The 52,014-nt window shown below is 75.3% G+C and carries 36 protein-coding genes (1 of these 36 running past the window's edge); 20 read left to right on the top strand and 16 right to left on the bottom strand.

The genetic code is table 11. The features are described from left to right. The 4 genes from LPU43_RS20460 to LPU43_RS20445 form a co-directional block, all read right to left on the bottom strand. Window positions 1-304 (bottom strand): DUF4180 domain-containing protein (locus LPU43_RS20460; protein ID WP_229402099.1); only part of this gene is annotated, 304 nt, incomplete at its 3' end. Next, window positions 297-779, bottom strand: a complete 483-nt coding sequence (locus tag LPU43_RS20455) for a helix-turn-helix domain-containing protein (protein WP_229402098.1) — start codon at window positions 777-779, stop codon at window positions 297-299. The genes LPU43_RS20460 and LPU43_RS20455, both read right to left, overlap by 8 nt. 112 nt (window positions 780-891) lie before the next feature. Next, window positions 892-1,092 (bottom strand): DUF397 domain-containing protein, encoded by a 201-nt coding sequence (locus LPU43_RS20450; protein ID WP_229402097.1) that lies wholly within the window; start codon window positions 1,090-1,092, stop codon window positions 892-894. Continuing rightward, a complete protein-coding gene (locus LPU43_RS20445; RefSeq protein WP_229402096.1) occupies window positions 1,083-1,850 on the bottom strand; it encodes a DUF5753 domain-containing protein in 768 nt (255 codons plus the stop codon). Before LPU43_RS20445 ends, LPU43_RS20450 begins: the two co-directional genes overlap by 10 nt. A gap of 252 nt (window positions 1,851-2,102) precedes the next feature. Here LPU43_RS20445 and LPU43_RS20440 point away from each other — a divergent pair, with 252 nt between their 5' ends. Next, entirely contained in the window at window positions 2,103-2,435 is a 333-nt protein-coding gene (locus LPU43_RS20440) for a hypothetical protein (protein WP_229402095.1), read from the top strand. Between the two features lie 140 nt (window positions 2,436-2,575). Beyond that, window positions 2,576-3,349 (top strand): maleylpyruvate isomerase family mycothiol-dependent enzyme, encoded by a 774-nt coding sequence (locus LPU43_RS20435; protein ID WP_229402094.1) that lies wholly within the window; start codon window positions 2,576-2,578, stop codon window positions 3,347-3,349. 211 nt (window positions 3,350-3,560) lie between these two features. Here LPU43_RS20435 and LPU43_RS20430 read toward each other — a convergent pair whose 3' ends face one another. Then, window positions 3,561-3,746 carry a hypothetical protein gene (locus LPU43_RS20430; protein ID WP_229402093.1) on the bottom strand — a complete coding sequence of 62 codons (186 nt, stop codon included), beginning with the start codon at window positions 3,744-3,746 and terminating at the stop codon, window positions 3,561-3,563. An 87-nt stretch (window positions 3,747-3,833) separates the two neighbouring features. Between LPU43_RS20430 and eccB the strand changes: the two genes are divergently transcribed. Next, on the top strand, window positions 3,834-5,207 hold the full coding sequence (gene eccB, locus LPU43_RS20425) for a type VII secretion protein EccB (RefSeq protein WP_229402092.1): 1,374 nt from the start codon (window positions 3,834-3,836) through the stop codon (window positions 5,205-5,207). 45 nt (window positions 5,208-5,252) lie between these two features. Here the strand turns inward: eccB and LPU43_RS20420 are convergent, their stop codons facing one another. Further along, window positions 5,253-5,864 carry a class I SAM-dependent methyltransferase gene (locus LPU43_RS20420; RefSeq protein WP_229402091.1) on the bottom strand — a complete coding sequence of 204 codons (612 nt, stop codon included), beginning with the start codon at window positions 5,862-5,864 and terminating at the stop codon, window positions 5,253-5,255. A gap of 442 nt (window positions 5,865-6,306) precedes the next feature. Between LPU43_RS20420 and LPU43_RS20415 the strand changes: the two genes are divergently transcribed. Beyond that, entirely contained in the window at window positions 6,307-11,769 is a 5,463-nt protein-coding gene (locus LPU43_RS20415; RefSeq protein ID WP_229402090.1) for an ATP-binding protein, read from the top strand. Window positions 11,770-11,813: 44 nt separating this feature from the next. Here LPU43_RS20415 and LPU43_RS20410 read toward each other — a convergent pair whose 3' ends face one another. Genes LPU43_RS20410 through LPU43_RS20400 form a run of 3 tightly spaced genes read right to left on the bottom strand, consistent with a single transcriptional unit; the run spans window position 11,814 to window position 15,018 of the window. Next, complete coding sequence (locus LPU43_RS20410) at window positions 11,814-12,680, bottom strand: carbohydrate ABC transporter permease (protein ID WP_229402089.1); 867 nt, start codon at window positions 12,678-12,680, stop codon at window positions 11,814-11,816. Continuing rightward, window positions 12,680-13,633: a carbohydrate ABC transporter permease gene (locus LPU43_RS20405; protein ID WP_229402088.1), complete on the bottom strand. Its 954-nt coding sequence runs from the start codon at window positions 13,631-13,633 to the stop codon at window positions 12,680-12,682. Before LPU43_RS20405 ends, LPU43_RS20410 begins: the two co-directional genes overlap by 1 nt. Further along, window positions 13,630-15,018 carry an ABC transporter substrate-binding protein gene (locus LPU43_RS20400; protein ID WP_229402087.1) on the bottom strand — a complete coding sequence of 463 codons (1,389 nt, stop codon included), beginning with the start codon at window positions 15,016-15,018 and terminating at the stop codon, window positions 13,630-13,632. The genes LPU43_RS20405 and LPU43_RS20400 overlap by 4 nt, the downstream gene beginning before the upstream one ends. Window positions 15,019-15,135: 117 nt before the next feature. On the opposite strand from LPU43_RS20400, the gene LPU43_RS20395 reads away from it, so the two are divergent. From LPU43_RS20395 to LPU43_RS20385, 3 genes are all read left to right on the top strand, one after another. Beyond that, the gene (locus LPU43_RS20395; RefSeq protein ID WP_229402086.1) at window positions 15,136-16,179 is read left to right on the top strand and encodes a zinc-dependent alcohol dehydrogenase; all 1,044 of its coding nucleotides are present in this window, start codon (window positions 15,136-15,138) and stop codon (window positions 16,177-16,179) included. Beyond that, window positions 16,176-16,994, top strand: coding sequence for a sugar phosphate isomerase/epimerase family protein (locus LPU43_RS20390; protein WP_229402085.1), 819 nt, complete (start codon window positions 16,176-16,178; stop codon window positions 16,992-16,994). The genes LPU43_RS20395 and LPU43_RS20390 overlap by 4 nt, the downstream gene beginning before the upstream one ends. A 68-nt stretch (window positions 16,995-17,062) precedes the next feature. Further along, window positions 17,063-18,397, top strand: coding sequence for an MGH1-like glycoside hydrolase domain-containing protein (locus tag LPU43_RS20385; protein WP_229402194.1), 1,335 nt, complete (start codon window positions 17,063-17,065; stop codon window positions 18,395-18,397). A gap of 71 nt (window positions 18,398-18,468) precedes the next feature. Here LPU43_RS20385 and LPU43_RS20380 read toward each other — a convergent pair whose 3' ends face one another. Continuing rightward, entirely contained in the window at window positions 18,469-19,155 is a 687-nt protein-coding gene (locus tag LPU43_RS20380; RefSeq protein ID WP_229402084.1) for a CBS domain-containing protein, read from the bottom strand. Window positions 19,156-19,397: 242 nt separating this feature from the next. Here LPU43_RS20380 and LPU43_RS20375 point away from each other — a divergent pair, with 242 nt between their 5' ends. Then, entirely contained in the window at window positions 19,398-20,618 is a 1,221-nt protein-coding gene (locus LPU43_RS20375) for a cytochrome P450 (RefSeq protein WP_229402083.1), read from the top strand. A gap of 2 nt (window positions 20,619-20,620) precedes the next feature. Here LPU43_RS20375 and LPU43_RS20370 read toward each other — a convergent pair whose 3' ends face one another. Together LPU43_RS20370 and LPU43_RS20365 are read right to left on the bottom strand one after the other, a co-directional pair. Then, window positions 20,621-21,829 (bottom strand): glycosyltransferase, encoded by a 1,209-nt coding sequence (locus LPU43_RS20370; protein WP_229402082.1) that lies wholly within the window; start codon window positions 21,827-21,829, stop codon window positions 20,621-20,623. Between the two features lie 143 nt (window positions 21,830-21,972). Beyond that, window positions 21,973-24,519 carry a hypothetical protein gene (locus LPU43_RS20365; protein WP_229402081.1) on the bottom strand — a complete coding sequence of 849 codons (2,547 nt, stop codon included), beginning with the start codon at window positions 24,517-24,519 and terminating at the stop codon, window positions 21,973-21,975. Between the two features lie 90 nt (window positions 24,520-24,609). Between LPU43_RS20365 and nagA the strand changes: the two genes are divergently transcribed. Both nagA and LPU43_RS20355 read left to right on the top strand, forming a co-directional pair. Beyond that, complete coding sequence (gene nagA / locus LPU43_RS20360; protein WP_229402080.1) at window positions 24,610-25,761, top strand: N-acetylglucosamine-6-phosphate deacetylase; 1,152 nt, start codon at window positions 24,610-24,612, stop codon at window positions 25,759-25,761. 808 nt (window positions 25,762-26,569) lie between these two features. Beyond that, window positions 26,570-28,171 (top strand): alpha/beta hydrolase, encoded by a 1,602-nt coding sequence (locus tag LPU43_RS20355; protein WP_229402079.1) that lies wholly within the window; start codon window positions 26,570-26,572, stop codon window positions 28,169-28,171. A 1,075-nt stretch (window positions 28,172-29,246) separates the two neighbouring features. Here LPU43_RS20355 and LPU43_RS20350 read toward each other — a convergent pair. Genes LPU43_RS20350 through LPU43_RS20340 form a run of 3 tightly spaced genes read right to left on the bottom strand, consistent with a single transcriptional unit; the run spans window position 29,247 to window position 30,260 of the window. Beyond that, a complete protein-coding gene (locus tag LPU43_RS20350) occupies window positions 29,247-29,828 on the bottom strand; it encodes a PadR family transcriptional regulator (RefSeq protein ID WP_229402078.1) in 582 nt (193 codons plus the stop codon). A gap of 46 nt (window positions 29,829-29,874) precedes the next feature. Then, a complete protein-coding gene (locus LPU43_RS20345; protein ID WP_229402077.1) occupies window positions 29,875-30,120 on the bottom strand; it encodes a flavin reductase in 246 nt (81 codons plus the stop codon). Next, window positions 30,117-30,260 carry a hypothetical protein gene (locus LPU43_RS20340; RefSeq protein WP_229402076.1) on the bottom strand — a complete coding sequence of 48 codons (144 nt, stop codon included), beginning with the start codon at window positions 30,258-30,260 and terminating at the stop codon, window positions 30,117-30,119. Before LPU43_RS20340 ends, LPU43_RS20345 begins: the two co-directional genes overlap by 4 nt. Before the next feature lie 200 nt (window positions 30,261-30,460). On the opposite strand from LPU43_RS20340, the gene LPU43_RS20335 reads away from it, so the two are divergent. After that, complete coding sequence (locus LPU43_RS20335; protein ID WP_229402075.1) at window positions 30,461-31,228, top strand: DUF5753 domain-containing protein; 768 nt, start codon at window positions 30,461-30,463, stop codon at window positions 31,226-31,228. Further along, window positions 31,219-31,419, top strand: coding sequence for a DUF397 domain-containing protein (locus tag LPU43_RS20330; RefSeq protein ID WP_229402074.1), 201 nt, complete (start codon window positions 31,219-31,221; stop codon window positions 31,417-31,419). The genes LPU43_RS20335 and LPU43_RS20330 overlap by 10 nt, the downstream gene beginning before the upstream one ends. Window positions 31,420-31,551: 132 nt before the next feature. On the opposite strand, the gene LPU43_RS20325 is transcribed toward LPU43_RS20330, so the two are convergent. After that, window positions 31,552-31,722: a hypothetical protein gene (locus LPU43_RS20325; RefSeq protein ID WP_229402073.1), complete on the bottom strand. Its 171-nt coding sequence runs from the start codon at window positions 31,720-31,722 to the stop codon at window positions 31,552-31,554. A gap of 627 nt (window positions 31,723-32,349) precedes the next feature. Between LPU43_RS20325 and LPU43_RS20320 the strand changes: the two genes are divergently transcribed. The 8 genes in view from LPU43_RS20320 to LPU43_RS20285 are tightly spaced (at most 28 nt apart) and all read left to right on the top strand, a layout consistent with a single transcriptional unit that may run on beyond the window. Next, entirely contained in the window at window positions 32,350-35,907 is a 3,558-nt protein-coding gene (locus tag LPU43_RS20320; protein WP_229402072.1) for an AMP-binding protein, read from the top strand. Continuing rightward, on the top strand, window positions 35,904-39,080 hold the full coding sequence (locus LPU43_RS20315) for a thioesterase domain-containing protein (protein WP_229402071.1): 3,177 nt from the start codon (window positions 35,904-35,906) through the stop codon (window positions 39,078-39,080). Before LPU43_RS20320 ends, LPU43_RS20315 begins: the two co-directional genes overlap by 4 nt. Beyond that, the gene (locus LPU43_RS20310) at window positions 39,077-41,386 is read left to right on the top strand and encodes a lantibiotic dehydratase (RefSeq protein WP_229402070.1); all 2,310 of its coding nucleotides are present in this window, start codon (window positions 39,077-39,079) and stop codon (window positions 41,384-41,386) included. The genes LPU43_RS20315 and LPU43_RS20310 overlap by 4 nt, the downstream gene beginning before the upstream one ends. Then, window positions 41,383-44,901 carry a non-ribosomal peptide synthetase gene (locus tag LPU43_RS20305; RefSeq protein WP_229402069.1) on the top strand — a complete coding sequence of 1,173 codons (3,519 nt, stop codon included), beginning with the start codon at window positions 41,383-41,385 and terminating at the stop codon, window positions 44,899-44,901. The genes LPU43_RS20310 and LPU43_RS20305 overlap by 4 nt, the downstream gene beginning before the upstream one ends. A gap of 14 nt (window positions 44,902-44,915) precedes the next feature. Next, complete coding sequence (locus LPU43_RS20300) at window positions 44,916-50,417, top strand: type I polyketide synthase (protein ID WP_229402068.1); 5,502 nt, start codon at window positions 44,916-44,918, stop codon at window positions 50,415-50,417. Between the two features lie 28 nt (window positions 50,418-50,445). After that, on the top strand, window positions 50,446-51,399 hold the full coding sequence (locus tag LPU43_RS20295; RefSeq protein ID WP_229402067.1) for a TauD/TfdA family dioxygenase: 954 nt from the start codon (window positions 50,446-50,448) through the stop codon (window positions 51,397-51,399). After that, complete coding sequence (locus tag LPU43_RS20290) at window positions 51,399-51,587, top strand: MbtH family protein (RefSeq protein ID WP_229402066.1); 189 nt, start codon at window positions 51,399-51,401, stop codon at window positions 51,585-51,587. The genes LPU43_RS20295 and LPU43_RS20290 overlap by 1 nt, the downstream gene beginning before the upstream one ends. Continuing rightward, window positions 51,584-52,014, top strand: the start of a protein-coding gene (locus LPU43_RS20285; protein ID WP_229402065.1) for a non-ribosomal peptide synthetase. It continues 2,692 nt past the right edge of the window; 431 of the gene's 3,123 nt are visible here — the first part of the coding sequence; it begins with the start codon at window positions 51,584-51,586; its stop codon lies beyond the right edge, outside the window. The genes LPU43_RS20290 and LPU43_RS20285 overlap by 4 nt, the downstream gene beginning before the upstream one ends.

Below are 52,014 nucleotides of genomic sequence, written 5' to 3'. Positions count from 1 at the left end.
CCCTGTTGGACTCGTGGACCAGGGCGCGCAGGGCCGGGCTCGCGGCGAGGTGCCGGGAGATGTCCCCGAGGACCACCAGCCGCAGCCGGTAGTTGACGAACTTCTGCATGACCTCGCCGGCGAAGCGGGTGCCCAGGGAGAAGAAGTCGTCGCCCAGCCGGCTCGCGGGCACCGCCACCACCTGGGCGCCGAGGAAGGCCGCGCCGATCAGGTCCAGCGCGTCCTGCACGGTCACCACCGGCGGGCCCGCCGGGTCGCACACCAGCACCGGCACCCCGCCCAGCTCGCGCACCTCGTCAGGCATGGTCGGCCCGCCCCTCGCGGGGGCCGTCGCCGCCGGCCGCGAGCAGGCCGTCGTCGCCGTCGAGCACGGCGTCGAGCAGGCGCAGCAGGTCGGCGGTGGCGGCGGGGTCGCCCAGAATCACGATCTTCATGCGGCTCCGTTCCTCGTCGTAGACGGTCTGCACGCGCAGCGGGCGCGCCGGGTCGTGGTTGGTGTTCACCCCGGCGAGGACGAACGTGCCCAGCCGGTCGGCGACGGCCCGGTCGACGCCGTCGACCTGCACGATGCTCGACACCTCCACCGACGCGCCGCCCGGAGCGGCCGACGGGGGCCGGTCCCGGCCGGTCAGCGCGTCCAGGTCGGCGCGGGCGATCCGGTACTGCTTGCCGATCCGCGCCGCCCGGAGCCGACCGGTGCGGATGTAGCCGCGCACCGTCCGGACGTGCAGGCCGAGCAGGTCGGCGACCTGCTCGACCGAGTACATGTCGTTACTCATTGCGCCTCATCATAGGAATGATAGGGAAGGATAGGGAAGTGCAGAGGGTAAAAAGGTGACCTCCCCGGGCGGGGAGGTCACCGGTTCCGCGTCGTCCGGGTGCCGCCGGGGCTCAGGCGTCCCGGGCGGGCGCGGCGAGGCCCGCGACGAAGGCGCGCCAGGCGGTCGGGGGGAAGGTGAGGGCGGGGCCGCTGCGGTCCTTGCTGTCGCGGACGGCGACGACGCCGGGCAGGTTGTCGGCCACCTCGACGCAGTCCCCGCCGTTGCCGCTGCTGCGGGTGCTCGTGCGCCACCGCGCGCCGGTCAGCTCCATGTCCGCGCCACCTCCGTGATCAGGTCGACCGATTGCCAGTGCGACAGCGCCTCGCCGCGCACGTTCTCCCACGCCGTCAGTATCGCCGCGATGTCGCCCGGCTCGCTGGCCACCTCCCCGTGCAGTTGGGTGTCCAGGTAGCCGGCGATGCGATGGTCGGGGCTGGTCGCGATGACGAACGGCCCGTTCAGCCCCGCGTACGCGCCCACCCGCGACGGCACGACGTGCACCCGGACGTGCGGCTGCTCGCACGCGGCGGCCAGGGCGTTCAGCTGCTCGCGCATGGTCTCGGGGCCGCCGACCGGCCGGCGCAGCACCGACTCGTCGACGACGGCGGTGAACTGCGGCGGGTCGTCGCGGCGCAGGATGCCCTGGCGGGCCAGCCGGGTCGCGAGGTGCCGCTCCACGTCGCCGTGCGCGATCAGGCCCGTGCCGCCGAGCACCGCGCGGGCGTACGCCTCCGTCTGGAGCAGCCCCGGCAGCACCATGGACTGGAAGGAGCGCAGCGACACCGCCTCGCGCTCGATCTCCTGCCACGGGCGGAACCAGACGAAGCCCCGATGTCTCGGCTTGTCCGTCCAGATGTCCTTGATGTCCCGGCGGAGGACGGCCGCCGCCGCCGCGCGGTGCCGGGGATGGGGGATGCGGTCCTCCGTCAGCCACCGCGCGGTCGTCTTCGGGTCGACCCCGACCTCCGCCGCGAGTGACTCGGTGGTGTGCCCGGTCTCGTGCAGCGCGGCCCGCAGCGCATCGTTCACGGTCCCTCCCGGGGGATGTCGTGGATGTCTGGGGACCATACCCTTGCGCCCTGTATCTGTGGGGCTACGCGCGGAAGGGTGTTTTTGCAGGACGGCGCGGCCGGTGGAGGCGAGGGCCCGGCGGTCGCGCCCGTCGGGTCGCCCGGCACATCCCCCCGTGCCGGGCGACCCTCCAACACCCGGACGGCCACCGGCCCTCCACCACCTGGACGGCCGCCGGCCCTCCACAACGGACGAGCGAGGGGAGAGATCATGCCCGTACCGGTGCCGCCGCCGCTGAGCCGGCGACCGTCCCGGCCGCACCAGCCGATGCGGCCCGCGTGGCTGTGCCGGTCCTGCGCCGCGCCCTGGCCCTGCGCGCCGGCTCGGCTCGACCTCGCGTTCGCCTATCGCGGAAACTCCGTCACGCTCGCGCTCTACCTGACCGCGTCGATGCAGCAGGCGATGGACGACACGTACCGCCTCGGCGGCGACCCCGACTTCGCGGCGCTGCACGCCCGCTTCCTCGGCTGGCTCTCCCTCGCCCGCCGCGACCCACCCCGCGACCGCCCGCCCCGGGACCCGCCCGGCGCGCGGCCCCGTTGACCGGCCGTTTCGATCCGCCGGCCCGCCCCGCCCGCGCGCCCGCCGCCTGCTCCGCCGGCGCCGGCGCTCCGCCCGCTGCCGACGCGTTCGTCCGACAAATTCGCTATCCGGCGGCCGGAGCGCGGTGGTACACAGCCGAGGTGCAGAACACTGTGGAGTTCCCCGAGGTCCTGCGGCTGATCGAAGACCGCTCGGCCGCGTTCCGCGCCGCGATCGCGTCCGCCCCCGACCTCGACGTCCAGGTCCCGACCTGTCCGGACTGGACGCTGCGCGAACTGGCGCAGCACGTCGGCGACGGCCGCCGTCGCCAGGCCGCCATCATCGCGGCGGGACCGGGCGCTTCGCCCCCGGCGAAGACGGACCCGAAGGGCGCCCCGACCGCGCCCCGGGACCGCGAAGCCCTGGACGCCTGGCTCGCCGAGTCGACCGCGCTCATGCTCGACGCGCTGCGCGAGGCCGGCCCGGAGCGCGGCTGCTGGACCTGGTGGGGCCGCTCGCAGGCCCCGGAGACCAGCGGAGCCCTGGCCCGGCACCAGATCCAGGAGATTGCCGTCCACACCTACGACGTCCAGCTCACCCAGGGGGCCGCGCGGCCGCTGCCGACGGACGTCGCGGTCGAGGGCGTCGACGAGTTCCTGACGACCGTCGCGGCGACGACCGTCCCCTGGCCGTTCAAGCCGGCGACCATCGACCTGCACGCGACCGAGGGCCGCTCCTGGCGCCTGACCCTCGACGCCGACGGCGTCCGCTGCGACGACCTGGCCGCCGACGCGGAGCCGGGCGACCTGGTGATGCGAGGCGCAGCGAGCCAACTGGTCCTCTACTTCTACGACCGCGTCCCGCTCGACAGCCTGGAGAACACCGGCGACACCGAGCCGATGGAGCAGCTCGCAGAGTGGGACCCGAACGCGTAGACGCGCACCCGTGACGCGTCTGGGGCGACTCCGTGTCGGCGACATCGCGCCTTCACCCCGCCCCGGAAAGCCCCATGTCGCCGACACGGAGTCGATCACGCTGCGAGGATCAGCCCGGGTCGGTCGCGCCTCGTCGATCACGGCCGTCGGTCACGCCGCGTCGGTCGCTACGCGGGGCCCCACGGCAGGCCGCCGGTCGCCCGGCACCCGCTCAGGGGCGGGTGGCCAGGACGAGGGTGTCGAGGGCGTCGACCGGCGTGCCGTCGGGGCCGGGCACCGGGCGGCGTACCGTCTCGGCGCGGTCGATCCGCAGGCCACCCAGGGCGGCCGTCACGCGCTCGGGGGTGAGCAGGATCGCCGGGTCCTGCGGGCCGCCGACGCCCCCGGGAACGATCATCGCACGCCACCGCCCGCGACCACGGAGGGTCCACGGGGTGTCGACGCAGCGCTTATCCTGTGCCCCGACCGACCGTCGGAGGGGCGCATGCCGTCGCGGCAGGACCAGCTTCACTCGTACCAGTTCACCCTCCAGCGGGCGGTCGCCGCGCTGGTGATGCGGGAGACGGACCCGGCGCGGTCGCCGTTCCGCCGGCTGGCCGGGGCCGGGCTGGCCAGCGTCCTGGTCGCCGCCATCGCCCTCGGCGGCTTCGCCCTCTACGGGCTGTTCGCCGGCGGCGGCAGCACGTGGCGCGACCCCGGCGCGGTGATCGTGGAGCGGGAGTCCGGGGCCCGGTTCGTCTACCGGGGGCAGCGGCTGCACCCGGTGCTCAACTACGCCTCCGCGCTGCTGATCATCGGTGCCGAGCGCCCGAAGACGGTGCTGGTCTCCCGCCGCTCGATCGAGGGGGTGCCGCGCGGCCTGCCGCTGGGCATCCCCGACGCCCCCGACTCGCTGCCCGCCCGGGGCCGGCTGTCGACCGGCCCGTGGACGGTCTGCTCGGTGGCCACCACCGAGGCCGAGCGCAGCGCCCCCCGGTCGGCCCTGCTGGTCGGGTCGGCTGCCAGGGGAGGCCGGGCACCCGGCGGCGACGGTCTCCTGCTCCGGCACCCGGACGGCAGCCTGCACCTGGTCTGGCACGCGCGCCGCTACCTGCTGCGCGACAGCGTGCGGGTGCTCGCCGCGCTCGCCGCCACCCCGCAGCGGGCCGTGCCGGTCGCGCCCGCCCTGATCGACAGCATTCCGGCCGGGGCCGACCTCGCCCCGCTGGAGCTGCCCGGGCTCGGGCAGCCCGCGCCCGGGGTGCCGGGCGCGGTGGTCGGCGACGTCTTCCTCATCCGCAACACCGGCGGCGGCCGGCAGTACGCCGTCGCCCTGGCCGCCGGCCTCGCCGGCATCACCGAGTTGCAGGCCAGCCTGCTGCTCGCCCGCACCGGGCAGGGCGAGCCGGTGGCGCTGCCCCTGGGCCGGTTCGCCACCCTGCCCACGCTGCCGGACCTGGTGCCGACCGGTCCGGCCGCCCCGCCGCCCAGCCCGCCCCGGCTGACCGCCCCCGACGGCGGGGCGCTCTGCGTCGGCGTCGGGGGCGACGGCGAGGAGCGCGACGTGCGGCTCGGCGCGAGCGTGCCCGACCTCTCCGGCAGCCCCCGGACCGGAGGCGGCGCGGCGACCGCCGACCACGTGGTGGTGGCGCCGGGGCGCGGGGCCGTGGTCGAGTCGGCCGCCGCGCCGGGGGCCACCGGGGGCGCGCTGAGCGTGGTCACCGACCTGGGTCGGCGGTACGCGCTGGCCGACGCCGAGGTGCTCGGTCTGCTCGGCTACCGGGGCGTGCGGCCGGTGCGGCTGCCGGCCGGGCTGGTGAGCCTGCTGCCCGCCGGCAGCCCCCTCGACCCGGCCGCCGCCCGCGCCGCTACGGGGTAAGGAAGGGCACCTTGTCAACGCATACGGTAGAGAAGGGTCCCCTTCTCACACCGTCTCGGCCGGGCGGCGCAGGATCGTGACCGCGAAGTCCGCGTCGTCCCGCCAGGGGCGCAGATCCCAGGTGGCGAAGCGGTGCTCCCGGCGGAGCCCGGCGGCGACCGCGTCGGCGTCGAAGTCGGCGAGCGGGTAGCCCCGGTCGGTGCCGAAGCCGATCGCCACCACCCCGTCCGGGCGCAGGTGGGCGGCGATGCGGCGGAGCACCTCCCGCTCGGTGCCGGGCGCGACGAAGGCCATCACGTTGCCGGCCACCACGGCGGCGTCGAACGGCTCGGTCTCGCCGGCCGCCGCGAGGTCCAGCTCGGCCAGGTCGCCGACCAGCCAGCGGGGGCCGGCGTGGTCGGCGCGGGCGGCCTCGACCAGCACCGGGTCGGCGTCGACGCCCACCACCGTGTGGCCCCGGGCATGCAGCGCCGCCCCCACCCGCCCGGTGCCGCAGCCGGCGTCGAGGATGCGTGAGCCCGGGGGCACCAGCGCGTCCAACAGCCGGGCCTCCCCGGCCAGGTCCGCGCCTTCGGCGGCCAGTTGGCGGAAGCGGTCGACGTACCACTGCGAGTGCTCGGGGCCGGTGTCGGTGTCCCAGCGGGTCGGGTTGGCCATCGTCCCACGCTAACCGTCGGGCGACCGGGCCGCGCCGGGAGCCCCGAGGCGAACGGGGAGGAGGAGCGGGCGGCGCCGGACCGTCCGGGGAGGGGAGGCCGGCGGGCCGGTCCGTGAGGGCGGGGCGAACGGCCTCGGCGGGGGTCGGATCGGCTGTGGCTGGAGGGTGACTCGGCGCTACGGCCGGGCCGGGTCGGCGTCCGGCTCGGGGCTGAGTCGTGGCACAGTCCGACCGCGGCGGACCGCATGATCGTCCCGTCCGCGCGCGCCCTGGTCAGGGGTCAGTCAACAACGGTGATTGGTGGTTTCCTACAAACTGAGCCGCCCGACGTGCGTCGTCTGCGACATGGCGCTGCCCGCCGGCACACGGAAGGGTGGAAGCCTGCCGAAGGTCCGCCGTGTCACGGCGCGTACATCGTTGGTCCACAGGAGGGCTCCTCGCGTGTTCAGTCGTGTCGCCATCGTCAACCGTGGTGAGGCCGCCATGCGGCTCATCCACGCGGTCCGGGAACTGGCCGCCGAAACCGGGGCCCGGATCGAGACCGTCGCCCTGCACACCGACGTCGACCGCGCGGCCACGTTCGTGCGCGAGGCGGACCTGTCGTACGACCTCGGTCCCGCGTCGGCGCGGCCGTACCTCGACCTGAAGGCGCTGGAGCGCGCGCTCGTGGAGACCGGGGCCGACGCCGCGTGGGTCGGCTGGGGCTTCGTGGCGGAGGACCCGGCGTTCGCGGAGCTGTGCGAGAAGGTCGGGGTCACCTTCGTCGGGCCGAGCCCGGACGCGATGCGCAAGCTCGGCGACAAGATCGGCGCGAAGCTGATCGCCGAGGAGGTCGGCGTGCCGGTCGCGCCATGGAGCCGCGGCCCGGTGGAGACGCTGGAGGCCGCCCTGGCGGCGGCGGAGCGGATCGGCTACCCGCTGATGCTGAAGGCGACCGCCGGTGGCGGCGGGCGCGGCATCCGGGTGGTCACCAACCCCGCCGACCTGGCCGACGCGTACGAGCGCACCAGCCAGGAGGCCGCGCGGGCGTTCGGCAGCGGCATCGTCTTCCTGGAGCGGCTGGTCACCGGCGCGCGCCACGTCGAGGTGCAGGTGATCGCCGACGGCCAGGGCACCGCGTGGGCGCTCGGCGTGCGCGACTGCTCCGTGCAGCGGCGCAACCAGAAGGTCATCGAGGAGTCGGCGTCGCCGGTGCTCGCCCCCGAACAGGCGGCCGAGCTGAAGGCGTCGGCCGAGCGGCTGGCCGTCGCGGTCGGCTACCGGGGCGCGGCGACCGTCGAGTTCCTCTACCACCCGGGCGACCGGATGTTCGCGTTCCTGGAGGTCAACACCCGGCTCCAGGTCGAGCACCCGATCACCGAGCTGACCACCGGCTTCGACCTGGTCAAGGCGCAACTGCACGTGGCCTCGGGCGGGCGGCTGGAGGGCGCGCCGCCGGTGGAGCGCGGGCACGCCGTGGAGGCCCGGCTCAACGCCGAGGACCCGGACCGCGACTTCGCGCCGTCGCCGGGCCGCATCGTGCGGCTGGACCTGCCCGCCGGGCCGGGCGTCCGGGTGGACACCGGCGTCAGCGAGGGCGACACCATCCCCGCCGACTTCGACTCGATGATCGCCAAGATCATCGCGTACGGCCGCGACCGCGACGAGGCGCTCGGCAAGCTGCGCCGCGCGATGACCGAGACCACCGTGATCATCGAGGGCGGCGCGACGAACAAGAGCTTCGTGCTCGACCTGCTCGACCAGCCCGAGGTGATCGACGCCAGCGCCGACACCGGCTGGATCGACCGGGTACGCGGCGAGGGCCGCCTCGTCTCCCACCGGCACTCCGCCGTCGCGCTGGCCGCCGCCGCCATCGAGGCGTACGAGGAGGAGGAGCGCGCCGAGCGGCAGCGGCTGCTGTCGACGGCGTTCGGCGGACGCCCGCAGGTGCAGCACGCCAGCGGCCGGCCGCTGGACCTCAAGCTGCGCGGCGTCGGCTACCGGGTGCGCGTGGCCCGCGTCGGGGCGCACCGGTTCCGCGTCGGCATCGAGGCCGGCGACCAGGCCCGCACCGCCGACGTGGAGCTGGACCGCTTCGACCGGCACACCGGGCAGATCGTCGTCAACGGCATCCGCTACCGCCTGCTCACCGGCACGCACGGGCCGATCCACCTGGTCGAGGTCGACGGCGTGACCCACCGGGTCAGCCGCGACGAGGGCGGCGTCGTCCGCTCGCCCGCCCCCGCGCTGGTCGTCGCCACGCCGCTGGAGGTCGGCGCCGAGGTCGAGGCGGGCGCGCCGGTGCTGGTGCTGGAGAGCATGAAGATGGAGACGGTGCTGCGGGCGCCGTTCCGGGCGCGGCTGAGGGAGTGCGCCGTCTCCGTGGGCAGCCAGGTGGAGACCGGCGCCCCGCTGCTGCGGCTGGAGCCCCTCGCCGACGACGACGCCGAGGCCGAGGACGCCTCGGCCGGCGCGTCCGTCGAGCTGGAGCTGCCGTCCGCGCCCGGCCAGGCCCCGGCGCGGGAGCGCACCACGCGCGGCCAGGAGGACCTGCGCAGCCTGCTGCTCGGCTTCGACGTGGACCCGCACGACGAGCGCCGGGTGCTCGACGACTACCTCGCCGCGCGGCGGGCGGCCGTCGCCGACGGCCACCGGCCGCTGACCGAGGAGCTGGAACTGGTCGACCTCTTCGCCGACCTGGCGGAGCTGAGCCGCAACCGCCCGGCGGGCGAGGACGGCGTCGACAGCCACGTCCACAGCGCCCGCGAGTACTTCCACACCTACCTCCAGAGCCTCGACGTGGAGCGGGCCGGGCTGCCGGAGTCGTTCCGGGCCAAGCTCGCCAAGGCGCTCGGGCACTACGGCGTCACCGAGCTGGAGCGCTCGCCCGAGCTGGAAGCCGCCGTGTTCCGGATCTTCCTCGCCCAGCAGCGGGCGTCCGTCGACGCCACGGTCGTCGCGACGCTGCTGCGCGCCTGGCTGCGGGAGCCGCCGCCGGACGAGGCGCTGCGCGAGCCGACCGGCCTCAGCCTGGAGCGGCTGGTGGCCGCCACGCAGGTCCGCTTCCCGGTGGTCGCCGACCTGGCGCGCGGCGTGGTCTTCGCCTGGCTGGGCCAGCCGCTGCTGCGCCGCAACCGCGCCCGCGTCTACGCCGACGTCCGCAAGCACCTGCGCCACCTCGACGCGCACCCGGACGCCGCGGACCGCGCCGAGCGCGTCGCCGAGATGGTGCGCTGCACCGAGCCGCTGGTGCGGCTGCTCGGCCAGCGGCTCGTCCGCGACAACCTGGACAACACGGTCATGCTGGAGGTGCTGACCCGCCGCTACTACGGCAACAAGGGGCTCACCGGCGTGCGCACCCGCGAGGTCGCGGGCTGCACGTTCGTGGTCGCCGGGCGGGCGGACTCGTGCCTGGTCTCCACGGCGGTGCGCTTCGACGCCCTCGGCGACGCGCTGCGCGGGCTCGCGGAGCTGGCCGCCGACGAGGAGAACGTCGACGCCGACGTCTACGTGGCCTGGGAGCGCCAGCCGGAGGACTCCGACGCGCTGGCCGCCGCGCTGCACGAGGTCGTCGCCGCGCAGCCGCTGCCGGAGCAGCTCCGCCGGCTCACCGTCACCGTCGCGGGCCGCAGCGGCACGGTGATGCACCACCACTTCACGTTCCGCCCGTCGACCGCCGGGATGGCCGAGGAGCGGCTGGTGCGGGGCCTGCACCCGTACATCGCGCAGCGGATGCAGCTCGAACGGCTGCGCAAGTTCGACCTCACCCGGCTGCCGTCGTCGGACGAGGAGGTCTACCTGTTCCAGTGCGTGGCGCGGGAGAACCCCTCCGACGACCGCCTCGTCGCGTTCGCCCAGGTGCGCGACCTGACCGCGCTGCGCGAGACCGACGGTCGGCTGGTGGCCCTGCCCACGGCCGAGGACGCCATCGCCACCTGCCTCGACTCGATCCGCCGCGCGCAGTCGCGCCGGCCGTCGAAGAAGCGCGTCAACACCAACCGGATCGTCATCTACGTCTGGCCGCCGAGCGACGTCAGCCGCGCGGAGCTGGAGATGCTGGCCGCGCGCGTGCTGCCGACCACCGCCGGCGCCGGGCTGGAGGAGATGCTCTTCATCGGCCGGCAGCGGGACCGCCGCACCGGCGAGCTGGTCAAGACCGCCGTGCGGGTCTCCTTCGACGCCACGGGCGCGGCGAAGCTGACCATCGGCGAGCCGTCGGACGAGCCGGTCGAGCCGCTGGACGACTACCGGCAGAAGGTGCTGCGGGCGAGCAGCCGCAACACCGTCTACCCGTACGAGCTGACGGGCCTGCTCGGCGACTTCGTCGAGCACGACCTCGACGGCGACCACGTGCTGGTGCCGGTGGACCGGCCGAAGGGGCGCAACAGGGCGGCGATCGTCGCGGGCGTGGTGAGCACGCCGACCCGGCTGCACCCGGAGGGCGTCGCCCGGGTGGTGCTGCTGGGCGACCCGACGAAGTCGCTCGGCGCGCTGTCGGAGCCGGAGTGTCGCCGGGTGATCGCCGCGCTGGACCTGGCCGAGCGGCTGCGCGTGCCGCTGGAGTGGTACGCGCTCTCCTCGGGCGCCCGGATCTCCATGGAGTCGGGCACGGAGAACATGGACTGGGTGGCGGCGGCGCTCAAGCGGATCGTCGAGTTCACCCAGGACGGCGGCGAGATCAACATCGTCGTCGCGGGCATCACCGTCGGCGCGCAGCCGTACTGGAACGCCGAGGCGACGATGCTCATGCACACCAAGGGCATCCTGGTGATGACGCCGGACTCGGCGATGGTGCTCACCGGCAAGCAGTCGCTCGACTTCTCCGGCGGCGTCTCCGCCGAGGACAACTTCGGCATCGGCGGCTACGACCGGGTGATGGGGCCGAACGGGCAGGCGCAGTACTGGGCGCCGAACCTGCTCGCCGCGCGGGACGTGCTGATGGCCCACTACGAGCACACGTACGTCGCGCCGGGCGAGGAGGGGCCGCGCCGGGCGGTCACCACCGACCCGGTCGACCGGGACGTCTCCGACTTCCCGCACACCGTGGAGGGCAGCGACTTCACCACGGTCGGCCAGATCTTCTCGGCCGCGCACAACCCCGACCGCAAGAAGCCCTTCGACATCCGTACGGTGATGCGGGCCCTCGCCGACCAGGACCACGCGGTGCTGGAGCGCTGGGCGGGCATGGCCGACGCGGAGACGGCGGTGGTGCAGGACGTGCACCTCGGCGGCATCCCGGTCTGCCTGCTCGGCATCGAGTCCCGCTCGGTGCCCCGGCGTGGCTTCCCGCCCACCGACGGCCCGGACACCTACACGGCCGGCACGCTCTTCCCGCGCTCGTCGAAGAAGGCGGCGCGGGCGATCAACGCGGCCAGCGGCAACCGGCCCCTGGTGGTGCTGGCGAACCTGTCGGGCTTCGACGGCTCGCCCGAGTCGATGCGCAAGCTGCAACTGGAGTACGGGGCCGAGATCGGCCGGGCGATCGTGAACTTCCGTGGGCCGATCGTGTTCTGCGTGATCTCGCGGTACCACGGCGGGGCGTTCGTGGTCTTCTCGAAGGCGCTGAACCCGAACATGACCGTGCTCGCGCTGGAGGGCTCGTTCGCCTCCGTGCTCGGCGGCGCCCCCGCCGCCGCGGTGGTCTTCTCCAGCGACGTCAACGGCCGCACGGCGGCCGACGCGCGGGTGCGGGACCTGGAGGCCCGGGTCGCGGCGGCCTCCGGCGCGGACCGCGCCGCCCTGACCGCCGAGCTGGACGAACTGCGCGCCTCGGTGCGGGCGGAGAAGCTCGGCGAGGTGGCCACCGAGTTCGACCGGGTGCACGACATCGCCCGCGCCGTGCGGGTGGGCTCGGTCGACGCGGTGATCCGCGCCGCCGAGCTGCGTCCCCGGATCATCGAGGCGATCGAGGCCCGGCTGGCCTGACCGGGAGGCGCGGGGTGGGCAGGGAGGCCCACCCCGCGCCCGGCTCACCCCTTCTCCGCGCCGCCGGTCAGCCCCTCGGTGAGCAGCCGCTCCCCGGCGAAGAAGAGCAGCACGACGGGGAGGGTGAGCACGACCGAGCCGGCCATCAGCACGGTCTTGGGCACCTCCACGCCGTCGGCGAGCAGCGACAGCCCGAGCGACACCGTCCACCGGTCGGGCCGGTCGACGAGGAAGAGCAGCGCGAACAGGTACTCGTTCCAGGCGATCATGAAGTCGTAGAGCGCGACCGCCGCGATGGCCGGGGCGGCGAGCGGCAGACTGACCCGGCGGATGATCCCGAGCCGGCCCGCCCCGTCGATGGCGGCGGACTCCTCCAGGCTGACCGGGATGGTCGACAGGTAGTTCTTGAGCATGTAGACCGACACGGGCAGGGTCTGCGACAGGTAGACCAGCACCAGCCCGCCGAGCGAGCCGCGCAGCCCCGCCCGGGTGAAGACCACGAAGAGCGGGATCGCCACCACGATCGACGGGAACAGGTAGACCGCCAGGAACAGCGCGCTGACCTGGCGGCGACCGAAGAACCGCAGCCGGGAGACCGCGTACGCGCCGGGCAGCGCCACGAGCAGGCTCAGCGCCGTGGCGGCGAGGGCCACCAGGCCGCTGTTGCGGATGAAGGTGCCGAAGCCCTGGCCGCCGTCGTCAACGGAACGCAACACCTCGGCGTACGTGTCGACGGTCAGCTCGCCCAGCGGCACCAGCAGCGAGCCCGGGTCGAGCAGCAGCCGCTCGATGGGGCGCACCGAGAGCACCAGCATGTACCAGAACGGCACCAGCGTGACCGCCAGGAAGCCGGCGACGACGAGCCGCCGCAGCCAGCGCAGGGTGACCGTCTCGATCCGGTCCCGGTCCATCACGACTCCCTCTCCCGGGCGAAGAAGCGCAGGTACAGCGCGACGAGGACGACGAGCGCCAGGGCCAGCACGACGGCCTGCGCCGCCGCCGCGCCGACGTCGGCGCGGGCGGTGAGGAACCGGTAGACCCGGACGCTGACCACCTCGGTGCCGGCGGCCCCGCCGGTGAGCAGGTAGACGTCGTCGAACTTGGTGAACGTCATGATGAAGCGCAGCAGCGCGAGCAGGGCGATCACGGGCATGAGCTGCGGCAGCAGCAGGTGCCGGAACCGCTGGGTGGGGGTGGCCCCGTCCACCCGGGCGGCCTCCTCCAGCTCGCCGGGCACGGCCTGGAGGCGGGCCAGCAGGAAGAGGAAGGCGAACGGGAAGTACCGCCACGCCTCGAACGCGATCACCGTCCACAGCGCGGTCGACTCCTGGGACAGGAACGGGACCGGGGCGTCCCAGCCGAGGAACCGCCGGCCCCAGTCGTTGACGATGCCGAACTGCGGGTCGAGCATCACCTGCCAGACGAAGGCGACCGCGACCACCGGCGCGACGTACGGCAGCAGCAGCGACGCCCGGACCAGGGCGCGGCCCCGGAACGGCCGGCGCACCACCAGCGCGGCGACGAGGCCGAGCGCGATCGAGCCGAGCGTCGCGCCGACGCTGTAGAGCAGCGTGGTCCACAGGGTGTCGGCGAAGCCGGGGGTGTGGATCACCCGGTCGAGGTTGTCCAGGGTGAACTCCCCGAACAGCCCCGTCTTGCGCAGGGTGGCGAGGCGGACCCGCTGGAAGGCCAGCACGACGGTCCAGACGATCGGCACGCCGACCACCGCGACGACGACGAGCAGGGTCGGGGCGACCAGGGCGAGCCCGGCGCGGGACTCGCGGCGGCGCAGGGTCAGCGGGCGGCGGCCGGGGCGGGCCGGGCGGGCGGGGGAGCGGCGGGGGCCCTTCGCGGTGGTGGTCAATTGACGCCCGCCTTGATCGCCTTCACGTCCCGGGCGGCCCGCCGCGCCGCCGTGGCGGGATCGGCGCGGCCGGAGACGACGCCGGAGAGCGCCTTGGGCACCGGCAGCTCGCCGAGGATCGCCCCGACGAGCGCGCCCTGACCCTGGGTGAGCCCCCAGCGCTGGAAGGTGTCCGGGCTGCGGCGCAGGGTGGTCAGCACGTCGTCGCCGTACACCTGGGCCAGGGGTTGCCGGCGGTCGACCCCGGCAGGGCTGGCGGCCCAGGCGGCGAGGAACTTCTCCGGCTCGGAGGCGGTGCCTCGGCGGACGGGGAAGCGCCCCTCGGGGGACATGCCGAACCAGCGGGGGTAGCCGTCGGAGAGCATGTGGCGCACCAGCGACGCCGCCGGATCGGCCGCGCCGTCGAGCACCGCCCAGGAGCTGATCTCGCCGTACTGGCCGGGGCCGGCGGCGTGCGGGCCCTTGATCGCGGTGACGAAGCCGCTGTTGCGGGCGAGGAACCCCGGGTCGGCCTGGCACTGCGGGCAGGTGGGCCGGGCGTCGTCGCGCAGCCCGGCCAGCTCGTCGAGGATGAACGGCGACCAGAGCACCATGGCCGCGCGGCCGGCGAAGTAGGTGGCCCGGGTGGTGTCCACGTCCTGCGCGCCGGGGACGGAGAAACGGCGCATCAGGTCGCCGTAGAAGCGGAACGCCTCGACGCACTCGGGGGAGTCGAGCCGGACCTCGCCGGCGTCGTCGGTGAGCTGGCAGTTGTTGGCCAGAGCCAGGTGCTCGAAGGTCTGCTGGGTGAAGACGTCGCCCTCGGCGGTGGCCGCGACGATGCCGGCGACGCCGCCGGTGTGCAGCCTCGCGGCGGCGGCGGCGATCCTCTCGTACGTGTTCGGAGCGGGCAGCCCGGCGGCGGCGAAGAGGTCCTTGCGGTAGACCAGGAGCTGCCCCCACCCGTCGCTGGGCACGGCGAGCTGCCGGCCGCCGTCGGCGGTCAGCTCCAGGGCGCGGGGGGAGAAGGTCTGCCGGCCCAGGGCCTCGACGATCTCGCCGTTGGCCGAGGGGTGCAGCAGCTCGTTGCCGGCGAGGGTCCGCACGCCGGCCAGGGGGACCGAGCCGACCACGTCGGGCAGCTCGCCGGCCGCCGCGCTGGTGGCGATCAGCGCGGGGAACTGGTCCTCGTTGACGGTGACCAGCTCCACCTTGGTCCCGGTGCGGGCGGTGAAGTCGGCGATGATCGCCCTGGTGGCCGTGACCCGGTCGGCCACGTCCTCCAGGCTCCACACCGTCAGCGTCGAGCCGTCGTCGGGCCCGTCGTCGCCGCAGGCCAGCAGGGAGGCGCTCGTCACTGCCATGATCAGGGTCGAGGCGAGGATCCGCATCGAGGGTGATGACATCGGTGGCACTCCTCTCGAAGGGGTACAAGAAGGATTCAATACCTTCGATTGATCAATAACAAGACATATGCCGATTTCTTGCCTAGACTGGAGCCCAGTGCTACCGGGATGTGACTCATGGTCAACTGGGTTGTCTCTCTCGCCGGGCCCCGCCGGATCGGCCTCGTGCCCTGCCCCCGCGACCGGCTCGGCCCCGGCCAGGTCCGCGTCCGCACCCGCTACTCCGGCATCTCGGCCGGCACCGAGCTGACCCTCTACCGGGGCAGCAACCCCCGGTTGACCAAGGAATGGGACGACGCCGCCCGGATGTTCGTCCCCCGCCAGGCCCCGCCGCCCTACCCGCTGGCCGGCTTCGGCTACGAGGAGGTCGGCGACCTCGTCGAGGTCGCGCCCGACGTGACCTGGCGGCGACCCGGCGAGACCGTCTGGGGCATCTGGGGGCACCGGGCCGAGGCGGTCGTCCCCGCCGACGCCGTCCACCCCCTGCCCGCCGGCCTCAACCCGATCGCCGCCGTCTTCGCCCGCCCCGGCGCGATCGCGCTCACCGCCGTCCTCGCCGCCGACCTGCACCTCGGCGACTGGGTGGGCGTGTTCGGCCAGGGCGTCATCGGGCTGCTCGCCACCCGGCTGGCGGCCCTGTCCGGGGCCCGGGTAGCGGCCGTCGACCGACTGCCCGCCCGGTTGGCGCACGCCGCCCGCAGCGGCGCGCGGCTCGTCGTGGACGCCCGCACCGAGTCCGCGGCCGTCGCGCTGCGCCGGGTGACCGACGGCCGGGGCGCGGACGTCTGCCTGGAGCTGTCCGGGGCGTACCCGGCGCTGCACGAGGCCATCCGGGCCACCACCCACGCCGGCCGCGTCGTGGCCGCCGGCTTCTACCAGGGGCACGCCGACGGGCTGGGGCTCGGCGAGGAGTTCCACCACAACCGCATCCAGCTCGTGGCGGCCCAGGTCTCCGGGCCCGCCCCGGCACCCGGCCTGGCCGGCCGGTGGAGCGGGGCCCGCGTCGCCCACACGTTCATGGACCTGGTGGCCGAGGGCAGCGTCGACCCGCTGCCGCTGGTGAGCCACGTCGTCGACGCGGGCGCGGTGGCCGACGCGCTGGCGTTGCTCGACCGCGGTGCCGACGACGTCCTCCAAGTGGTGCTGAGGTTTCCGACATGACCATTCCGCTGGCCTGCCAGGAGCAGCTGCTCCCCGGCGCCGACCTGATCGCCAAGCACGCCCTCGCCGCCTCCCTCGGCTTCGCCGGGATCGAGCTGCGCGGCCGGGGCGAGATGTCCTTCGCCCGCCGGCTGCCGGAGCTGCGCCGGGCCCGCGCCGCCGGGGTGGTGATGCCGACCGTCTGCGTCGAGATGGACCACTTCATCGGCGACTTCGACCCCACCCGCTCCGCCGACGCCGTGCGCAACCTGCGCTCCCAGCTCACGGTCATCGCCGAGCTGGGCGGCCTCGGGGCGATCACCCCCGCCGCCTGGGGGATGTTCTCCCGCCGGCTGCCGCCGTTCGAGCCGCCCCGCCCGCCCGCCGCCGACCGGCGGGTGCTCGTCGACGCCCTCGGCACGCTCGGCGAGCACGCCCGCGCCGAGGGGGTCACCCTCTTCCTCGAACCCCTCAACCGGTACGAGGACCACATGGTCAACCGGCTCGACGAGGCGGTGGCCCTCTGCGCCGCCGTCGGGCTGCCCTCGGTGCGCGTGGTCGCCGACACCTTCCACATGAACATCGAGGAGGACGACGTGCAGGCCGCCCTGCGGGCCGCCGCCCCCTACCTCGGGCACGTGCAGGTCAGCGACTCCAACCGCTGCCAGCCCGGCGCCGGCCACCTCGACTGGCGGGCGCTGGCGCGCACCCTGCTCGACATCGGCTACCCGGGCTGGCTGGCCGTGGAGTGCCGGCTGCGCGGCGAGCCGGTGCAGGCGTTGCAGCAGGCCGCCACCGTGCTGCGGCACGCCCAACCGAAACGGCTCCCGGCGTGAGCACCGGCACCGCCGCCGACGGCGGGTCCCGCGTGCCCGCCGGCCCGGCCCCCGGCGGTGGCCTCCGCGTGCCCGCCGCTCGGGGCGACGGCGACGCGCCGGACCTCGCCGCGCTGCGCCGGCTGGCCGTGGCCACCCTCGACGGCAACTGGGAGCACGACCACACGGTCCCGTCGCGCACCCTCTACCCGCACCAGTGGAGCTGGGACTCGGCGTTCGTCGCCGTCGGGCTGGCGCACGTGCGCCCCGCGCGCGCCTGGCGGGAGCTGGGCAGCCTCTTCGCCGCCCAGTGGGCCGACGGCCGGGTGCCGCACATCGTGTTCAACCCCGCGCTGCGGCCCGGGTCGTACTTCCCCGGCCCCGAGTTCTGGGACTCGGCGCGCGCCGAGGGCGCGCCCGCCGCCGCCACCTCCGGCCTCGTCCAGCCGCCCGTGCACGCCCTCGCCGCCTGGCTGGCGCACCGCCGCGCCCCGTCCGACGCCGGCCGGGCGGCGCTGGCCCGGCTCTACCCCCGGCTGGTCGCCCAGCAGCGCTACCTGGGGCGGGCGCGCGACGTCGGCGGGGGCGGGCTGGCCTGCCTCGTGCACCCGTGGGAGTCCGGGCTGGACAACAGCCCCGCCTGGGACGCGCCGCTGGCACGGGTGCCCGCCGACGCGGCGGTCATGCGGGCGTACCGGCGGCACGACACCGCCCACGCCGACGCCGCGCACCGCCCCACGGACCTCGACTACGCGCGGTACGTCGCGCTGGTCGACGCCTACCGCGACGGCCGGTACCGCGACGACGGGCTCGCCGGGGCGCACCCGTTCCTGGTGGAGTGCCCGCTGTTCAACACCGCGCTCGGGCTCGCCGAGCACGCGCTCGCGCGCATCGCCGCCGAGGTCGGCGGCGACCCCGGCCCGCACCGCGAGCGCGCGGCCCGGATCACCGCCGCCCTCCTCGACCGGCTCTACGACCCGGCCACCGGCGTCTTCCACCCCCGCGACCTGCGCACCGGGCGGCTCCTGCCGGCCCGCACCGCGCTCGGCCTCGCCCCGCTGGCGCTGCCCGACCTGCCGGGACGGCAGGTCGCCACCGTGCTCGCCGAGGCGTGCTCGCCCCGGTTCGGGCTGGCCGCCCGGATGGACCGGCCGCTGCCCAGCCACGACCGCACCGCCGACGACTTCGAGCCGCTGCGCTACTGGCGGGGGCCGAGCTGGATGAACCTCGGCTGGCTGCTGTGGCGGGGGCTGCGCACCCACCGCCGGCCCGACCTGGCGGCCGGGCTGCGCGAGTCGATGATCGGGCTGGTGGCCACGGCCGGCTGTCACGAGTACTTCCACCCCGACACGGGCGCGGGCCTCGGCTCGCCCGCGTTCGCCTGGACGGCGGCGCTGCTGCTCGACGTCCTCGCCGGGGGCTGACCGGCCGGCGGGCGGGCACCCCACACCATGTTCCCGCCCGCCGGCCTGTCGTTCCGCGCAGCGTGGCGACGTCAGCCGACGCCGACGCGCAGCGCGGGCCGGGGGCCGTCGTCGACGGCGTAGCCGAGCGCGTCGACCACCTCGACCACGCCGCTGACCTGGGCGGCGAGCCGCACCGCGAGGCGCGCCCGGGACCACCGGTCGAGCTGGCCGGTGAGGGTGACCACGCCGTCGCGAACCGCGACGTCGACCACCCCGTCCGGCACCCCCAGCACCCGGCGCAGCACCTCGTCGACCACGTCGGCGCGGACGTGCTCGTCCGGGCGCAGGTGCACCCGCAGCAGGTCGCCCCGGGTCACGATGCCCACCAGCCGGCCCAGGTCGTCCACCACGGGCAGCCGCTTCACGTGCCGCTCGGTCATCATCCGGGCCGCCTCCACCAGCGACGCGTCCGGCGCGACGGTGACCGCGGGCGCGGTCATCAGGTCCTCGGCGAGGGTCGCCCCGGCCTTGGCGCGCGCCTCGCGGAGCCGCCGGCTCGGGAACACCCGCCGCTCGTGGGGCTGCCCCAGCAGCTCCACCTTGTGCAGCAGGTCCGCCTCGGAGACCACGCCGAGGACCCGCCGGGCGTCGTCCACCACCGGCACCGCCGTGACGTGTCGGCCGGTCAGCACGTCCACGATCTCCCGGTACGCCGTGCCCTCGCGCACCGCAGCGACGTCCGCCGTCATTACGTCCCGCACCTGCCACGTCCTCATGGCGACCCCTCCTCGTTCCCCACCCGACGGTAGGGGCGGCGGGGTGGCCGGGGGCAGGGTCGGCCGGACCGTCCGGGTCGGGACCGGGTCCCGAACGGGACGGGCCACAAGCCCCTTGCCCCGGCGGAGCTGTCCGGTCGAGGGACAACCCGCCGGCAGCTCCTGCCATATCATTCGGCGGTGGCGCCGCGCTGCGGCCCACGACAGCGGATCGCATGCTTCCCGGGCTTGTGAGGACCGACATGACGGACATCCGCACAACCGACGCCGTAGCCTTCCCCCAGGACCGCACCTGCCCCTACCAGCCGCCGAGCGGATATCGGCTGCTGGCCGAGCAACGCCCGATCTCCCAGGTCACCCTCTACGACGGCCGGACGGCGTGGGCGGTCACCGGCCACGCCATGGCCCGCCGGCTCCTGGTCGACCCCCGCCTCTCCAGCGACCGCACCAACCCCGAGTGGCCCATGCTCACCGCGCGGGTGGCCGCCGCCGCCACCGACGTGCAGAAGAAGGTCCTGAAGATCGCCACCATGTTGGTGGGCGTCGACGACCCGGTGCACAACGCCCGGCGCAGGTTGCTGATCTCCAGCTTCACCATCAGGCGGATCAACGCGCTGCGCCCGAGAGTCCAGGAGATCGTCGACCGGCAGCTCGACGACATGCTTGGCAGGGATGCCCCCACCGACCTGATCCGCGCGTTCGCCTCGCCCGTGCCCATGCGGGTGCTGTGTGACCTGCTCGGCGTGCCGTACGACGACCACGACTTCTTCGAGCGGCAGTCGCACCAGCTCCTGTTCGGCGCGCACGGCAACGAAGCCTACGACCTCCTCATGGCCTACCTGGGCGCGCTGATCGAGAGGAAGCGGCACAACCCCGGCGAGGGAGTGCTCGACGACCTCATCGCGGAGCACGGCGCGACGGGCCGCGTGGACAGCGAGGAACTGCTCCAGTTGATGCTGGTCCTGCTGGCGGCCGGCCACGACACCACCACCAGCATGATCTCGCTTAGCGTCGTCGCCCTGCTCGAAGCCCCCGAGCGGCTCGCCGAGCTGCGAGCCGATCCGTCGCTGATGCCCGCCGCCGTGGAGGAGCTGACGCGGCTGCTGTCCATCGCCGAGGGCATGCCTCGGGTGGCCACGGCGGACATCGAGGTCGAGGGAACCACCATCCGCAGGGGCGACGGCGTGCTGTTCATGACCTCCCTCATCAACCGGGACGGGGACGTCCACGAGCGGCCGGACTCCCTGGACTGGCACCGGCAGACGGTCCGCGACCACGTGGCGTTCGGTTTCGGCGTCCACCAGTGCATCGGGCAGAACGTGGCCCGTGCCACCGTGGAGATCGCCGTCCGCGCGCTGATCGAGCGGCTGCCCGGCCTGCGCCTCGCCGTCCCGGTGCAGGAGCTGCCGTTCCGGTCCGGCGCGGGCATCCAGAAGCTGATCGAGCTGCCCGTCTCCTGGTAGCGCTACCTTCCCGTGCCCACCATGTCGCGCAGCAGCCGCGCGGCCACCGCCGCCCCGTCGGTGCGGATCGTGCCGGCGACGGCGCGCGCCCGTGCGCCGGTCTCGGGAGCCAGGGCCGTCTTGAGCGCGGCCGACAGGGACTCGAAGGTCGGCACGGGCTCCTCGGCGGTGCCGATGCCCAGTTCGGCCACCCGGTCGGCGTAGAGCTGCGTGTCCGGGGAGTTGGGGATCACCACCTGGGGCGCGCCGGCCAGGGCGGCCGTGAACGTGCTGCCCGCGCCGCCCTGGTGGACGACGGCGGCCACCCGGCCGAACAGGGCCTCGAGGTTGACCTCGCCGAGGACCAGGCAGTCGTCCCGGTCCTCGATCGGGGTCAGGTCGGACCAGCCCCGGGAGACCACCACGCGGTGCCCCTGCGCGCGGATCGCCTCGACCGCCAGCAGGGTGGTGTCCTTCGAGTACATGGGCATGCTGCCGAAGCCCAGGTAGACCGGGGGCGCGCCGTCGTCCAGGAACGACCGCACCTCGGCCGGCAGCGGGCGTTCGTCCGGCAGGAACCACGCGCCGGTCTGCACGACGTCGAGATCCGACAGGCCCCGCAACGGCCCCAGGACCGGGTCCGAGGCCAGCCACGGCCGGTCGGTGAAGGCGTGGTCGCGGACGTTGTCCACCGGGGGCAGGCCGATCGACGCCCGCCGGGTGTTGAGCGCCTCGCCGTACAGCGCGTTCATACGCTCGGCGTCCAGGTCCCAGAGCGCCCGGTTGTCGGTCGTGTCCGGCGGGACCGGCAGGCCCGCCACCCACGGCGGCGGGTAGTGCCGCGACGGCAGGCGCAGCGGGAGGTAGCAGGCGTACACGTAGGGGATGCCCAGCTTCTCGGCCACCGAGCGTGCGCCGGCCGGCATCAGGCCGGCCGCCACCAGCGCGTCGCACCCCTCGGCCGCTGCGGCGACCGTGTCGAAGTGCGCGGCGACCAGCTCGGCCGCGATCTGGGGGCCCGTCGTCGGTTGCCCGACCTTGCCCACCAGCGAGCGCACCGGCGGGCCGAAGGGCACCACCGGCACGCCGACACCGGCCAGCAGCTCGGTGCACCGCTCCTCCGGCGGCGCGCACACCCGCACCTCGACGCCGACGGCCCGTAACTGCACCGCGAGGGCCACCAGCGGCTGGACGTCCCCGCGCGACCCATACGCCATCAACAACACACGCACGCCGCCACCTCCGGTCTCCTCGACACGTTAGGACAGGCGGATCCGGCCGGGAATCCCCCGAGGTAATAGAAATTCGCGAATGCCGTCCCGTACGTCGGCGGCGACGTCCGGACGACTCCGTCAGCGGGCGGCTGCTGATCGCGTCACCCGCGGTCGGCCGCCCGGTTCGGTGGCGCGTCGCCGGGGTCCGCTGCGGCGGCCTGCTCGGCGGCCAGCCGGCGCAGCCGGGCGAGGGTCTCCGCGGCCAGGTCCCGCAGCTCCGCGAACGCCGCCGGCTCGGCGGCGGCCAGCGCCTCGAGGTGCCGCAGGCCCTCGGCCGTCATCGCGACCGTGTGGTCGCTCGCGTAACCCACGATCAGCGCCACGAAACCGGCGACCCAGAGCGCCTTGGCGAGCTGGGGAAGGTGGGCCTCGCGGTTGCTGGCGGCCAGTTCGCGGTAGAGGTCGACGGCTTCCGCGCTGGTGGCCAGGGCCTCGGCCGGCCAGCGGGCCTGGGCGAGTCGGATCGCGTGGTTGCTCACCGCCCCGGCGAGTTCGGGAAGGTGGGCGTCGCGGTTGCCGGCGGCCAGCTCGCGGTAGAGGTCGACGGCTTCCGCGCTGGTGGCCAGGGCCTCGGCCGGGCGGGCGGCCTCCGCCAGCCGCAGCGCGTGGTTGTTCACGGACCCGGCGAGGTCGGCGAGGTGGGTGGCGCGGTCGGCGGTGGCCAGCTCGCGGCGCAGGCCGACCACCTCCCCGCTGGTGGCCAGGGCCTCGGCCGACCGGCCGGCCAGGGCGAGCCGGACCGCGTGGTTGTGCACGGACGAGGCGAGTTCGGCCAGGTGGGCGGCGCGGTCGGCGGCGGCCAACTCCTGGTAGAGGCCGACGGCCTCCGCGCTGGTGGCCAGGGCCTCGGCCGGGCGGGCGGCCTCCGCGAGCCGGACCGCGTGGTTGTTCACGGACCTGGCGAGGCCGAGAAGGTGGGCGGCGCGGTCGGCGGCGGCCAGGTCACGGCGCAGTCTGACGGCTTCCCCGCTGGCGGCCAGCGCCTCGGCCCGCCGGCCCACCTCCGCGAGCCGGAGCGCCTGCTGGCTGAGCCAGCTCGCCCGCTCCTGCGGGGGCGCCTCCGGCGGCAGGTCGCCGAGCACCCTGGCGGTCAGCGCCACCGCGACCGGGCCCAGCTCCAGGGACGGATAGGGCACCCGGCGCGCCCACTCGCGCGCCCACCCGGCCGGGACCGGGCCCGTCGTGAGCAGGTTCGCCACCCGGGCGGCGAACCTGCCCGGGAACTGCGTGCCGACCCGGAGCACCGCCTCGGTCATCATCGGCAGGTCGGCGCCCAGCGCCGCCTCGATCATCTCGTCGGCGTCCGGTTGGTGCGCGCACGCCCGGCCCAGCACCGTCAACGCCCGCACCGCCTGCGCCCTGGGCAGCCCCGAGAAGACCGCCGCCCGCTCGGCCGGCGCGCAGTCGCGTAACACCGCCACCGCCAGGCCCTCCGCGAGCAGATCCGGCTGCAACGTGCCCAACGCGCCGCCCGACCCCGCCGCCGGATACAGCCCGCGCAGCCACCGCACGAAGGCGTCCACCACCGGCGTCGGCGGGTCCGCGCCCAGCAGCGGGGCCCGACGGACGATGCCCGCCGCCTGCTCGTCGTCGTCGGCGCCGAGGAGGGCCGCGACGCCCACCACCTGACGCAGCACCGCCTCCCGGGCGTCCGCGTCGTCGGCGGCGACCAGCCCGGAGCGCCGGGCGTAGCCGCGCCAGTAGCGCGCCTCGTGGCCGACCACCTCGGCCAGCACGTCGTAGCGGCCCCCGCCGCGCGGGCCGCCGAGGACCGCCAGCAGCGCCTCGGCGTGCAGCCGCAGCACCGGCGTGTCCGCGTCGTGGGCCTGCGGCGTGAACCCCACCGGCGGCGCGTACCGCAGGTGCGCGGCGAACTGCGCCACCGCGTCCGCGACGATCTCGGCGGGGGCCCGCTCCTCGACCCGCGCCGACAGCTCGACGACGTTCGCGGGTGTGGTCAGGGCGTCCACCAGGTGCGCCTGCTCGGGGTACGCCGCCGACAGGGTGGACCACCACAGCCCGGCGGTGCGGGCCAGCAGCAGCACCCGCACCCCCTCGGCCCGCTGCGCCGCGCAGAGCAGGGCGGCCAGCGACGCCGGATCGCGGGTCTCGGCGTAGTCGACCACCAGCAGCAGCCGGGCGGGGGCTTCCCCGTCGGCGACCAGTCGCGCCACCCGCGCCTCCCCGCGCGGCGCGACCGGCCAGCACGTCCAGCCCGACAGGCCGGTCGCGAAGTGCCGGGCCAGCCGGGTCTTGCCCACCCCGCCGCCGGCCACCACCAGGCGCACCGGGGACGCGCCCGAGTCCTCGCACCACGTCTGCAACTCCCGCAGCACCCAGCCCCGGCCGAAGAACCGGACCACCGCCGCCTGCGGATGCAGCAGCCAGGCCACGGAGGCCGGGAGGTCCGCCACCAGAGCGTCCGCCAGCTCCCGGCCCCGGCGCTCGCGCCGCTGCCGCCGAGCCGTCAGCCACTGCCACACCGATGGGCCGAACCCGCCCGCGACCGCCGCCGCCGCTCCCGCGACGACCGTCCACCCCGCCTTGTCGTCGGCGACCAGCGCCCAGGCCGCCACCCCGGCCACGCCCGCCGGCACCCCGGCGGCCAGCAGCCGCCACCGCAAACCACCGCCCCGGCCCGACCCCATGCCCGCACCCTACTGAACGCGATCGAGTGGTCACCCGCACCGATCGCGCGGCGGGCGGCTCACCCGCTGGAAAGGCTTATGGTGGGACCTGTGCTGACTTTGACGGGCTGCAGAGTGGTTACCCAGCGCACGGTCCTGGACCCTGGCTGGCTGACCGTGGCCGACGGACTGATAGTCGCCACCGGACGAGGCGAACCGCCCGCCGGCACGCCCACGGTGGACCTGGGTGGTGGATGGTTGTTTCCCGGCTTCATCGACCTGCATATGCACGGCGGTGGTGGAGCGCAGGTCACCACCCAGGACCCTGCCGAGATTCGTACCGCGGTCAGCTTCCATCGCCGACACGGCACGACTCGTACGCTCGCGAGCCTTGTCACCGACAGCCTCGACCGTATGGTCGCTGCGGTGTCCGTCATCGCCGCGATGATCGACGCAGAGGAACCCGGCATCGCCGGGATTCACTTGGAAGGTCCGTTCCTCAATCCCTCCAAACGCGGATCGCATCATAACGACTACCTGCTGGCCCCCGACATCACAGCGTTGCGACGGCTTCTCGACGCTGGCCGTGGCCACATTCGGGTGGTAACGATGGCACCGGAACTGGACGGTGGGATGGCGTTGCTCGCAGAGGTGCTGCGATCTGGTGCGATCGTCGCCGTCGGTCACACTGAGGCGACCTACCGGCAGGCACGCGACGCGTTCGCGGGCGGTGCCCGGCTGGCAACACACCTGTTCAACGCAATGCGCCAGTTCCACCATCGAGACCCCGGCCCCGCGGGTGCCGCCCTTGCCGACCCGAATGTCACCTGTGAAATCATCAACGATGGGATCCACGTACACGACGAAGCCGTCCGAGTTGCCGTAGCCGCTGCGGGCGCCGATCGCATTGCCTTCATCACCGATGCGACTCCTGCGGCGGGAATGAGCAGCGGGACCTACCGACTCGGGCCAGTCCCGGTGATAGCCGACGCCGGCAGCGTGCGACTCGCCGACGGCACGCTTGCCGGTAGCACACTCACAATGGACGCCGCCGTGCGACATGCCATCCAGGTGACCGGTATCCCGGTAGTCGAAGCAGCACGGGCTGCCGCCACCACACCGGCAACGTTGCTGGGCATCGCCGACCACACCGGCAGTCTCACTCCCGGTAAGGCCGCCGACATCGTGATCCTCGACGACGACCTGGCCGTTCGGGCTGTGCTTGTCAACGGCGCACCGGTGCACGGCAGCCTGCCCCGTTGAGGGCGCACGACCGCCGACTTGCAAAGCGCACCGCGAGACGATCCGCAGTGAAACGGCACCGCTACCCGGCAGACACGCGCATCGCCAGGCGAACTGTCCCGGCACAGGCAAATCCATGGCATACGCTCGATGAACGTCGCCGACGCGGGGTGCTGTGGTTATCGAAGCGCCGCAGTCGTGTTCTGTGGTGCACAGGGAGAAAGCGGCTCTTTCTGCTTGCGAACGCGAACCGCACGGCCCAGACGGCACGAAAGTGGTGGCGATCGACGCCGTATGGCCGCCCAGAGAGCGACCGTCAGCCCAATATCAACATAGATCGACCCTTTTATGGCGTCCTCCCTTTCATTCAAAGTCTCTGAATAGAAAGCATTGACCTCTCGCAACGTTGCAGTTAACATTCCCATCTGTTAAGTTTGTTCACTGTCTCGCCGTGGAGGGTTCATGCGCGCTTCCACCGCAGCCTCGTCGCCGCCGTCGGGTGATCACCGACGGCCGGTGCGGTGACAACAATTCCCACTCGGCGTCGGTCGGCTCTAGCGGCGGATCACACCGTACATCGCCACAGTCATGGTCCTTTGAAGACACGGCCTGGGGCGTCAATGCTTTGGCGTTCGTGCGCGGCGCCGGACTCCTACGATGCGTCGTCCTGAAGAAAGGGCTCCATATGCACCTCCCGCGATTGCGCGCGGTGGTGTCCGGCGTCGCCGGACTCGCTCTGCTCGCTGCCGGGTCTGTCCCGGCTTCAGCGTCACCGGCGGCCGCCGGTGACGCCACGACTAGCAAGATCGAACGGGCCCGGGTCGACCGGGTGCCGACGCCGAAGCTCAACTGGACCACGTGTTACGAGATCGCGGAGTGCGCCACCGTGGCGGTGCCGCTCGACTACGACCAGCCCCGGGGTGCGAAGACGGAACTCGCCGTTCTGCGGATCAAGGCGAAGGATCAGAAGAACCGGCTCGGCAGCCTGTTTCTCAACCCGGGCGGCCCCGGTGTCTCGTCCACGGAGTTCGCTCTCTACGGGCCGAAGTTCCTGAGCGAGGCGCTGCTGCAGCGCTTCGACATCGTCGGTGTCGACCCGCGCGGCGTGGGTGCGAGTAGCAACATCCGATGCTGGAACTCGGTGCAGGAGCAGCGCGCCGTGTTCGACGAGATGAAGGCGCCGTTCCCGTGGGGCGTCACCGAGGAGTCGAAGTACGCCGCCGGCGCCAAGAAGTTCGGCGCCGCCTGCTCCACCACGGGCCAGCCGCTGGCCGGTGCCATGTCCACCGCCGAGGTGGCGCGGGACATGGACGTCATGCGCCGCGCGGTCGGCGACGCGAAGCTCACCTACCTGGGCTTCAGCTACGGCTCCGTGCTCGGGCAGTTCTACGCGAACATGTTCCCGGACCGGTTCCGCGCGCTGGCCATCGACGGTGTGGTGGACCCGCGAGCGTGGATCGGTGCCGGGGCCGCCGGCAACCGGATCCTGGATGACCGGATGCGCTCGTCGGAGGGGGCGTACCGGGCCCTCCGGGAGATCCTGCAACGCTGCGACCGGGCAGGCGAGCGCTACTGCGCCTTCGCCGCCGGTGATCCGGCCGCCAACTTCGCGGCCATCGCGAATCGGCTGCGCGCCGAGCCGCTGGTGGTGACCACCCCGGACGGGCCGATCCAGATCACCTACGCGGACTTCGTCGGCGCCGTCCTCTACCTGCTCTACGAGCCGACCGCCGGCGAGGACACGACGAAGCTGGCCGCCGAGATGTGGGCGCTGATCAATGGCGGACCGGCCGCCGAACAGGCCGAGGCGGCTCTGGTCGGGCGGGTGCAGCAGGCCCGGGCGAAGGGCTCCGACGCCGCGGCCGAGGAGGTCCCATACGACAACACCTTCGAGACCCTGAACGGTGTGGTCTGCACCGACGGGAGATTCCCCCGCGACGCCGACTCCTGGCTGGCCGCCACGGCCCGGCGGGACGCCCGGGCGCCGTACTTCGGCCGGGCCTGGGGCTGGCTCGACGTGCCCTGCGCGAGCGACACCTGGACGGTCCGGGACGAGGACGCCTACCGGGGCCCGTTCAACCGGCGGACCGCAGCGCCGGTCCTGGTGGTCGGCAACACCTGGGATCCGGCCACCCCGTACCACGGCGCTGTCGCGGCGAGCCGGCTGCTGCCGAACTCCCGGCTGCTGTCCAGCGACAACTGGGGACACGCCTCCTACGGCACCGGGATCTGTGTCACCGAGGCGATCGACCGGTACCTGCTGAGCGGCGCGCTGCCGGCCCGGGGAACGGTCTGCGCCGCGGCGCGTCAGCCGTTCACTGAGCCGGTCGAAGCGTCGCCCGCCGGGCTCCGCGCCGCCGCGGCGCCGGGCAAGCAGCTGCCGCCGGTCGCCGCCCCGAAGCCGCCCTCCGTCCTCACCGGTCCGCGCTGACGGGGTGTGGACACGACTCGCGGTGGGGTAGCCGGAACGGCCGCCCCACCGCGAGTCACCTCCGTAGCGGTGCCCGGGGTATCACCGTCCGGCACACTCCAACCCCGGATGATGTCGCGGTAGACGGCCAGGGCGGGCTTCGGCCGGTAGGTGTCGGTGACGATTCCCAGCGTCCCGGTGGGCTCGGCGGAGGCGCTGTCGGCGTCCCGGAGGCTGAAGAGCTCGTACTGGGCGATGTTCAGGGGCTCCGCGTGGGCGAGGACCGCGCCGATCATGTCCGTCAGGGAGTCGCACTGCGCCCGCTCGTCGCGCGGCGCGCCGCTCGGGCTGCCGTTCTCCACGACGTGGATCGGGGTGCCGGCCGGGACGTGGGCGCGGGGCAGCGCGTGGTTCCGCAGGTGGCGCAGGGCGTGGATGGTCAGCGACGCCGCGTCGCCGGGCGTGCCGCGCGGGGCGACGGGGGAGAAGGCGTCGGGATACAGACCCAGGCCGACGTAGTCGACGTGGGCCGCGAAGTCCCGGTGGGGCAGGCCGGAGAGGTGCCGCCAGAAGCCGTCGTCGCCGCCCAGCCACTCGGCCGGTTCGGCGACGGAGAAGCCGACCCGTACGTCGCCGAGGCCCCGCCGGTCGAGCGCGGCGCGGGCGTGCGGGATGCCGAGGGTGAGGGCGTCGAGCACGCCGGGGGAGCTGCCGTCGATGAGCGGGATGGGGAAGTTCGGTTCCAGGGTCACCTGGAGGTACCGCGTCAGGTGGCCGTACCGGTCGATGACGGTGTCGAGGAAGGCCAGCCATCCGGGCACGTCGGCGACGGCGGGGAGGTAGCTGACCACGAGGTCCAGCTCGCGGCCTCCCCCGACGTACCACTCGTCGGGCATCGTGAGCCGGTCGAGATCGCGTTCGGCCCCGAGGGAGGCGACCACGTCCGGCGGGGTGGCGTCGCCGAAGAAGTGCACGTACTCGCGGATGACGAATGGGCGACCGCCCGCGAGGTCGTCGACCAGGTCGCGGATCGCGGTGGGGTCGGGCGGGTACGAGCAGACGGTGCCGGCCCGCCCACCCGGGTAGATGCCGAACTTCACGCCTGGATCTCCTCCGGTTCGGCGGGCTGCCCGCCCGGCCACTCGATGTCGTGCGCGCGGATGCGCCCCGCCAGGGCCCTGAGCCAGGCGGCCTCGGCGGCGACGACGGTTCCCCAGTAGGCGGCTTCGAGCATGTGCGCCTCGCGCACGTCGGCGGGTCGTGCCCGCAGGGCGGTCAGCTCGCGGTCGAGGCGATCGGCGCGGCCGTCCAGCCTGGTCGCCGCCTGCTCGGCCGGGAGGATGCCCAGATAGGCGACGGCCATCGTGAAGTCCACGGACGCGACCGGGGCGTCGCGCAGCCCCGCCTCGACCCTCCGGCGGAACTGCGCCATGCCGGCTGCGGTCAGCTCGTACGTCGTGCGCGGCGGCCGGTTGCCCACCTGCTCGGGGCGGCGGGCGGCGACCAGGCCGGCCCGCTCGATCGCCTTCAGCAGGGACCTGACGGTGCTGCGGCTGACCGACAGGTGCCCGTACCGCTCGTCCAGGCGCGCCGCGAGGTCGTACGCGTGCGCCGGCTCCTCGACGAGGAGCCCGAGCAGGGGCAGCACCAGGCTGTTTCGTGACGCGTCCAGGGGCACCGGAACACCGTATAGGCGTATTCGCCCATTGGCAAAGCCGGAGGGCCTACCGGGGCGCGCGGACCCAGGACAGGAAGCGGTTGCCCAGGTCGCCGGGCGGACTCGCCGGGTTGAGCATCGTCAGGTGCTCGGTCGCCTCCTGCATCAGGATCGCCAGGTAGAACAGCAGGGACGTCCGGTCACCCTGGTACTCGGCCAGCAGCGACAGCCGCGCCGGGCCGCACGGCCACGGGGCCCCGCAACGCCGACAGAGCCAGAGGGGACGCATCGGAAGGTGTGGCACCTCGGTCATCGCCGGCACCGCAGCGCCCCCTCGTCGGTCGACGGCAGCAGCCGCTCCACCGTTCCCGTCGACTCGGCGTCGACTGGGCGCGCCTGGTGCGCCTGCTGCCGGCCGTGGGGGTGCCGGTGGCGTTCGCCTCGGTACGACATGCCTCTCCCTGTGGTCGCGATTGGAGAGGGAGCCGCCCGCCCGGAGCGGGGCCGGGGCGGCTCCCTCGGCGAACGCGAACCGGGACCAATGTCAGCCGCCCCGCGCCGCCCTGGAAACACCTTGCCGAGGGTTGCGGGACAATCACACCCCGTACCAGTATGGAAGGCGGGCGAACGAGACAATCCATGGGGGAGTCCGGATGAACCATGCAGTCATCGAGGCTATGGCCAGTGCCGGGCTGACTGCTGAAGCCCTTGCAGCTCAGGTGGGCGTGGACCCAAAGACTGCGGCTCGGTGGGCAAACCCAGGGCATATCCCACAGTCGCGTCACCGGGCGAAGGTGGCAAAGCTGCTCGGAAAAGGGGTGGACACGCTTTGGCCTGACGCTTCGAAGCGCCGAGCGCCGGCATGGTTCCGGCCATGGGCAGAGATCGAACGTGAGGTCGTATCGCTGCGGAGCTTTCAGCTCGCCTGGATACCAGGTCTACTGCAAACGGAGGCGTACGCTCGGGCGACGCTGGCGAACGAGGCGTTGTCGATGTCCGAGGTCGACAGTCTCGTCGCGGTCCGCATCGGTCGGCAGGGCGTCCTGCGCCGGGACCGTCCGCCCCTACTCGTCGCGGTGATCGACGAGTCCGTTCTGCGGCGCACCCTGAGGGGCGACCGTGCCATGATGGCGGAACAGCTCGTCCACTTGGCGGAGTGCGCGACTCGGCCCGCCGTCCAGGTGTTCATCGTGCCGGCGTCTGTCGGGATGTACTCGGGGCTCGGCGGCCCCTTCACCATCGCCGAACTGCCTGACGGTAATCGGGTCGTGCACGTCGACAGCCAGGCGGAAGCGCAGATCATCGAGCGGACCACCACCATTGCTACGCTTGAACGACGGTGGGAATGCGTGCGCGGGGAGGCTTTGTCCCGAACGCACTCCCTGGACCTCATTAGGGAAGCGGCAGCCTCATGGACCTGACTGGCGCGCGGTGGCGCAAGAGCACGAAGAGCGGCAACAACGGCGGCGACTGCGTCGAGGTCGCCGACAATCTGCCCGGCGTGGTTCTCGTCCGCGACACGAAGGACCGCGAGGGTGGGGCCCTGGCCTTCGCGCCGGCTGCCTGGACGGGGTTCCTGGGCTTGGCGAAGAGGATCGGCCCGCTCGGCTGACCACGGATTCCGCGTCGTCAACGGCGCGCTGGAGGGCGGCAGGTCCACCTGCCCCGACCGCCTCGGCTCAATGTCGCCGACATGGCGGTGTCCTGGCGAGCGGATGGCGCGATGCCGGCGACATGGAGTCGATCAACGGCCCCGCCTGAAGGGCGGCGACAGGTCCACCACGTCGTCGCTGTGGTGCGACCGTCGCCAGCGCGTCGGCCAGATCCCGGTCCAGCCCCAGCCCCAGCCCCGGCCCCAGCCCTCGGCCCCGGCGGCCCGCGCCGCCGCCGCAGCCGAGCCGTCCGCCGCGGCCACGCGCCGACCGCGCCCTACTGAGCGCGGTCGAGTCGACACCTCCAGCGCCCGCCAGCGGGCCGCTCGCCACCCGCACGGACCCCGATGGTCGCGGGGTGCCATGATCGACTCGGTGTCGCCGGCATGGCGGTGTCGGGGCGGGCGCGAACCCGCGATGTCGGCGACATGGAGTCGCCCGACGGCGACGAGCGTGCGCGCCCCGGCCCGCGCCGGCCCGCCCCGGCGCGGGCCGGCGCGCGGCCCACACCGGCGCGCGGCCCACCGGCGCGCGGCCCACACCGGCGCGCGGCCCACCGGCGCGCGGCCCACCGGCGCGCGGCCCACCGGCGCGCGGCCCACCGGCGCGCGGCCCGCCCCGCCCGGCGGCCCCGTTCCTGAGTCGCAGGTCAGGGGATTGCTCATCGGAGAAACGCCGCCCAGCAGGGGATTTGGCCAAAAAATAACTCGCCGTTCGGGCATTCGGTCGAAACTTTTCAACGACCTGAACGACTGATCGGATGAACTCGCCGACCGTCCCGGGTGGACTCCTCGACCCTTCGGTCCGACTCCGGATCGGTGATCTTGATGTCGGGGTGCGCGGCCATATGCTGCATCCATTGTGTAGCCGTGAAGGGGACCGTGAACACAGTGAGTGGAGCCGCAGGCCCGTCGGCGGTGCCGCGACCCGGGCCCACTGACGTGGAAGCCCGCACCGTCATCGAACGATTCGCCCGCCTCGCGGCCGAGCTGCCGACCCGTTCGGCGCTGCTCGGCGAGGGGCCGGCGGTCAGCTACGCCGATCTCGCCGCCGCCGCCGGGGGCCAGGCCGCGCTGCTCACCGCCGCCGGGGCCCGCCCCGGTGACCGGGTCGCCCTGCTCACCCCGCACGGCGCGCCCACCGTCGCCGCGATCCTCGGCACGCTCGCGGCCGGCTGCGCGTACGTGCCGCTGGACCCGAGCTTCCCCGTCGACCGGCTGCGGCACATGCTCGCCGCCGCCGAGGCGCGCGCCGTGCTGGCCGCCCCGCAGCACGAGGAGCTGGCCGCCCGGCTGACCGCCGGGCGCCCCGACGCCGCTGGGCTGACGGCCGAGTGCCCCGACGTCGCCGTGCTGAGCACCGACACCGCGGCGACCGCGCCGCTGCGCCCGGTGGCCGTCGACCCCGACGCCCTGGCGTACGTGCTGTTCACCTCCGGCTCGACCGGGCTGCCCAAGGCCGTCGGGCAGACCCACCGCAACCTCGCCCACGTCGTCGACAACCAGATCGCCAGCCTCGGCATCGGCCCGGACGACCGGCTCAGCCTGCTCGCCTCGTTCAGCTTCGACGCGGCCATCCCCGACCTGTACCCGGCCCTGCTCACCGGTGCCGCCGTCGTCCCGGTCGACCTGCGCCGGCACGGCCTCGCCCACGCCACCGACCTGCTCGCCCGGCACGGCGTCACCGTCTACCACTCCACCCCGACCGTCTACCGGTTCCTGCTCGACACCCTCGGCGACCGGCGGCTGGACACGGTGCGGGCGGTGCTGCTCGGCGGCGAGCAGGTCACCTTCGCCGACGCCGCCCGGGGCCGGGGCCGCTTCGCCCCCGACTGCGTGCTGGTCAACGGCTACGGCGCGACCGAGGCGACGTTCGTCGCCCGGCACGCGCTGGCGCTGGCCGACGCGGACCCAACCGCCGCCGGCCCGCTGCCGATCGGCGTCGCGCTCCCCGGCTACGCGGTGGACCTGGCGCCGGAGACCGGCGAGATCGTGGTGCGCGGGCGGCACGTCGCCCCCGGTTACCTCGACCGCGCCGACGACCGGTTCCGCCGCGAGTCCGACGGGGTGTGGTCCTACCGGACCGGGGACCTTGGGGCGCGGCTGCCCGGCGGCGAGCTGGTCTGCCTCGGCCGGCTCGACCGCCAGGTGAAGGTGCGCGGGCACCGCGTCGAGCTGACCGAGGTCGAGGCCGCCCTCGCCGCGCAGCCCGGCGTCGGCCCGGTCCGCGCCGTCGTCCGCGACGGCGAGCTGCTCGCGTACGCCCGGCCGGCCGGCGGGGCCCTCGACCCGGCGGCCCTGCGCGCCGCCCTCGCCCGGCGGCTGCCGGAGTACGCGCTGCCCCGCGCCGTCGTGGTGGTCGACGAGTTCCCGCTCACCGTCACCGGCAAGATCGACGAGCGGGCGCTGCCCGACCCGGACGCCGCCGTGGCGACGGGGGAGGGGCCGGCCACCGCCACCGAGTGGGCCGTGCACGACATCTGGTGCGCGGTGCTGGGCCGCCCGGCGGTCGCCCGCACCGCCGGCTTCTTCGACGTCGGCGGCCAGTCGCTGCTGCTCAACGTGGTGCAGCAGCGCCTCGCCGACCGCTTCGGCGTGCGGCTGCCCCTGGCCCGGCTGCTGGAGAGCCCCACGATCGAGGCGCAGGCCCGCCTCCTCGACGCCCCGCCCGCGCCCGCCAGCACCCCGGTCGCGCCGGCCCCGGCCGCCCCGGCCGCCGCCGCCCGCGAGTACACCGGCGACGAGATCGCGGTGGTGGGGATCGCCGGCCGCTTCCCCGGCGCCCCGGACGTCGCCACCTTCTGGTGGAACCTCTGCGCCGGGGTCGACTCCGTCCACGACCACACCGAGGAGGAGCTGGTCGCCCTCGGCATCGGCCCCCGGCTGCTCGCCGACCCCCGGCACGTCCGGGCCGCCGGCCGCCTCGACGACGTGGCCGACTTCGACGCCGACTTCTTCGGCTTCGGCGAGCCGGAGGCCGCCCGCACCGACCCGCAGCACCGGCTGTTCCTGGAGAGCGCGTGGGAGGCGCTGGAGGACGCCGGGCACGACCCGTCCCGCTTCCCCGGCCTGGTCGGCGTGTACGCCGCCGCCTCCGCGAACCGGTACTTCCTGTTCCACCTCATGGACAACCCGGCCGTGGTGGGCGACGTCGACCCCGACGACTGGGAGGCCCGGCTGATCGGCCGGCAGGCCACCGACCACCTGCCCGGCCAGGTCGCGTACCGCCTCGGGCTCACCGGCCCGGCCCTGGCCGTGCAGAGCGCCTGCTCCAGCTCGCTGGTCGCGGTCTGCGTCGCCGCCCAGAGCCTCGCCGACTACCAGTGCGACATCGCCCTGGCCGGCGGGGTGAACGTGACCTGGCCCCGGTACCGGCACACCCCCGGCGGGCTGGCCTCCCCGGACGGCCGGTGCCGCGCCTTCGACGAGGCCGCCGACGGCGCCGGTTTCGGCTCCGGCGTCGGCGTGGTCGCGCTGCGCCGACTGGCCGACGCCCAGGCCGACGGGGACCGGATCTACGCGCTGCTGCCCGGCTGGGCGGTCACCAACGACGGCGCGGACCGGGCCGGCTTCGCGGTCCCCGGCCCCGCCGGGCAGGCCGCTGCCGTGGCCGGCGCGCTCGCCGCCGCCGAGGTCGACCCCGGCGAGGTCCGCCTCGTCGAGGCGCACGGCAGCGGCACCCCGCTCGGCGACGCCCTGGAGGTCGCCGCCCTGCACGAGGTGTACGCCGGCGCCGCGCCCGCCGAGTCCTGCGCGCTCGGCTCGGTCAAGACCAACATCGGCCACCTCGACGCCGCCGCCGGCATCGCCGGGCTGATCAAGACGGTGCTCGCCGTGCAGCACGGCGTCGTACCGCCGAACCTGCACTTCACCCGCCCGCACCCGGAGATCGACCTCGCCGCCGGCCCGTTCCACGTGCCGACGAAGGCCCGGGACTGGCCGCAGGCGGCGCGCCGGGTGGCCGGGGTCAGCTCGTTCGGCCTCGGCGGCACCAACGCGCACGTGATCGTCGAGCAGCCGCCACCCGTCGAGCCGGCGGACGCCCCGGACGCGGGGGCGTACCTGCTGCCGGTGTCGGCGCGCACCCCGGCGGCGCTGCGGGAAGCGCTGACCCGGCTGCGGCGGCACCTGGCCGGCGCGGCCCCGGCGCTGGGCGAGGTGGCCGCCACCCTGGCGCTCGGCCGCCGCGAGTTCGCCCACCGGGCGGCGGTCGTCGCCACCGACCTCGCCGGCGCCCTCGCCGGCCTCGACGCCCTGCTCGACGGCGACGAGCGGCTCGCCGGCCCGGCCGGCGAGCTGCGGGACCTGGCCGCGGGCTGGGTGGCCGGCGGCGCCGTCGACTGGGCGGCCCTGCACCCGGCGGGCGGCGTGCGACGCGCGGGCCTGCCCACCTACCCGTTCCAGCGCCGGCGGCACTGGATCGATCCCCCAGCGAGAGGTGCTCGGTGAACTGGTTCGTCTCGGCCGGGAGCCGCCCCACGGCGCCCGTGCGGCTGTTCTGCCTGCCCTACGCGGGGGGCGGCGCGAGCACGTTCCGTGGCTGGCAGGAGGCCCTCGGCGACGACGTCGAGGTGCTGCCCGTGCAGCTTCCCGGCCGGGAGAACCGGATCGGGGAGGACCCGCGCTTCACCGTCGCCGAGGTGACCGCCGCCGTGGCGGGGCGGGCCGACCGGCCGTACGTCCTCTACGGGCACTCGATGGGCGGGCGGGTCGCCTTCGAGGTGGTCCGCGAGCTGCGCCGCACCGGCGGGCCCCTGCCGCTGCGGCTCTACGTGGGCGGCGCGCGGGCCCCGCACGTCGACGACGCCAGCCTCTTCGACGGGCTCTCCGAGGCCGACGACGACGAGCTGCTGCGCCGCCTCGGCGACGGCGGCGGGCTGCCGGCCGGCGTGCTGGAGCACCCCGAGCTGGTGGAGCTGCTGCTGCCGCTGCTGCGCGCCGACTTCGGCCGGGTCGACGGGTACCGGTACGTCCCGGGCGAGCCGCTGCCCGTGCCGATCGTGGCGTTCCACGGGCGCACCGACCGGGCGGTCAGCCGCGCGCAGAGCGCCGCGTGGGAGCGGCACACCGCCGCCGGGTTCACCCTGCACGAGATCGACGGCGGGCACTTCTTCGCGCAGGACCGCCTCCCCGAGCTGGCCGCCGCGATCCGCGCCGACCTGGCCGGCGTCGACCTGACCGGCACCGAACCGACCACCGCCGTCCCGAGCACCGCCGCCCTGACCGTTCCGGCCGGCCGGCCCGCCGCCGTCGGTGACGCCGGGGCGGACGGGACCGCGCCGACCCCGGGCGGCACCGGCACGGCGTCGGGCGCGCACCGGGTGCCGCTGGGCGACACCGGCTGGTCGGTGTGGCGCGACGCCATCCTGCGTACCACCGGCTTCCCCGCCGTCGGGCTCACCGAGCTGGGCGCCCCGCAGGCCGCCGCCGCGGCCGACGAGCTGCTCGCCACGGGGGGCGGGCGGGAGCGGTTCGACAAGGAGTTCGCCGAGGCGGTCACCGCCTCCGCCGGCCGGCTCAGCGAACTCGCCGCCGACCCGCTGCTGCGCGAGGCCGTGACCTGGCAGAACCGCGGCGCCCTGCTCGCCCTCGACGGGCTGGCCCGGGGCGGCGCGGACGCGCCCCGCAACGTGCGCCGCCGCGACCGCGAGCGGGCCCTGCTGAAGTACTGGCAGCGCTACTGCGGCAAGAACGAGACCGTCGGCTTCTTCGGCCCGAGCTGCTGGGTGACCCTCGACCCGGAGGAGCCCGGGACCGCCCGGGTGCGGCCCGGGGCGGGGCTGACCCGGCGGCGCTGGGTGTGGTTCGAGTCGTGGGCGCTCTCCGCGTACGCCGACCGGATCGGCGCGGACCTGGCCGTGCGGCGGTGGTGGCCGCCGATGCTCCAGCCCCACCTGAGCCTGCGCGGCCGGACCGTGCTGCGGCCCGGTCGCCCCCCGGTCGCCCTCACCGCCGTGGAGGCGGCCCTGCTCGCCGCCGCCGACGGCCACCGCCCCGCCCGGGACCTGGTCGCCGACCCGGCGCTCGGGCTGCGCCGCCCCGACGACGGGTACACCCTGCTCGACCGCCTCGTCGAGCGGGAGCTGATCACCTGGGACGCCAACCTGCCCGTCGCCCCCGAGGCCGAGGCGGCGCTGGTGGCCCGGATCGACGCCATCGGCGACGAGCCCGCCCGCCGGGCCGCCCGCGCCGGCCTGGACCGGCTGCGCGCCGCCCGCGACGAGGTGGCCGACGCGGCCGGCGACCCGGACCGGTTGCGCGCCGCCCTCGACCGGCTCGACGAGACGTTCACCGAGCTGACCGGCCAGCCGGCCCGCCGCCGCGCCGGCCAGATGTACGCCGGGCGCACCCTCTGCTACGAGGACACCGCCCGCGACCTCGACGTGGTCTTCGGCGCCCCGCTGCTGGCCGACCTGGCCGCCCCCCTCGCGGTGCTGCTGCGGGCCGCCCGCTGGCTGGCCGACGAGCTGGAGGAGGCGTACGGGGCGGCGTTCCGCGAGCTCTACGACGAGCTGCGCGCCGAGGCCGGCGACGGCCCCGTCTCCCTGGCCGACCTGTGGTTCCTCGCCCAGGGCATGTTCTGGGGCACCGGCGAGCGGCCCGTCGACGGGGTCGCCACCGAGTTCGCCGCCCGCTGGGCCGGGCTGTTCGGCCTGGCGGAGCTGCCCGCCGACGTCACCGAGGTGCGGCTGAGCGCCGCCGACCTGGCCGCCCGGGTCGCCGAGGTGTTCCCGGCCCGCCCCACCCGGTGGAGCAGCGGCCGGCTGCACAGCCCCGACCTGCAGATCTGCGCCACCGACGCCGACGCGCTCGCCCGGGGCGACTACACCGTCGTGCTCGGCGAGCTGCACGCCGCCTGGCCGTCGTTCGACTGCCAGGTCTTCACCCCGTCGCACCCCGACGTGGCGCGGCTGCGCGAGGCCCTCGCCGAGGACCTCGGGCAGGAGCGCGTGCGGCTGCTCTTCCCCAGCGACTGGCCCCGGCGCACCAGCCGCACCGCCGAGGCGCTGACCGGCCCCACCGACCGGCAGCTCGCGTTCCTGCCCGCGCCGGGCGTGGACCCGGACCGGGTGCTGCCCACCGTGGACCTGACCGTCTCCGAATCCGACGGCCGGCTCGTGGCCACCGCCGTGGACGGGACCCGCTGGGCGCTCACCGAGGTCTTCGCCGGGCTGCTCAGCGCCCACGCGGTCGACGGGTTCAAGCTGGTTGCCGCCGCGCCGTACACGCCCCGGATCGTGCTGGACCGGCTCGTGGTGGCCCGGCGCACCTGGCGCACCACGGTGGGGGAGTGCGGCCTGGCCGACGTCACCGACGAGCGGGACCGCTTCCTGGCCGTGCGCCGCTGGCGGCGCGAGCGGGGCCTGCCCGAGCTGGTGTACGTCAAGCTCGGCACCGAGACGAAGCCCTGCTTCGTGGACCTGGGCAGCCCCGCGTACGCCGCCATGTTCGCCGCGATGGTCCGGGCCGCCCGCACCGACGGCGGGGACGCGGTGTCGCTGACCGTCAGCGAGATGCTGCCCACCCCCGACGACGCCTGGGTGCCCGACGCCGCCGGCCGGCGCTACCTCAGCGAGCTGCGCCTGCACATCGTCGACGACGAGGGGCGGGCCGGGGAGTGAGCCACCTGCTGCCGCTGGGCGACACCGGCTGGTCGGTGTGGCGGGACGTGCTGCTGCGCACCGCCGGCTTCCCCGCCGCCGGCCTCGACCGCTTCGCCGCGCCCCGGGCCGCCGCGACCGCCGACGCGCTGCTGGCCGGCGCGGGCACCGAGGCGGCGTACCGCGAGGAACTGGCCGAGGCGTTCGCCCGCTCCTCCGCCGTGCTCGGCGAGGTCTGCGCCGACCCCCTCGTCCGCGAGGCGGTCACCTGGCAGAACCCGGAGATGCTGGTCGCCCTCGACGGGCTGCTGCGCACCGACCCGGCCGTGCGCAACAAGCCCCGCCGCAAGCGGGAGATCGCCGTGCTGCGGTACTGGCAGCGCTACTGCGGCAAGGCCGAGACCATCGGCTTCTTCGGGCCGGTCTGCTGGGGCGCCTTCGACCCGGCCACCCCGCACACCCGGCTCACGCCGGGGCCCGGCCTGACCGCCCGGCGCGAGGTGCGCTTCGAGGCGTGGGCGCTGACCGCGTACGCCGACCGGCTCGCCGAGGACCCGGCGGCGCGCCGCTGGTGGGCCCCGGTGCGCCCGCCCCACCTGACCATCGACGGGCGGCGGCTGCACCGGCCGCTGCACCCGCCGGTCGAACTCTCCGCCGTGGAGGCCCGGCTGCTGGTCGACTGCGACGGCCGCACCCCGGCCGGGGAGCTGGTGGAGCGGCTCTGCGCCGACGGCCAGGCCGGCCTGCGCCGCGCCGACGACGGGTACCTGCTGCTGCACCGGCTCGTCGAGCGCGGCCTGCTCACCTGGGACACCGGCCTGCCCAACAGCCCCCGCGCCGAGGCCGTGCTGGCCGAGCGGATCGCCGCCGTCGGCGACCCGGAGCTGCGGGCCGGGCTGGCCGCCGCCCTCGACCGGCTCCGGGCCGCCCGCGACGCGGTGGCCGACGCCGCCGGTGACCCGGACCGGCTGGCCGCCGCCCTCGCCGCCCTGAACGCCGAGTTCACCGCCGTCACCGGGCGGCCGGCCACCCGGCACGGCGGCCAGATGTACACCGGCCGCACCCTCGTCTTCGAGGAGACCTCCCGTGACCTGGAGTTCGCGGTCGGCTCGGCCGTCGTCGACGCCCTCGCCGCGCCCCTGGCGATCGTGCTGCGGGCCGCCCGTTGGCTCACCGCCGAGATCGGCACGGCCTGCGAGCGGGTCCTCGGCGAGCTGCACGCCGAGCTGGCCGCCGACGGGCCGGTCCGGCTGGCCGACATGTGGTCCCTCGCGCAGGGCCTCATCCTCGCCCCGGACGGCCCCGTCGCGGTCGCCAGCGCCGGCTTCACCGCCCGCTGGGCCGAGCTGTTCGGGCTCGCCGCCGTCCCCGCCGGCCAGGCCGAGCTGCGGCTGGCGAGCGCCGACCTGGCCCCCCGGGCCGAGGCGCTGTTCCCGGCCGACGCCCCGGGCTGGCCCACCGCCCGGGTGCACAGCCCCGACGTGCAGGTCGCCGCGGCCAGCGTCGAGGCGCTCAACGCCGGCGACTTCCAGCTCGTCCTCGGCGAGCTGCACCCGGCGACCACGCCGTTCGACAGCGCCGTGTTCGCCCCGTTCCACCCCGACCCGGCGGCCCTGCGCGCCGGCGTCGACGCCGACCTCGGGCCGGCCCGGCTGCGGCTGCTGCCCCCCGAGGGCTTCCCCCGGCAGACCACCCGCACCACCTGGCACCTGCGCGGCCCGGCCGACCGCCAGGTCGGCGTCGACACCGCCCGGGGCGCGGACGTGACCGAGCTGGTCCCGTCCAGCGCCGTGCGGGTGGAGTCGACCGCCGGCCGCCTGGAGGCGGTGCTGCCCGACGGGGCCCGGTGGCCGCTCGTGGAGGTCTTCGCGAACCTCCTCGGCGCGCTGCTGCTGGACAGCTTCAAGCTGCTCGCCCCGGCCCCCACCACGCCCCGGATCACCATCGACCGGCTGGTCGTGGCCCGGCAGACCTGGCGCACCACCGTCGCCGACAGCGGCCTGGCCGGCGTGACCGGCGAGGCCGAGCGGTACCTGGCGGTGCGCCGCTGGCGGCAGCGCCTCGGCCTGCCCGAGCGGGTCTTCGTCAAGATCGGCACCGAGGTCAAGCCCTGCTACGTCGACCTGACCGGCCCGCTGTACGCCCAGTCGCTCTGCGCGATGGCCGACGCCGCCGTCCGGACCGCCCCGGACGCCTCGCTCACCGCCAGCGAACTGCTGCCCGCGCCCTCCGACGCCTGGGTGACCGACGCCGCCGGGCGCGGCCACGTCAGCGAACTGCGACTCCAGATCACCGATCCCGCCACCTACCGGGGAGACCACGGGTGACCGACATCCTGTCCGCCAGCGCCGTCCAGGCCGAGCCGCTGCCCTGGCCCGACGCCACGCTGGCCGAGCTGATCGCCGCCCAGGCCGCCCGGACCCCCGACGCGGTCGCGGTCCGCCAGTGGGACGACCGGCTCACCTACCGGGAGCTGGTCGACCGGGCCGCCGGCGTGGCCGCCGCCCTGCGCGTCCGGGGCGTGGGCCGGCAGACCCGCGTCGGGGTGTGCGCCGAGCGCCGGCCCGACCTGGTGGTCACCGTCCTCGGCGTGCTGCTGGCCGGCGGCTGCTACGTGCCGCTGGAGCCGGGCGGCCCCCGCGCGCGGCTGCGCGCCATCGCCGCCGACGCGGGGGTGCGGATCGTCGTCGGCGACGCCGCCGCCGCCGAGTTCGGCGACGCGCCCGGCGTCGAGACCGTCGCCCCGCCCGGCCCCGCCCCGCTGGCCGCCTGCCCGGCGCGCCCCGGCGACCCGGCGTACGTGCTGTTCACCTCCGGCTCCACCGGCCGGCCCAAGGGCGTGCTGGTCAGCCACCGCAACGTCGTCGAGTTCGCCACCGGCTGCGCGGCGCTCACCGGCGCGGACGCCGCCACCCGCGCCCTCGGCGTGGCCTCCCTCGGCTTCGACGCCGCCGTCATCGACCTGTTCGTGCCGCTGCTGCTCGGCGGCGCGGTGCAGCTCGTCGGCGCAGACGACCGGGCGGACCCGGCCCGGCTGACCCGGTTCATCGCCGACCACGGGGTGAACTTCGGCTTCATGACCCCGACCGTGCTCTCCACCCTCGACCCGGCCGAGGTGCCCGGCTGGCGCACCGTGCTCTGCGGCGGCGAGGCCGTCCCCGCCGAGCTGGCCGCCCGCTGGGCGCCCGGCCGCCGGTTCCACAACGGCTACGGCCCCACCGAGACCACCGTGCTGGCGGTCAGCGGCGAGCTGACCGGCGCGGAGGCCGACCCGGTGCCGATCGGCGCGCCGCTGCCCAACCACCGCGCGTACGTGGTCGACGCCGACCTGCGGCCCGTGCCGCCGGGGGAGACCGGCGAGCTGCTGATCGGCGGCCCCGGCCTGGCCGACGGCTACCTGAACCGGCCCGGCCTGACCGCCGAGCGGTTCGTGCCCGACCCGTTCTCCGGGCTGCCCGGCCAGCGGCTGTACCGCACCGGCGACCTGGTCACCCAGGCCCCCGACGGGCGGCTGGTCTACCTCGGCCGGGCCGACCGGCAGGTCAAGATCAGAGGGCAGCGCATCGAGCTGGGCGAGGTCGAGGCCGTCCTGGCGGGGCTGCCCGGCGTCGACCGGGTCGCCGTCGAGGCCGTCGACGGGCCGGCCGGCGCGGAGCTGGTCGCGTTCCTCGCCCCCGCCGACGCCCCCGACGACGCGGCGCTGCGCGCGTACGCCGAGCCCCGGCTGACCGCCGCGATGCGCCCCGCCCGCACGCTGCGCCTGGCGGCGCTGCCGGTCAGCCCCACCACCGGCAAGCTGGACCGGCCGGCGCTGCGGGCCCTCGCCGCCACCGCCCGCCCCGCGCCCGCCGACGACGCGGTCCCGGTCGGCGACGACCCGGTCACCCGGGCCGTGGCCCGGGTCTGGGCCCGGCTGCTCGGCGCGGCCCCCGGCCCGGACACCGACTTCCTCGCCGCCGGCGGCAACTCCGTCGCCGCGATGCGGCTGGTCGCGGCGCTCCGCGCCGAGCTGGGCCGCGTCGTCGACACCCGGGACGTCTTCACCGGCCGCACCCTCGCCGGGATCGTGGAGCGGATCATCGCCGCCGCCCCCGACACGGGGGACGGGCTGACCACCGGCAACCCGCCCACCCTCTCCCCGCCGCAGCGTCGGCTGTGGTTCGTCGACCAGCTCGCCCCGTCCAGCGCGCCGTACAACATCGCGGTGGCCCACCGGCTCCGCGGCGACCTCGACGTGCCCGCCCTCGGCGTGGCCCTGCGGTCGGTCGCCGAGCGGCACGACGTGCTGCGCTGGCGCGTCCCGCAGACCGCCGGGGTGCCCTACGCGGTCCGCGAGGAGCCCACCGACGTGGCGGTGCCGGTGGTGGACCTGACCGGCGGCGCGGACCCGGAGGCGGAGCTGGCCCAGATGCTCGCCGCGGGCGCGGCCCACGCGTTCGACCTGGCCACCGGGCCGCCCTGGCAGGTGACGGTCTACCGGCTCGGCGTGGACGCGCACGTGCTGGCCGTCACCTGGCACCACGCCGTGTTCGACGGCTGGTCCGAGGCGGTCTTCTACGACGACCTCGCCACCGCGTACGCGGCGGCCGTGACCGGCGGCGACCCCACCCTGCCCGCCCTCGCCGCCACCTACGCCGACTACGCCGTGTGGCGCGCCGAGCGGGACCGCCGCCGGGGCGACGCCGACCTGGCCTGGTGGGCGGAGCACCTGCGCGGCGCGCCGACCGCGCTGGACCTGCCCCGCGACCGGCCCCGCCCCGCCGTGCAGACGTACGCGGGCGTGGAGGCCGCCGTCACCCTCCCCGCCGACGCGGACCGGGCGGTGCGGGCCCTGGCCGAGCGGCGCGGCACCGGCGTCGCCGCCGTGCTGCTGGCCGCCCTCGGCGAGCTGCTGTCCCGCCTCACCGGCGGCGACGACCACGTGCTCGGCGCGATCGTCGCCGACCGGCGGCTGGCCGCGTTCGACGACGTCGTCGGGTTCTTCATCGACACCGTCCCGGTGCGGGTCCGCACCGGCGGGGCGAGCTTCGCCGAGCTGGTCGACCGCTGCGCCGCCGAGCTGCACGAGGTCACCGCCCACCCCGGCGCGCCGCTGGAACGCATCGTCGAGGCGCTCGGCGTCGGCCGGGACACCTCCCGGGCGCCGCTGGTGCAGGTGCTGTTCAACGTGCTCAACTTCGCCCCGCCGAAGCTGGCGTTGGCCGGGCTGGCCACCGAGTCGGTGCCCGTGCCGAAGCCCGGCTCCCCGTTCGACATCACCGTCTACGTGGTGGAGCGGGGCGGCCGGCTCGGCGTCGAGGTGGTGCACAACCCCGACCTGTTCGACGCCGACCGGATCGACGCCCTGCTGGCCGACCTCGCGGCCCTGGCGGGCGCCCTCGCCGCCGCCGCGGACGCGCCCGCCGCCGAGGTGGGCGCCGAGCTGCCCCGGCCCGCCGTACGCACCGCCCGGCTCGGCGCGATGACCGTCGCCGCGCCCGCCGAGCCGGCGCGGGCGGTGGCGCTGCCGGCCGGCCCGGACGCGCCCACCGACACCGAGGAGCTGATCGCCGGCATCTGGCGGGAGGTCCTGGAACGGGACCGCGTCGGCGTCACCGACAACTTCTTCGACATCGGCGGGCACTCGCTCGCCCTGGCCGCCGTGCACGCCCGGCTGACCGCCGCCACCGGCCGGTCGATCGCGATGCTCGACCTCTTCCGCCACCCCACCGTGCGGGCCCTCGCCGCGCACCTCGACGGCGCGGCCGACCGGCCCGAACTCGCCCGCGCCGCGCTGCGCGCCGCCGCCCGGCGCAGCCGCACCCGACGTATCCCTCCCCGCCGCCCCGGCGGCACCGCGTGATGAAGGACAACCCCATGGACAACGCGATCGCAACCGACGAACCCGCCGCCGACGGCATCGAGCCGATCGCGATCGTCGGGCTGGCCGCCCGCCTGCCCGGCGCCGCCGACGTGCGCGAGTTCTGGCGCAACCTGGTCGACGGCGTCGAGTCGGTCACCGAGCTCAGCCGCGAGGAGCAGCTCGCCCGTGGCGTCAGCGCCGAGGAGGTCGACGACCCGGGCTGGGTGCACAAGGCGCCGCTGGTCGACGGCTACGACCGGTTCGACGCCGGCCTGTTCGGCATGACCGACCGGGAGGCCGAGGTCACCGACCCGCAGCACCGGCTGTTCCTGGAGAGCTGCTACGGCGCCCTCTCCGACGCCGGCTACGACCCGGCCCGCTACGAGGGCTCCATCGGCGTGTACGCCGGCACCGGCGGCAACACCTACCTGCACAAGTACGTGCAGCGCAACAAGCGCGTCGGCGGCAACCCGCACCACTCGGTCTCCCTCGCCACCAGCAACTCGCCCAACTACGTGGCGACCAACGTGTCGTACCGGCTGGACCTGCGCGGGCCGAGCATGACCGTGCACACCGCCTGCTCCACCTCCCTCGTGGCGTTCCACCTCGCCTGCGAGGCGCTGCGCAACGGCGAGTGCGACATGGCCCTGGCCGGCGGCGTCAACATCGAGCTGCCGCACGCCGGCTACCTCGGCATGGACGGCTTCACCTCCCCCGACGGCCGGTGCCGGCCGTTCGACGCCGAGGCCAACGGCACCGTGTGGGGCAGCGGCGTGGGGGTGACCCTGCTCAAGCGGCTCTCCGAGGCGATCGCCGACGGCGACCACATCCGCGCCGTGGTGCTCGGCAACGCCATCAACAACGACGGCGCCGGCAAGGTCGGCTTCACCGCGCCCAGCGTGGACGGGCAGACGGAGGCCGTCGCCCAGGCCGTCGCGATGGCCGGGGTCGACCCGCGCACCATCACCTACGTCGAGGCGCACGGCACCGGCACCGCGATGGGCGACCCGATCGAGGTCGCCGCCCTCTCCGCCGTGTACGGCGAGGACACCGACGAGCGGGGCTGGTGCGGCATCGGCTCGGTCAAGTCCAACATCGGCCACCTCAGCCAGCCCTCCGGCATCGTCAGCGTGATCAAGACGGTGCTGGCGATGGAGCACGGGCTGATCCCGCCGACCATCAACTACGAGACCCCGAACCCGGCGATCGACTTCGCCGACACCCCGTTCTACGTGGCGAACACCCTCACCAAGTGGGACACCGACGGGCTGCCCCGCCGGGCGGGCGTCAGCTCCTTCGGTATCGGCGGCACCAACGCGCACGTCGTGCTGGAGGAGGCGCCGGAGGCGAACCGGACCGACCGGCGGGTGCCCCCCGCGCACCTGCTGACCGTGTCGGCGAAGACCGGCAGCGCCCTGGCGGCCGCCGTGGAGCGGCTCGCCGAGCACCTCGACGGCAACCCCGAGGGCGGCGCGGCGCACCTCGCCGACGTCGCCCACACCCTGCGCGTCGGCCGCCAGCAGTACGCCCACCGGGCCGCCGTGGTCGCCGCCGACCTGCCCGACGCCGTCGCCGCCCTGCGCGCCCCGCGCCGCCGGCTGACCGGCGTCGCCGACGGGCCCGCGCCCCGCGTCGGGTTCCTCTTCTCCGGCCAGGGCTCCCAGTACGTCGGCATGGGCGCGCAGCTCTACGCCGAGGAGCCGGGCTACGCGGCCGTCGTGGACGAGTGCGCCGAGCTGCTCCGCGCCGAGCTGGGCCTGGACATCCGCGACCTGATCCTCGGCCGCGACCCGGAGGCCGCCGAGAAGCTCCTCCAGACCCGCTACACCCAGCCGGCCCTCTTCGTCGTCGAGTACGCCCTGGCCACCCACTGGCAGCGCAGCGGCGTCCGGCCGGCGGCGATGATCGGGCACTCCATCGGCGAGTACGTCGCCGCGACCGTCGCCGGGGTGCTCGACCTGCCGGACGCGCTGCGGGTCGTCGCCGCCCGGGGCCGGCTCATGCAGTCCCTGCCGGCCGGGTCGATGCTGGCCGTCCCGCTGGACGAGTCGGCGGTCGCCGACCTGCTGCCCGAGGGCGTCTCCGTCGCCACCGTCAACGGCCCCGGCACCTGCGTGGTGGCCGGCGAGTCGGACGCGGTCGCCGCGTTCGCCGAGACGCTGAAGAGCACCCGCAAGGTCAAGAGCAAGGCGCTGCGCACCTCGCACGCGTTCCACTCGCCGATGACCGACCCGATCCTCGCCGAGTTCACCGCGCTGATGGCCACCGTGCCGCTGCGGGCGCCGAAGATCCCGTTCCTGTCCAACGTCACCGGCACCTGGATCACCGAGGCGCAGGCCACCGACCCGGCGTACTGGGCGGCGCACCTGCGCCAGCCGGTGCGCTTCGGCGACTGCGTGGCCGCCCTGCTCGCCGAGGGCACCTGGGCGCTGGTCGAGTGCGGCCCCGGCCGGCAGCTCGCCAACCTGGCCCGGATGCAGGTCGCCAAGGGCTCGCCGGAGCAGCGCGCCCTCGTCCCGCTGGGCAGCCTGCCCGGCCCGGGTGAGCAGGGCGGCGACCTGGCCGTCCTGCTCGCCACCGCCGGGTCGCTGTGGTGCGCGGGCGTGGGCGTGCGCGCCGACGCCGACCCGGCCGCCCGGCGGGTGCCGCTGCCGACGTACCCGTTCGAGCGCCGCCGCCACTGGGTCGACCCGGACCCGATGGAGCAGGTCGCCGCCGCGCCCGCCGAGACCGGCCCCCGGGCGCTGCCCGAGTGGTTCGCCGTGCCGGTGTGGCGTCAGGCCGCCCCCGCGCCGGCCACCGCCGCGCCCGGTCGCTGCCTGCTGCTGGTCGACGGCCCGCGCGGTGACGCGCTCGCCGCCGGCCTGCGCGCCGCCGGCGCCGAGGTCGTCGAGGTACGCGCCGGGGACGCCTTCGCCGCCACCGACGCCGGCTTCGCGCTGCGCCCCGGCGTGCGCGCCGACCACGACGCGCTGGTCGCCGCCCTCGGCGACGGCCTGCCGGGGCGGATCGTGCACGCCTTCGCCCTCGACGGCGAGCCCACCGGCACGGACATCGCCGCCGGCTGGGCCGCCCAGGACCGGGGCTTCCTCAGCGCCCTGCACCTGGTGCAGGCCCTCGCCGGGGCCGGTCGCACCGCCGAGGACGCCGCGCTCGCCCTGGACCTGGTGACCGCCGGCATCTCCGACGTGACCGGCGCGGACCTGACCCGGCCCGAGCACGCCACCCTCGCCGGCCTGGCCCGGGTGCTCCCCGCCGAGCTGCCCGGACTGGTCGTCCGGCTGCTCGACGCCGACCCCGCCGCCACCGGCGCGGAGGCGCTGGTCGCCGAGCTGCGCCGCCCGGCCGACCCGGAGCACCGGGAGGTCGCGCTGCGCGGGGTCCGCCGCTGGGTCGGCGGCTACGAGCAGGTGACGATCGACGGCGAGGCCGAGCCCGGGGCGCTGCGCGAGGGCGGCCGGTACGTCATCACCGGCGGCCTCGGCGGCATCGGCATCACCCTCGCCGAGGACTTCGCCCGGCGGGCCCGCGCGAAGCTGGTGCTGCTGGCCCGCTCCGGCCTGCCGCCGCGCGAGCGGTGGGACGACCACCTCGCCGTGCACGGCGCCGACGACCGGGCGGGCCGGGCCATCGCCGCGATCCGCCGGATGGAGGCGGCCGGCGCGTCCGTGCTGGTCCTCGCCGCCGACGTCACCGACCCGGCCGACCTGCGCCGGGTCCGCGCCGCCGCCGAGGCCGAGTTCGGCGGGATCGACGGCCTCGTGCACGCCGCCGGCCTGGCCGGCGGCGGCATGGCCGAGGTCAAGGAGCGGGCCGAGGCGGAGAAGGTGCTCGCCCCGAAGCTCGCCGGCACCCTCGCCCTCGCGCAGGTCTTCGGCGACCTGCCGATGGACTTCGTGGCGCTCTGCTCCTCCATCACCGCCGTCATCGGCGGCTTCGGCCAGGTCGACTACTGCGCGGCCAACGCCTTCCTCGACGCGCACGCCCGCTCCGGGGCGGGCTGGACCGCGCCCGTGCTGTCGCAGAACTGGGGCGGCTGGGCCGAGGTCGGCATGGCGGTGGAAACGAACGTGCCGGCCGGGTTCCGGGCGGCGAACCGGGACACCGTCACCACCGCCGTCGACCACCCGGTGCTCGCCACGAAGGTGACCGGCCCGGAGGGGACCGTGCTGCACGGCCTCGTCTCCGCCGCCACCCACTGGCTGCTCGACGAGCACCGCATCGGCGGGGTGCCGGTGGTGCCGGGCACCGCGCATCTGGAGTCCGTCCGCGCCGCCGTGGCCGCCGCCGTCCCCGCCCCCGGCCCGGACGCCGCCGTCGAGCTGCGCGACGTGGTGTTCCTGGAGCCGTTCGCGGTGCCCGAGGGCGCGGTCGCCCAGTACCGGGTGACGCTGACCGCCGCCGAGGACGGGGGCACGGAGTTCGTGGTGCAGAGCCTCACCGCCGGGGTGACCCGCACCCACGTGCGCGGCGCGGCCGGCTGGACCGTCGAGCCCACCCCGCCGCCGGTGGACGTCGCGGCGGTGGCCGCCCGCTCCCGCCGGGTCGACGACGACGCGTCGTTCGGCCGGGGCCGCACCAGCATGCTCACCTTCGGGCCGCGCTGGCGGTCCCTCGCGGCGCACCACCTCGCCGACGGCGAGGAGCTGGCCCTGGTCGAGGCGCCCGCCGAGGCCGCCGCCGACCTCGGCGCGTGGGGGCTGCACCCGGCGCTGCTGGACGTGGCCACCGCGTTCGGCCGGGGTCAGGGGAGCGGCACCTACCTGCCGCTGTCGTACGGGCGGATCGTGGTGCGCGGCGCGCTGCCGCAGCGGTTCCACAGCCACCTGCGTCACCGCGCCGGCGGCACCGACGAGGTGGTCTCCGCCGACCTGACCCTGACCGACCCCTCCGGGCGGGAGCTGGTCTCGATCAGCGACTTCGTGCTGCGCCGGGTGGAGGCCTCGGCGGTCACCGGCGGGCTCGCCGCCGAGACCACCCCGGCCCCCGAGGCGGCCCCGGCCGCCGGCGGCGCGGGGGAGGACATCCGGCCCGTGGACGGGGCGGAGGCGTTCCGCCGCAGCCTGACCGCCGGCCTCGGCCCGCAGGTGGTCATCGCCACCCGCTCGGTGGCCGACCTGCTGCGGCGGGCCACCCGGGTCACCACCGGGGCCCTGGAGGCGGAGGCCGACCCGGCGGGCCCGGCCGTCCCGGCGGCGGCCGGCGGCTCGGCCGCGCCGCGCACCGAGCTGGAGGCCACCCTCGCCGGGGTGTGGCGCGACGGCCTCGGCGTGCCGACGGTCGGCGTGGACGACGACTTCTTCGCCCTCGGCGGCAACTCCCTCGTCGCGGTGCAGCTCATCGCGGCGATGCGCAAGGCCACCGGGGTGCGGCTGCCGATGCGCAGCCTCTTCGAGACGCCCACCGTCGCCGGGCTGGCCGCGCGGATCGAGGAGCTGCGCGCCGAGGCGTCCGCCGCCGACCAGCCGGCCGCCCCGGCGGCGGCCACCAGCATCCCGCGGCTGCCCCGCGCCTGAGCACGAAGGAACAAGGGAGCACAGAACCATGAGCGACACGATCGCCACGCTGCCGGTGGTCGTCGAGAACGACGGCCGGGCACTGACCGACCTCATCGACGCCCGCCGTGCCGAGCTGCGGGCCACCCTCGCCGAGCACGGCGGGCTGCTGTTCCGCGGCTTCGACGTCGGGGGCGTCGACGGCTTCGACGCGGTGGTGCGGGCGCTGGCCGGCGAGCCGCTGCTCTACACCGAGCGGTCCTCGCCCCGGCACTCCATCAAGGGCCGGGTCTACACCTCGACCGACTACCCGCCGGACGAGGAGATCTTCCTGCACAACGAGAACTCGTACCAGGCGCGCTGGCCGCTGACGCTGTTCTTCTGGTGCGTCACCCCGCCGGAGACCCTCGGCGCGACGCCGCTGGCCGACGTGCGCCGGGTGTACGAGCTGATCGACCCGGCGGTGCGGGAGGAGTTCGTCCGCCGCAGGTGGATGCTGATGCGCAACTTTCACGCCGACTTCGGCACGCGCTGGCAGGACGTCTTCGGCACCGACGACCGGGGCGAGGTCGAGGCGTACGCGGCGGCGAACCGGATCGCCGTGGAGTGGGTGGGCCGCGACGGGCTGCGCACCCGCGCCGTCCGCGACGCGGTGCACTTCCGGCCCGGCTCGGACACCCCGCGCTGGTTCAACCACGCCACGTTCTTCCACCTCAGCACCCTGCCGGCGGACTACCAGGAGGGGCTGCTGGCGATGTTCGGCCCCGAGGGGCTGCCGTCGCAGACCTACTACGGCGACGGCGGCGAGATCCCCCTCGACGTGGTGGAGCACCTGCGGTCCGCGTACCGGGCCGCCTCCGTCCGCTTCGACTACCAGCGCGACGACGTGCTGGTGGTGGACAACATGACCGCCGCGCACGCCCGGGAGCCGTTCACCGGCCCCCGCAAGATCGCCGTCGCGATGGCCGAGCCGCACAACCCCGAGAGCAGTGGAGACAACTGATGGCCGAATCCCGATTCCTGGTCGTGCGCAACGACGAGGAGCAGTACTCGATCTGGTCGGCCGACCGGGAGCTCCCCGCTGGCTGGCACGACACCGGCTTCGCCGGCAGCCGCGAGGAGTGCCTCGCGCACATCGACACCGTCTGGACCGACATGCGCCCCCGCTCCGTCCGCGAGGCTCTCTCATGAGTAGAGAGTGGACGTTCCCCGCCTCCTTCGCGCAGGAGCGGGTATGGATGGCCAACCAGCTCGACCCCGGCTCGCCGGTCTACAACGTCTCCAACCCGTGGCCCTTCCCACGGGAGCTGGACGCCGACGCGGCCCGCGGCGTCCTCGACCGGGTCGTCGCCCGGCACGAGGCGCTCCGCACCCACCTGCGGATGGACGACGGGGCCCTGGTGCAGGTGGTCCGCGAGCACGAGCCGGTGCGGGTCGAGGCCGAGGACCTGTCGGGCCTGCCGGAGGCCGAGCGCACCGCCCGGTACCGGGCGATCCGCGAGGAGCTGGCCCGCACCCCGATCCCGCTGGACGCCGCGCCCCTGTGGCGGGCCCGGCTGGTGAAGGTCACCGACGCCTGGACGCTCCAGTTCGTGGTGCACCACGCCGTCTTCGACGC

It is taken from the genome of Micromonospora okii (assembly GCF_020884795.1).
Lineage (GTDB): Bacteria > Actinomycetota > Actinomycetes > Mycobacteriales > Micromonosporaceae > Micromonospora > Micromonospora okii.
Note: the sequence above shows the minus strand (reverse complement) of the source record. Positions and strands in the feature narration are given on the sequence as shown.

Coding starts and splice junctions, on each gene's coding strand:
- LPU43_RS20455 (WP_229402098.1), bottom strand. CDS start 779: ATGAGTAACGACATGTACTCGGTCGAGCAGGTCGCCGACCTGCTCGGC.
- LPU43_RS20450 (WP_229402097.1), bottom strand. CDS start 1,092: ATGGAGCTGACCGGCGCGCGGTGGCGCACGAGCACCCGCAGCAGCGGC.
- LPU43_RS20440 (WP_229402095.1), top strand. CDS start 2,103: ATGCCCGTACCGGTGCCGCCGCCGCTGAGCCGGCGACCGTCCCGGCCG.
- LPU43_RS20430 (WP_229402093.1), bottom strand. CDS start 3,746: ATGATCGTTCCCGGGGGCGTCGGCGGCCCGCAGGACCCGGCGATCCTG.
- eccB (WP_229402092.1), top strand. CDS start 3,834: ATGCCGTCGCGGCAGGACCAGCTTCACTCGTACCAGTTCACCCTCCAG.
- LPU43_RS20420 (WP_229402091.1), bottom strand. CDS start 5,864: ATGGCCAACCCGACCCGCTGGGACACCGACACCGGCCCCGAGCACTCG.
- LPU43_RS20410 (WP_229402089.1), bottom strand. CDS start 12,680: ATGGACCGGGACCGGATCGAGACGGTCACCCTGCGCTGGCTGCGGCGG.
- LPU43_RS20400 (WP_229402087.1), bottom strand. CDS start 15,018: ATGTCATCACCCTCGATGCGGATCCTCGCCTCGACCCTGATCATGGCA.
- LPU43_RS20395 (WP_229402086.1), top strand. CDS start 15,136: ATGGTCAACTGGGTTGTCTCTCTCGCCGGGCCCCGCCGGATCGGCCTC.
- LPU43_RS20390 (WP_229402085.1), top strand. CDS start 16,176: ATGACCATTCCGCTGGCCTGCCAGGAGCAGCTGCTCCCCGGCGCCGAC.
- LPU43_RS20380 (WP_229402084.1), bottom strand. CDS start 19,155: ATGAGGACGTGGCAGGTGCGGGACGTAATGACGGCGGACGTCGCTGCG.
- LPU43_RS20375 (WP_229402083.1), top strand. CDS start 19,398: ATGACGGACATCCGCACAACCGACGCCGTAGCCTTCCCCCAGGACCGC.
- LPU43_RS20365 (WP_229402081.1), bottom strand. CDS start 24,519: ATGGGGTCGGGCCGGGGCGGTGGTTTGCGGTGGCGGCTGCTGGCCGCC.
- LPU43_RS20345 (WP_229402077.1), bottom strand. CDS start 30,120: ATGACCGAGGTGCCACACCTTCCGATGCGTCCCCTCTGGCTCTGTCGG.
- LPU43_RS20340 (WP_229402076.1), bottom strand. CDS start 30,260: ATGTCGTACCGAGGCGAACGCCACCGGCACCCCCACGGCCGGCAGCAG.
- LPU43_RS20335 (WP_229402075.1), top strand. CDS start 30,461: ATGAACCATGCAGTCATCGAGGCTATGGCCAGTGCCGGGCTGACTGCT.
- LPU43_RS20330 (WP_229402074.1), top strand. CDS start 31,219: ATGGACCTGACTGGCGCGCGGTGGCGCAAGAGCACGAAGAGCGGCAAC.
- LPU43_RS20300 (WP_229402068.1), top strand. CDS start 44,916: ATGGACAACGCGATCGCAACCGACGAACCCGCCGCCGACGGCATCGAG.
- LPU43_RS20295 (WP_229402067.1), top strand. CDS start 50,446: ATGAGCGACACGATCGCCACGCTGCCGGTGGTCGTCGAGAACGACGGC.
- LPU43_RS20290 (WP_229402066.1), top strand. CDS start 51,399: ATGGCCGAATCCCGATTCCTGGTCGTGCGCAACGACGAGGAGCAGTAC.